Below are 55,855 nucleotides of genomic sequence, written 5' to 3'. Positions count from 1 at the left end.
AGTAGAAGCGGCGGTGGCCGGGAAGGTCGCCGTCCCATTGCACCCTCGCGCCGTGGGCTGCGATCCGTTCCGCGTACGCCTCGATGTCCGTGACGCGCAGGCCGGGGTGGGCCTTCGCGGACGGGCGGTAGTCCTTCTCGATCCCCAGGTGCAGCTGGACCGCGCCCGCCTGGAACCAGCAGCCGCCGCGGGCCGCCAGGACCGGGGGCTTGGGGATCTCCGTCATGCCGAGCGCGCCCTCGTAGTACGTACGGAGTGCGTCCTCCGTGCCGGGCGGTGCGGCCAGCTGGACGTGGTCGACTGCGGTGAGCATCAGGCCCCCTTGCGGGCTACGGCGAAGATCCGGCGGAACGGGAAGAACGTGCCGTGCGCGGTGGGCGGGTAGGCCTTGCGGAGCAGCGCCGCGTACTCGGCGAGGAAGGCCGCCGTCGCCTCGGGGTCGTCCGCGAGCGCGGTGAGGACCGGGCGCAGGGCCGTGCCCTTCACCCAGTCGAGGACGGGGTCCTCGCCGGTGAGGACCTGGGTGTACGTCGTCTCCCAGACGTCCGGTTCCAGGCCGAGGTCGGCGAGGACGCCGTAGTACTCGGAGGGCTCCAGCACGGCTGCCGTACGGTCGCCGACGCCGTGCAGGCGCGGGCGCCAGCGGGACGATTCGCGGAGCTCGGCGAGGATCGTGTGGCTGGGCGCGGTGAAGTTCCCGGGGACCTGGAAGGCGAAGGTGCCGCCGGGCGCGAGGGCTTCCAGGTGGGCGGGGAAGAGGTCGGCGTGGCCGGGGATCCACTGGTAGAGGGCGTTGGAGGCGATCAGGTCGTACGTCTCGGTGGGCGCCCAGTCGGCGGCGTCGGCCAGCGCGAAGTCGAGGGTGTCGGTGGCGTGCTTCTCGGCCTCCTCCAGCATCTGCGGGGAGTTGTCGTAGCCGGTGATACGAGCCTTCGGCCACCGGTCGGCCAGGACCGCGGTGACGTTGCCCGCGCCGCAGCCGAGGTCGGCGATGCGGGCGGGGTCGCCGGTGACGCGGGCGAGGAGGTCGTGGAAGGGGCGGGTGCGGTGGTCGGCGTGGTTGAGGTACTGGTGCGGGTCCCATACAGGTGAGGTGGATGTCATGGCGTACAGGCTCCCGCCCGAAGTATCTCGATGTCAAGATAGTTGAATTCAAGAGACTTCATGTCGAGGTACCCACTACACTGATCGTCATGGAGGACGAGGTCGACCGGCTGGTCGCTGCATGGCGCCGAGAGCGCCCCGACCTCGACGTGGAACCACTCGAGGTGCTCAGCCGCGTCTCCCGCCTGGCCCGCCATCTGGACCGGGCGCGCAGGCTCGCCTTCTCGGAGCATTCGCTGGAGCCGTGGGAGTTCGACGTGCTCACCTCGCTGCGGCGCGCGGGCGATCCGTACCAGCTCTCCCCCGGACAGCTCCTCACCCAGACGCTCGTCACCTCGGGCACGATGACCAACCGCATCGACCGGCTCGCGAAGAAGGGCCTCGTCGAGCGGCTGCCCGACCCCAGCGACCGGCGCGGTGTGCTGGTGCGGCTCACCCCCGAGGGCCGCGACCGGGCCGACCAGGCGCTGGCCGGGCTGCTCGCGCAGGAACGGGCCATCCTGGGTGAGCTCTCCCGCTCGCAGCGGGGCGAACTCGCCGGTCTGCTACGCCAGTTGACCGCCCCGTTCGACAACGTCCCCGGCTAGGTCGACCGGACCCACACCCGCACGGCGGGCCAGTGCGACCGCGGCGAGGGTGGAGTGGACGCCCAGCTTTCCCAGCACGTTCTGCATATGGGTGCGGACCGTGTGCGGGGAGAGGAAGAGGCGCTCGGCCACGGCCTTCCTGCCCAGACCGGCCACCATGCAGCGCAGCACCTCGCGCTCGCGCGGGGTGAGCGACTCGACGAGCCGTTCGCTCTCGGTGCGGTGCTTGCGGGCCGCGGTCAACTCCCGCAGTACGCCCGTGAGAAGAGCGGGCGGCAGATGCGTCTCGTCACGCAGTACGCCCCGGATGACAGCCAGGAGCCGCTGCAGCGAGCAGTCCTTCGCCACCCAGCCGGATGCTCCCGCCTGCAGCGCGAGCGCCGCCCTGCGCGAGTCGTCCTTCTCGGCGAGTACGACGGTGCGGACCGACGGCTGGCCCGAACGGACGCCCACGACAAGGGAGATGCCGTCGACCAGGCCGTTGTCGCCGCCGTCGGGCACCGCGACCGCGCGCATCCCGAGCTGGGCCGCGGCTGCCGTACCGAGGTCGGCGTCGACCAGCATCACATCAAATCTGCGGCCCTCTGCCGCCGCCCGGTCGAGGCAGCGCAGGGCAGCTGGGCCGCTGCCTGCCGCGGCGACATCCACGTCGGGCTCGGCCGCGAGCGCGGCTGCGAGCGACTCGGCGAAGATGCGGTGGTCGTCGACCACGAGAACCCGGATACGTACCACTTGATTAACCCCCATGCGTCGGGGGACGGACCGGCGCAGGTACGGCGCCCGATGTGAAGGAGGTGCCGGTCCGCACGGCCGCCGCCGTGCATCGACTACTACCCCACCCCGGGCGTCGTACCCGACTGTCTCGCCCCCTGATCAACACCGGCCCCCACCGGTGCTGTGGTTCAGCGTACGGGCGGGGGGCCGGAGGGGAAGGCAATTTGCAGGATTGACCGATGGCTTGTGGGCGATGTGTCGGTTGTGATGCTTTGCGACAGAAGTCGCCCGGGCCAGTGGCATATTCAGGGCTTTGGTACCACCGGAAGGTCCAGTACCGCCCGGCCTCGGGGCGACGGGGCCCAGGCCGCCCTCCGGCCGCCCCTGGCCGCTTGCCCGCCGTAGCCTGGCGTCATACAGGTAGGAGCCGTCCATGAGTGTCGACGCAATCGTGCACACCGAGTTTCCCAAGGGGTACTCGGTCTTCTTCGGTGCCGACGGAAAGGTGATCATGACACCGCGGAGCGAGGAACACTCCAGCACGATCCGCTCGATGCAGATCGACTCGCTCGCCCTCGGCCGTCACGCGAAGGTCACCTCCGACGTGTACATCGACTTCCCCGCGGACGAGAACTCCGCCCCCGATCTCGCGATCCTGCGCGAGGACGCACAGAAGCAGGGCAAGCGGTACAGCTTCGAGGACGTTCTGCTGATCTCCGAGGTCGTCTCGACCTCGTCGGCCCGCAAGGACTACGACGACTGCACCGCCAAGTACGGTCGCTACGGCATTCCCGTCTACCTGATCGTGGACCCCTACGCCCAGGAGATCGTCCTCCACACGCAGCCGACCGGCACCGGTTACGTCGCCGCGCACACCCACAAGTACGGCACCGGCAAGCTCCCCGTCGAGCTGGCCGACGGCCGCGTCTTCACCCTCGACCTCGACGAGCTCCCCCGGACCGAGCCGGAGACCAGCACCCGCTGACCAAGCCGCGCGTGAGGTGGAGGTCATCCCTCCACCTCACGCACCCGTTCGTACGACGTGGTGGTTCAGCTCAGGCGGTGCGCGCCCGCCGAAGGGGTCGCCTCGAAGACGCGCGGGGCCGCGTGGCCCGCTGCCGCGAAGGCCTCTTCGATCGACTTCGTGATCGTTTCCGCGTCCGTCGCCTCCAGGAGCACGATCGCCGAGCCGCCGAAGCCGCCGCCCGTCATCCGGGCGCCGACCGCGCCGGCCGCGACCGCCGTGTCGACGACCAGGTCCAGCTCCTCGCAGGAGATGCGCAGGTCGTCGCGGAGCGAGGTGTGGCCCTCGACGAGGACGGGGCCTATGGCGCGGATGTCGCCCGCGTCCAGGAGCTCGATCGTCTGCTCGACGCGGTGGTCGTCGGAGACGATGTGGCGGACGTAGCGGCGGATGCGCTCGTCGTCCAACTTGGCCAGGGCGGCCGGGAGTTCGCTGTACGGGACGTCCCGGAGGTGGCTCACGCCCAGCTGCCGCGCGCCCTCCTCGCAGCCCTCGCGCCGCTCGGCGTACGCCCCGTCGCCCAGCGCGTGCTTGACGCGCGTGTCGACGACCAGGAGCTGCAGGCCCTGGGCGGCGAGGTCGAAGGGGACCTGGCGGGTGGAGAGGTCGCGACAGTCCAGGTAGAGGGCGTGGCCCTCGGTGCAGCAGGCGGAGGCCGTCTGGTCCATGATCCCGCACGGGACGCCGACGAAGGCGTTCTCGGCGCGCTGGGCGATCACGGCCAACTCCTGTGCGGAGAGGCCCAGTTCGTACAGGTCGTTGAGCGCGAGTGCGGTCACGATCTCCAGGGCCGCCGAGGACGAGAGGCCCGCGCCCGTCGGGACGGTGGAGGTGAGGTGGATGTCCGCGCCCGTGACCGCGTGGCCCGCCTCGCGCAGCGCCCAGACCACGCCTGCCGGGTACGCGGCCCAGCTGGTGTTGGTGAGGGGTTCGAGTTCATCCACGTGGAGCTGGACGATGCCGCCCTCGATGTCGGCCGAGAAGAGGCGGAGGATTCCGTCCGTACGGCGCGACACCTCGGCGACCGCCGTGTGCGGCAGCGCGAGGGGCATCACGAAGCCCTCGTTGAAGTCCGTGTACTCGCCGATCAGGTTGACCCGGCCGGGTGCGGCCCAGACCCCCTCGGGGGCGGTCCCGTACAGCTCCTGGAAACTCATGCCTCAGCAACTCCCTTGTTCTGAGCGAATGCCCACGCATCGGAGACGATGCCGGCCAGGTCGGGGCGGGAGGGCTGCCAGCCCAGCCGCTCGCGTGCGGTGTCCGCGGAGGCGACGAGGGCGGCCGGGTCGCCGGCGCGCCGCGCCTCGGTGATCTCGGGGATCGGGTGACCGGTGACCTTGCGGACCGTGTCGACGACCTCGCGGACCGAGAAGCCGGTGCCGTTGCCGAGGTTGCAGATCAGGTGCTCGCCGGGGGTGGCCGCGGCCAGGGCGAGGAGGTGGGCCTCGGCGAGGTCGGCGACGTGGATGTAGTCGCGGACGCAGGTGCCGTCGGGGGTCGGGTAGTCGTCGCCGTAGACCGAGATCGCGTCGCGCTTGCCCTGGGCGACCTGGAGGACCAGGGGGATGAGGTGCGACTCGGGGTCGTGGCGCTCGCCGTACGTGCCGTAGGCGCCCGCGACGTTGAAGTAGCGCAGCGAGGTGGCCGCCAGGCCGTGGGCCGCGCACTCTCCCGTGATCATGTGGTCGACGGCGAGCTTCGTCGCGCCGTACGGGTTGGTCGGGGAGGTGGGGGCGGACTCGCGGATCGGGACCGACTCGGGCTCGCCGTACGTCGCCGCCGTCGAGGAGAAGACCAGGGTGCGGACGCCCGCCGAGCGCATCGCGGCGAGGAGGGCCGTCGTACCGCCGACGTTGTTCAGCCAGTACTTCTCCGGGTTGGCGACGGACTCGCCGACCTGGGAGGAGGCGGCGAAGTGCAGGACGCCGTCGTACGAGGAGTCGAGCCACTTGTCGGCGTCCTGGATGCGGCCCTCGATGAAGTGCGCGCCTGCGGGGACGCCCTCGCGGAAGCCGGTGGAGAGGTCGTCGAGGACGGTGACCTCGTGGCCGGCCTCCAGCAGGTGCGCCGCCACGACGCTGCCCACATAGCCCGCGCCGCCCGTCACCAGGTACTTGTTGCTCACTTGCTCGCTACCTCTCGCAGTCGCTCTGCCGCGGACTCCGGCGGCACGTCGTTGATGAAGACGTTCATGCCGGACTCGGAACCCGCGAGGAACTTCAGCTTGCCGGAAGTGCGGCGGATGGTGAAAAGCTCCAGATGCAGGGCGAATTCGTCCCGGTTGACGCTGTGTCCGTCCAGTTCGCCGAACGGCGCCTGGTGCCAGGCCGAGATGTACGGCGTCGGCGGCTCGCCCTCGCCGAAGATCCGGTCGAAGCGCCTCAAGAGTTCCAGGTACATCTGTGGGAACTCTGTGCGGGCGTCCTCGTCGAGGAAGCGGAGGTCGGGGACGCGCTTGCGCGGGTAGAGGTGCACCTCGTACGGCCAGTGCGCGGCGTACGGGACGAAGGCCACCCAGTGCTCGCCCTCCATGACGATGCGGGAGCCGTCCGCGAGCTCGCGGGCGACGACGTCGTCGAAGAGGTTGCCGCCGCTGGTGGCTTCCGCGAACGCGTCGGCGCTGCGCAGCATCGCCTCGGTGCGCGGGGTGATGAAGGGGTAGCCGTAGATCTGGCCGTGCGGGTGGCCGAGGGTGACGCCGATCTCGGCGCCGCGGTTCTCGAAGCAGAACACCTGCTTGACCTGCGGGAGTTCGGCGAGCTCCGCGGTCCTGTCGGTCCAGGCCTCCAGGACCAGGGCCGCCTGCTCGTCCGTGAGGTCGGCGAAGGACGCGTCGTGGTCGGAGGTGAAGCAGACGACCTCGCAGCGGCCGGAGTCGCCGGCGAGGGACGGGAAGCGGTTCTCGAAGACCGCCACGTCGTACTCGGGCGCCGGGATTTCGCTGAGCCGTCCGTTACGGGAAGGACAGAGGGGGCACTCGTCGGCCGGGGGGTGGTAGATGCGCCCCTGGCGGTGCGAGGCGACGGCGACCGCGTCACCGAGCAGCGGGTCGTGACGGACCTCGGAGGCGGTGGAGACCGGGTCGAGAGGGCGCAGGTCGGCGTCGTCTCGTACCGCGTCGTCGCGTGAGTCGTAGTAGAGCAGCTCACGACCGTCGGCGAGCCGGGTCGATGTCTTCTTCACGCTGGCGCTCCTCGCACTGCAACACACACGCACACTCAACAGAACCGAACATAACAAACCACAAGCCAACAGCGCAGTCAATGGGTGTGACGCCTTCAACAGGCAAGCGCTTTCCCTCGCGCAACATCAGGACAAAACGCCCTCTGCGATCACAATCCAACAAACAACCTCAACAAAACTGTTCACTTCCTGAACTCGGAAGCGTAAGTTCCGGTCCTGTTCAGTTCGCGCAACGAAGCGAGTACCCCCATGCACACTCTCGCCGCAGGGCTCCGGCTCCCCACCAACGGGCTCGATTACGCGATCATGGCGATCTACTTCGTCGTGGTCCTCGGCATCGGCTTCGCGGCCCGTGCCAGCGTGAAGACCAGTCTCGACTTCTTCCTCTCGGGCCGCTCACTGCCGGCCTGGGTCACCGGCCTGGCATTCGTCGCGGCCAACCTCGGCGCGACCGAGATCCTGGGCATGGCGGCGACGGGCGCGCAGTACGGCGTCGCGGTCGTCCACTGGTACTGGATCGGCGCCATCCCGGCCATGGTCTTCCTCGGCCTGGTGATGATGCCCTTCTACTACAAGTCGAAGGTGCGCTCCGTACCGGAGTTCCTGCTCCAGCGCTTCGACAAGTCCGCCCATCTGCTGAGCTCCATACTCTTCGCCTTCGCGGCGATCCTGATCGCGGGCGTGAACCTCTACGCCCTGTCGATCGTCGTGGAGGCGCTCCTGGGCTGGCCGCAGTGGGTCGCGATCGTGGTCGCGGGCCTCTTCGTCCTCCTGTACATCACCATCGGCGGTCTCTCGTCGGCGATCTACAACGAAGTCCTGCAGTTCTTCGTGATCCTCGCCGCGCTCATCCCGCTCACCATCCTCGGCCTGAAGAAGGTCGGCGGCTGGGACGGGCTGACGGACTCCCTGGAGAAGAGCCACGGCCACAGCTTCCTCTCCGCCTGGGACGGCACGGCCATCGGCCAGGCCAACCCGCTCGGCGCGAACTGGCTGACGATCATCCTCGGCCTCGGCTTCGTCCTCTCCTTCGGCTACTGGACGACCAACTTCGCCGAGGTGCAGCGCGCACTCTCCGCCAAGAACCTCTCGGCCGCCCAGCGCACCCCGCTGATCGCCGCGTTCCCGAAGATCTTCATCGTCTTCCTGGTGATGATCCCGGGCCTGGTCGCCGCCGTCGTCGCCCCGAAGATCGGGCTCTCCGGCTCGGGTCTGCAGTACAACGACGCGATCCCGCTGCTCATGCAGGACCTGCTCCCCAACGGTGTCCTCGGCATCGCGGTCACCGGTCTGCTCGCCGCGTTCATGGCGGGCATGGCGGCCAACGTCTCGTCGTTCAACACCGTGTTCACGACGGACATCTGGGCGCGGTACGTGAAGAAGGACAAGCCGGACGCGTACTACCTGCGCTTCGGCCGCCTCATCACGGCCGTCGGCGTACTGGCCTCCATCGGCACGGCCTTCATCGCCTCCTCGTTCTCCAACATCATGGGGTACCTGCAGACGCTGTTCTCCTTCTTCAACGTCCCGATGTTCGTGGTCTTCATCATCGGAATGTTCTGGAAGCGCGCGTCCATGAAGTCCGGCGTCTGGGGCCTGCTCGCGGGCACCTCGGCCGCCATGCTCAACTACTTCTGGATCTACAAGCAGGGCGTCATCTCCATCCCCACCGACCAGGGCGCCAACTTCGTCTCCGCGATCGTCGGCTTCGTCGCCGGTGCGGTCGTCATGGTCGTCGTCACGCTCTTCACCGCGCCGAAGCCCGAGGCCGAACTCGCGGGTCTCGTCTACGGCACCAAGTCCCCGGACATGGAGGAGCCGCCCGCCGAGGGCGACGACGCCTGGTACCGCAAGCCGGCACTGCTCGGCTGGGGCGCGATCGTCCTCGCCGCGCTCTGCTACATCCCGTACTCGATCTGATCGGAGGCAACCACCATGTCTGAGCTGCACAAGGAAGTCTCCGAGCTGGAGGCCAAGTCGGCCACCGCCGCCCGTCTCTTCGACATCCGGCGCATCATCGGCGGACTGTTCGTCGTCTACGGCGTCATCGTGACGATCGCCGGGATCACCGTCTCCGACGCCGACATGAAGAAGGCGCAGGGGGTCAACATCAACCTCTGGACGGGGCTCGCGATGCTCGCCCTGGGGCTGTTCTTCCTCGTCTGGCTGAAGCTGCGCCCGGTCGTGGCGCCGCCGACGCCGTCGGAGTAACTCCCCTGGACAGGGCCGGACTTCACACGCTGAGGTCCGGCCCTGTTTCCGTACCCCCGAGCTGCAGGGACGCGCTGACCGTCGCCCGGTCGAGCAGCCCGGTGCGCGCCGCGAGGGCCGCGGCCTCCAGGCGTGAGCCGACGCCGAGCTTCATCAGGACGCGCTGGACGTGGGTGCGGGCGGTGCTCGGCGCGATGCCCATCCCGGCCGCGATCAGCCGGGTGTCCTCGCCGTCGGCCACCCGTACGAGCACCTCGATCTCGCGCGGGGTCAGCATCTGCAGCAGGCGCTGGCCCTCGTCGTCGGGCTGGGCGGCCGGGTTGAGGAGTTCGGCGAAGGCGCCCTGCAGGAGCTGCGGCGCGACGGCCGCCTCCCCCGCTCTGGCCTTCACCATGGCGCGCTCGACGCCCTCGATGCGCTCGTCGTGGCGTACGTAACCGGATGCGCCCGCGGCGAAGGCGGCCGCGATGCCGCGGGGGCTCGGCACCGGGCCGAGCACCACCACGGCGACCTGGGGGCGCTCCTTCTTGATCCGCACGATGGGGTCGAAAGCCCCTGGTTCGGCGGGTGTTGCCGTACCGAAGAGGCAGACCTCGGGCGCGCGGCCGATCACCAGCTCGGCCGAGCCGCCGGTGGGTGCGGCCGCGGCGAGCACGCGGTGGCCGCGCAGTTTCAGCGCCGAGGCGAGTGCCTCGGCGAGCAAGCGGTGGTCGTCGACCACCATGAGCCGCACGCCCATAGAGCTACCCCCCACAGTGTGACCCCCACGGAGCAGGCCCCCCGGCCCTCCTGACCCGGCAAGCTACACGCTTGTTCGACGTCGCGCGCCCCTTACCGGTCAGAAGCCCCCTGGAATGTTGAAATCCCTTCCATTCTGGGCTATTTGGTGGCCGGATCAGCCCGTACTGAAGCCCACCGTGAGATAACGCTTCTCGTCCGGGGACCAGGAGTCGGCCGCGCCCAGGATCTCGTCGCCGAAGAAGAGACGGCCGCCTCCGAAGACGATCTGCGCGTGGTCCAGGGTGAAGCTGGTCTCCGCGTCCCTGATGTCCTTGTCGGCCGGATTCGACATCAGGAGCGTCTGCTTGAAGGTTCCGCCGTCGACCGAGACGACCTGGCCGCCCTTGTCGTACGGGGGCACCTTGTAGACGATGAGGTTTCCGCCGTCCATCCGGACCGGGACCGAGCGGAAGCCGTCGCCGGCGGGCGCGTTGTCGCTGGTCGACTTACCCGTGGCCAGGTCGAAGGAGAGGATCTCGTTCGTCCGGTCGTGCTCCTCGGTGGGCAGGTAGAGGCGGTTGTTGCCGACGACGATGTTGTGGCACACCTCGACCTCGGTGGAGGAGCACCGGCCGCCGTACTTGGCGCCCGAGGCCGGGATCCTGGCGAGCAGCGTGCCGGTGTCGGAGAGGGAGAAGTAGTCGGAGATGCCGCTGCCGTCGCCCGCGGTGTCGCCGACGTCGGCCGCGACGACCAGCGGCTTGGTGGAGACGATGTGCGCGTACTGGACACCGCGCGGCAGGGCGTACGAGAACGCCGCCTTTCCGGTGACCGGATCGACGCGCTGGACCGTCAGCTGCGGGCTGTCGATGTCGCCGCAGGTGCGTACGGCGACGAGGGCCTCGCCTCCCGCGTAGCCCTTGTCCGAGCAGTTCTCGGAGTTGGCGCTCGGCTTCCAGCGCAGGGCGCCGGTCTTCAGATCCCAGGCCCCCGAGGCCTCGATGCCTCCGGTGGCCACGACGCCGGGGCCGACGGTGACCTCGTCGAACTCGGCGGCCTTGGTGGGCCGGTCGGGGGCGTCGATCTGCTTGCGCCACAGGAGCTTGCCCGCGTTGAGGTCGAGCGCGGCCACCTGTGAGCAGCCGTAGTACTTCGTCTTCTCGGTCGGGGTGGCGGGCTGGAAGGTGATCGCCGTGATGCCGTCCGGGGAGACGTGGTTCGATGCGGCACAGAGCGGGCCCGGCAGTTTGACGGTCCAGGTGGGGCTGCCGGAGGCGAGGTCGTAGGCGACGACCTGGTTGACGCCGGACTGCACGAACGCCTTGTCGGTGAGCCAGGTGCCGTTGACCCCGGTGACGAGGGCGGGCTTGGCGGCGGGCACCTGGAGGAGCACCTTGCCCGCGGTGGAGGCGGGGACCTTCTCGGTGCCGTTGCCGCCGAGGCCCTTGTTGCCGCCGGTGCCGCCGGAGCCGCCCTTGCTGCCGCCGGTGTCGCCCTGGGACTGGTTGTCCTTGTTGCCCTTGCTGTCGTCCTGGGCGGACATGTACCAGAGGCCGCCGCCGATGATCAGGGCGACGGCTACGACCGCCGCGATGATGATGCGGGTCTGGTTCTTGTTGCCGCCGCTGCCGCCGGGGGGCGGGGTGACGGGCTGGGTGTGTTGGGGGAAGTCGTAGCCCTGCTGCGGTGGGGTCGGGTAGCCGTAGCCCGGCTGCTGTTGTTGCGGCGGGTAGCCGTAGCCGGGCTGGGGCTGCTGCTGGGGCTGTCCGTACGGCTGCTGCGGCTGCTGTTGCGGCTGGGCGTACGGCTGTTGGGGCTGGGCGTACGGCTGCTGCGGGGGTGCCGGCGGCTGTCCGTACGGCTGCTGCGGCGGCTGGCCGTACGGGGCCTGCGGCTGCTGCGGGGGCTGGCCCGGCGGCTGCTGCTGGGGCTGCTGCGGCTGGCCGTACGGCTGCTGGGGCGCGCCGAAGCCGCCCTGCGGGGGCTGGTTCGGCGGCTGCTGCGGTGGCGGTGGCGGCTGGGTCATCGCGGGTCTGCCTTCGGTGCCTGGGAGTTCAGTGGGCGGGGTGCCGTCACTTGCCGTACGCCAGCATGATCTTGGAGGTCTCGTCGTCCTTGCCGTCGACGCGGGTCGACATGATGATCGACCGTCCGTCGATGTACTCGACCTTCCGGGAGAAGAAGCCGTTCTCGATCGAGGCCGTCGTCTCGGGGTGCTGGAGCAGCACCGTCGCCGCGCCGCCCGACGGGCCGATGCTGGTGATCGCGCCGGCCTTGTCGTAACTCGGCTCGAGGTAGGCGATCAGGTTGGCGCCCTCGGTCCGCAGCGGGATCGCGGTGCGGGCGGTGCCGGCCGGCGAACGCCACTTGGCCTTGCCGGTGTTGAGGTCGATCGCGACGATCTCGTTCTGACGGCCGTCACTCGTGGAGGCCGGGGTGGTCGGCAGGTAGAGCGTGTTGGCGTCCGAGGCCACTCCGGTGCAGCTCTGCATCTCGCCCTCGAAGATCGACAGGCCGCAGCTGGGCTGGAAGGTGTCCTTGAGGTGGAGCTCCGAGCGGAAGGCGCCGTTCGGCTTCAGGGAGAGGATGTTCCAGGTCTTCTTCTTGGAGTTGGTGACGTAGAGGACGGGCGGGGAGGTCGAGTAGACCTTCTTCACCGCCCAGCCGCTGGGGAGCTTGTACGTCCAGTTCGCCTTGCCCGTCTGCGGGTTGAGCTCCTGGATCTGCGCCCCGGTCTCGTTGCCGCCCGACGAGCAGGTCTCGGCGGCGAGCATCTTGGCGCCGCCCGCGAAGCCCGACGGCTGGCAGGTGCCGGCCATGCGGCCGAAGAGCTTGTGGCCGTCGGTGACCGAGAAGGCGCTGGAGCCGCCCATGCGGGTCACGCCCACGGTGTTGCCGGAGATGGAGAGATAGAGCTCGGTCTTGATGTCGAAGGCGTTCTCCGACGGGACCTTGACCTTCCAGCCGAGCTTTCCTGTGGTGAGGTCGACCTGCTGGAGCTGGTCGCAGTCGCTCTTGTCGGTGTTGCCGTTCTTGACGCCGACGACGATCTTTCCGTCCGCGGTGGACTGCTGGGGTGCGCCGCAGATCTCGGTGTCGAGGGTGAGCGACCACTTCTGGGCGCCGTCGGCGACCCCGTACCCGGTGATGTTCTTGTACATGGCCTTGGCGACGGTGTCGCCGGTGAACCACATGCCGTTCTGGTCGGCGCCGTTGCGCGGCAGGTCGACCTTGTTGGTCTGCGACCAGAGGACCTTGGCCTCGCCGTCCTTGCGGCCCGCGTTGAGGTCGTCGCCGCCGTTGCGGTCGCCCGTGCCGTCGGTGCTGCTCGAACTGGAGCCGCCGGTGGGCTTCTTGCTGTCGGTCGCGACGGGCTTCTTGTCGTCCTTGTCGCCGCTGCTGACGGCGAAATAGACGCCGCCGCCGATGACGAGGAGGCCGGCCACGGCGGCCGCGATGATGACACCGGGCTTGCCCTTGAAGAACCCGCCACCGCCGCCGCCCTGGCCGGGCTGGGGCGGCACAGGGGCGCCGGGGAACTGCTGCTGCCCATAGGGAGACTGGGGCGCGCCGTAGGGGCCGGGCTGCTGCTGCGGGAACTGGCCGGGCTGCTGCTGGGGCTGCTGGGCGTACGGGTTCGGGGCCGGCGGCGGCGCCTGCTGGGGGTAGCCGTAACCCGGCTGCGGGGGCGGCGGGTTCTGCGGATAGCCGTACCCGGGCTGCGGCTGCGGAGCCTGCGGCGGCGCGGCGGGCGGCGGCGGCATCTGCGGCGCCTGGGCGGGCGGGGGCGGCGGCGCGGGCTGGGACTGCGGCTGCGGCATCCCCAGCCGGGGGTCCTGCGGTGCGCCGAATCCGCCCTGCGGCGGCTGCTGTCCGGGCGGCTGAGTCATCGCCAGATACCTCTTCACGCGGGGGTCCGCTGCCCGACCGGCCTCCCCCGCAATTCCGGCAGCGGTCAACAACCGCCGGAAAGGAGCGAATCGGGCATGGATCCCGCATCTATACGTCAGTCGAGCGGGAGCTCTTTCTATCACTTGCGCACCAATGCAGGCGGGCCGGTCACTCCCCTGTGGCCAAGGGAGGACCGGCCCGTGATGCCGTCGTTACGTGCCCTACTGGGCGTCCTCGGCCAGCTCCAGCCAGCGCATCTCCAACTCGTCGCGCTGGGTGATGAGTTCACGCAGCTCGGCGTCGAGCTTGGCGACCTTCTCGAAGTCGGTGGCGTTGTCGGCGATCTGCGCGTGCAGCGAGGTCTCGCGGTCGGACATCTTGCTGAGCTGACGCTCGATCTTCTGCAGCTCCTTCTTGGCGGCGCGGGCCGCCTCGGAGGAGACCTTCGGCGCGGCGGGGGCGGCCGAGGCGGCGGGCGCCGAGGGCACGAACGCGTCGAGCACCCGCTGCCTGCGCTCCAGGTACTCGTCGATCCCGCGCGGCAGCATCCGCAGCGTGGCGTCACCGAGCAGCGCGAACACCTTGTCGGTGGTGCGCTCGATGAAGAACCGGTCGTGGGAGATCACGATCATCGACCCCGGCCAGCCATCGAGGAGGTCCTCGAGCTGGGTGAGGGTCTCGATGTCGAGGTCGTTGGTGGGCTCGTCGAGGAAGAGGACGTTCGGCTCGTCCATGAGGAGGCGCAGGATCTGCAGCCGGCGGCGCTCACCGCCGGACAGGTCGCCGACGGGGGTCCACTGCTTCTCCTTGGAGAAACCGAACTGCTCGCAGAGCTGGCCCGCGGTCATCTCGCGGCCCTTGCCCAGGTCGACCCGGTCGCGTACCTGCTGAACGGCTTCCAGCACCCGGAGCGTGGGCGGCAGTTCGCCGACCTCCTGCGAGAGGTAGGCGAGCTTGACGGTCTTGCCGACGATGACCTTGCCGGCGACGGGCTGGACCTCGCCCTGGGTGCGGGCGGCTTCGGCGAGCGCGCGCAGCAGGGACGTCTTGCCCGCGCCGTTCACGCCGACGAGGCCGATGCGGTCGCCGGGGCCGAGGTGCCAGGTGAGGTGCTTGAGGAGGACCTTGGGGCCGGCCTGGACGGTGACGTCCTCGAGGTCGAAGACCGTCTTGCCGAGGCGGGCGTTGGCGAACTTCATCAGCTCGGAGGTGTCGCGGGGCGGCGGCACGTCGGCGATGAGCTCGTTGGCGGCCTCGATGCGGTACCGCGGCTTGGAGGTACGGGCGGGGGCGCCGCGGCGCAGCCAGGCGAGCTCCTTGCGCATCAGGTTCTGGCGCTTGGACTCCTCGGTGGCGGCGATGCGCTCGCGCTCGGCGCGGGCGAAGACGTAGTCGCTGTACCCGCCCTCGTACTCGTGCACGGAACCGCGCTGGACGTCCCACATGCGGGTGCAGACCTGGTCGAGGAACCAGCGGTCGTGGGTGACGCAGACGAGTGCGGAGCGGCGCGACTGGAGGTGCTTGGCCAGCCAGGAGATGCCCTCGACGTCGAGGTGGTTGGTCGGCTCGTCGAGCACGATCAGGTCGGGCTCGGCGATGAGGAGCTTCGCGAGCGCGATACGGCGGCGCTCGCCGCCGGAGAGCGGTGCGATGACGGTGTCGAGGCCCTGGCCGAAGCCGGGGAGGTCGAGGCCGCCGAAGAGCCCGGTGAGGACGTCGCGGATCTTGGCGTTGCCCGCCCACTCGTGGTCGGCCATGTCGCCGATGACCTCGTGGCGGATGGTTGCGTTCGGGTCGAGGGAGTCGTGCTGGGTGAGGACACCGAGCTGCAGGCCGCCGACCTGGGTGACGCGGCCGCCGTCCGGCTCCTCGAGCTGGGCGAGCATCCGGATCAGCGTCGTCTTGCCGTCACCGTTGCGGCCCACGACCCCGATCCGGTCCCCCTCGGAGACGCCGAGCGAGACACCGTCGAGCAGGGCACGGGTCCCGTAGACCTTGCTGACGGCCTCGACATTGACGAGGTTGACGGCCATTGACGCTCCAGAGAAGGGGGATCGATCGATCTCCCAGCGTACGGGGCTGGGGGGCGGGGTTTTCTCCCGCGCTCCGCGCGGGGCCCTCCGTCCGCTCCGCGGACCCCGGCCTTGCGCGCTCCGCGCTTCTCTCTGCGGCGCTCCGCGCCGGCCCGTCTCCCACCCGCGCACCGCCCGTGCATGCCTGACAGGATCCCCCCGACTCCTGCCGTGGACGGCCGCCCACCGTCGGCGGCTGCAACTCGCAGGTCAGATGACCCGCGCCCCCACCACCGGCCCCGTAGCCACCCGCGCCGTCCGGCACGTCCCCGAAGCGACCAGCGCCGCCGCGACCTTCTCAGCCGCCCCCGCGTCCGCCACCAGGAACGCCGTCGTCGGGCCCGAGCCCGAGACCAGGCCCGCCAGGGCTCCCGCCGAGACGCCCGCCTCCAGCGTCTCCGTCAGGGACGGGCGCAGGGAGAGGGCGGCCGGCTGGAGGTCGTTGGAGCGTACGAGCGAGGCCGCCAGTGCCTCCGCGTCGCCCGTCCGCAGCGCCTCCAGGAGCAGCGGTGACGCCTCCGGCGTCGGAGCCTCGGGGGTCAGGCGGTCGAATTCGCGGAAGACCGCCGGGGTGGAGAGGCCGCCGTCGGCCGTCGCGAACACCCAGTGGAAGCCGGTGCCGCCCACCTCAAGCTCCGTCAGCTTCTCGCCGCGGCCCAGCCCCAGCGCCGCGCCGCCGACCAGCGAGAACGGCACGTCGCTGCCCAACTCGGCGCAGATGTCGAGGAGTTCCGTACGCGAGGAACCGACCGACCACAGCGCGTCGCACGCCAGCAGTGCCGCCGCCCCGTCCGCGCTGCCGCCCGCCATGCCGCCCGCGACCGGGATGTCCTTGGCGATGTGGATGTGGACGGCGGGGTCGATGCCGTGCCGCGAGGCCAGCGCCTGGGCCGCCCGTGCGGCCAGGTTCGTGGTGTCGAGGGGGACCTGGTCGGCGTACGGGCCGGAGCAGGTCAGATAAAAGCGGTCGGACGGCGTGACCGTGACCTCGTCGTACAGCGACACCGCGAGGAAGACGTTCGCCAGGTCGTGGAAGCCGTCGGGGCGGGCCGCGCCCACCGCCAGCTGGACGTTGACCTTGGCGGGGACCCGTACCGTCACACCACCGCTCACGCCTTGGCCTCCGCGATGCGCGCGAACTCCTCCACGGTCAGCGATTCGCCGCGCGCCTGCGGCGACACACCCGCGGCGACCAGCGCCTCCTCCGCCGCCGCGGCCGAGCCCGCCCAGCCCGCGAGGGCGGCGCGCATCGTCTTGCGGCGCTGTGCGAAGGCGGCGTCGACGACGGCGAAGACCTCGGCCCGGGTGGCGGTGGTGGCGACGGGCTCCGCCCGCCGTACGAGCGAGACGAGGCCCGAGTCGACGTTCGGGGCGGGCCAGAAGACCTTGCGGCCGATGGCTCCGGCGCGCTTCACGTCCGCGTACCAGTTCGCCTTGACCGAGGGGACGCCGTAGACCTTGTTGCCGGGCTCGGCCGCCAGCCGGTCGGCGACCTCGGACTGGACCATCACCAGGGTGCGCTCGATGGAGGGGAAGCGCTCCAGCATGGTCAGGAGCACCGGAACGGCCACGTTGTACGGAAGGTTCGCGACCAGCGCCGTGGGCGGCGGTCCCGGGAGCTCCTTGACGAGCATCGCGTCGGAGTGGACCAGCCTGAACCGGTCCTTCTTGGCCGGGAGCCGCGCCTCGATCGTCGCCGGGAGCGCGGACGCCAGCACGTCGTCGATCTCGACCGCGACCACACTGTCCGCCGCTTCCAGCAGGGCGAGGGTCAGCGAGCCCAGGCCGGGCCCCACCTCCACCACCACGTCGTCGGGGCGCACCCCGGCCGTCCGTACGATCCTGCGGACCGTGTTGGCGTCGATGACGAAGTTCTGACCGCGCTGCTTGGTCGGGCGTACGCCAAGCGCCGCCGCCAGTTCGCGGATGTCTGCGGGGCCGAGGAGGGCGTCGGGCTCAGTGGTGCTCACCCGTAGAGCCTACGGCGGTCACCGGCGCCCCCGCACCCATCGGCCCCGGCCCCGGCGGCCCTCATCCGTACAGCCGCCTGCCGCAGTGCGGCCACGGGCTCGACCCCCGCTGCACGTAGAGCTTCTTCGCCCGGTACGTCTGCTCCTCGGCGGGGGCGTCCTGGGCGACGCCGCTGCCGCCGAGCGAGCGCCAGGTCTGGCCGTCGAACTGGTAGAGGCCGCCGTAGTTCCCCGTCGCGTCCACCGCGCCCGGGCGCCCGCCCGACTCGCAGTGCGCCAGACCGCTCCAGTTGAGGCCGCCGGTGCCGGAGACCGAGGCGGGCAGGGGCTTGGTGCCGACCTTCACGATCTGCGTCTCGGGTTCGCGCACCACCTCCTCGGCGATCTTCTTCGGCTTCTGCTTGACGCCGTTGACGGTGCGGAGCGCGTACGTGACCTTGCGCATGCCCTCCTTGCCCTGCTTGGCGACGACCTCCGTACCGGCGAAGACCGAGGCGTCCTTGGACTTCTCGGTGGCGAAGGCGATGGGCTCCTCGCGGACCTCCTTCGTGCCCGTGATCCGCATGACGGTGACCGTCTGGCCGTCGCGCGGGAAGCCGTCGGCGGGGACCGAGGTGGTGTCCTGGCCGTGCAGGGTGATCCCGGCCTCGTCGAGGGCCTCGCGGACGGTCGCCGCGTTCGTACGGATGGTGCGCTCGCGGCCGTCGGCCATGAACGTGACGCTGCGCTCGGTCCGTACGTCCAGCGAGAGCCCGTGCCGGGCGATCGCGGAGGAGCGCGAGGTGGAGAGGTACGCGCCCTCCGCGCGCACCCCGAGCTGGCGCAGCGCCCCGTCGACGGTGCGCGCGGTCGTCCAGACCTGGCGGCGCTCCCCGTCGAGGGTCAGGGCGACGGGGCGGCCGTGGCTGACGGAGATCTCGTCGCCGCTGGCCAGGGCGGTGCCGGGGGCGGGGACGATCTGGTCGTGCTCGCCCATGGGGACGCCCTCGTCGGCGAGGAGCTCCTGGACGTCGTCGGCGAAGGTGTGGAGGGTCCGGGAGGTGCCGTCGACGTCGATCCGTACGGCCTTGTCGTTGGCGACGAAGGCGGAGGTGCCGCCCGCGAGGAACGCCACGACGAGGGCCTGCGGGACGAGGCGGCGCAGGGTGTCGGGGCGGCGGGAGGGGGCTTCCGTGCGCTCACGCCGGGGCTCGCGCCCCTGCTCCGGGTCCCGCTCGCCCTTGCGCCGGCGCGCGGCCCGGCGCGCCTCGGCCCGGCCGCCGGGGCCTACCTCTCCCTCGGCGGGAGGTGCCGCCTGGCGGGCCGCCGAGGTGGGGTTCTGGCGGGGGAGGCGGGGCTCGCGCAGCTCGTACGCGGGCGCGTAGGTGTCCGGTGCGTACGCGTCGGCGTACTCCGGGGACGGCGGCGGGGCGTACGGAGCCTCGTAAGGCTGCACGGTCTGCGGCGCGGTCCTGCTCGCCGCGCGGCGGCTGCCGCGTTCTGCACGGTGACTGCCCTGCGCACTGCTCACGACGCTCACTCGCTTCAGAAGTCCGGTCCGGGTGGTCGGGCCGGGACACTAGCGGAGCGTCGCTCACTCTCCAAAGCCGGGCGGTTACACCGTGTCGCGGTCCAGGCCGAAGGCGCGGGCCGTGTTGGCCGCGATCGCCGTGCACAGAGCCTCTTCGCCGATGCCGCGGACCTCCGCCATGGCACGCACCGTGACCGGAATGAGATACGGGGCATTAGGCCGACCGCGGTACGGGGCGGGGGTGAGGAAGGGTGCGTCGGTCTCGACGAGGACGAGTTCCAGCGGGGCGACGGCGAGGGCGTCGCGCAGCGGCTGGGCGTTCTTGAAGGTGACGTTTCCGGCGAAGGACATGAAGTAGCCCTGGGCGGCGCAGATTTCGGCCATGGCGGCGTCGCCGGAGTAGCAGTGGAAGACGGTCCGTTCGGGGGCGCCTTCCTCGGCGAGGATCCTTAGCACATCGGCGTGGGCCTCGCGGTCATGGATGACCAGGGCCTTCTCCCGGCGCTTGGCGATCTCGATGTGCGCGCGGAAGGAGCGCTCCTGGGCGGCGATGCCGTCCTCTCCCGTACGGAAGTAGTCGAGGCCGGTCTCGCCGACGGCCCGTACGTGCGGGAGGCCGGCGAGCCGGTCGATCTCGGCCAGCGCCTCGTCGAGGGCGCTGGTCCCGCCAGGGGTTCGGGCCCCCTGGCGGGACCAGCCGTCGGGGTCGCCGAGCACGATGCGCGGCGCTTCATTGGGGTGCAGGGCGACGGCGGCATGCACGTTCTCGTGCGCCTCGGCGGTCTCGGCCGCCCACCGGGAGCCCTTGATGTCGCAGCCCACTTGAACGACGGTCGTGACACCGACCGATGCGGCTTTCGCGAGGGCTTCCTCGACGGTGCCGTCCTGCATGTCCAGGTGGGTGTGCGAGTCCGCGACCGCGACCTTCAGGGGCTCGGGCAGCGGCGGGATGGCGTCCTTGGGGCTCATGACCTCAAGGCTAGCCAGCTGCGATCACTTGCGGTGGAAGGGGTGGAGGAGGTCCGAGAGGTGCCAGTGGTGGTGGGGTTCGGGGGCGGTTTCCTCGGTGGCGGTGGCGGACGTCTCGTCGGTGACCGGCTCGGCGAGCTTGGAGGTCTTCTTCTGCGGGTGCATGAGGCCCTGCACGGTCGAGACCTGACCGGACCGCATGATCCTCACGACATGGCCGCCGCAGTTGATGCAGCTCGGGGTGGACAGCGGTGAGGGGACGCGTTCGCCCCCGGCTTTGTACATGACGAACGCATGGCCCGAGGCGTCCACGTGGTGCTCTATCTCGTACGCCTGCTCCCAGCCATATCCACACCGCATGCACGCGAAGGCGTACGCCTCGTGCACCGTGGTTTCAACGATCTCGCTCATGCCCACTCCTCTTGTCCGTCGGACAAGCCGTTCGGAGACGAATGCGCCTCCTCAACCAGTGGACGCCCGCGGCGGCCGATGCGCATCAGGGGCTGCCGAGTATTGATCGGCTCTTGGCCCAGTCATGGAAAAGGCCCCGGTCAAGACCGGGGCGCCTTTGCCATCCACGCGCGTTCTTTGCCTTATTTAGATGTGCTTCGGGCGGCATTCTTTGCGGCGACAACCGCATCGAAAACATCCCTTTTGGGTAGCCCGGCCTCGGCGGCGACCGCGGCGATGGCCTCCTTGCGCCGCTCCCCCGCCTCCTCGCGCACCTGCACCCTGCGCACCAGCTCGTCGGGGTCGAGGTCGGAGGGCCCGCTCTCCGGGGCGCCCTCCACGACGACGGTGATCTCGCCGCGTACGCCGTCGACGGCCCACTCGGCGAGGTCCTTCAGCGGCCCGCGCTTGACCTCTTCGTACGTCTTGGTCAGCTCACGGCAGACGGCGGCCCTGCGCTCGTCGCCGAAGGCCTCGGCCATGGCGGCGAGGGTGTCGGCGATACGGTGCGGGGCCTCGAAGTAGACGAGCGTACGACGGTCGTCGGCGACCTCCTTCAGCCGCCCGAGCCGCTCGCCGGCCTTCCGCGGCAGGAACCCCTCGAAGCAGAAGCGGTCGACGGGCAGCCCGGAGAGGGCGAGCGCGGTGAGAACGGCGGAAGGACCGGGTACGGCGGTGACCCGGATGTCCTTCTCGACGCACGCGGCGACGAGCCGGTACCCGGGGTCGGAGACGGAGGGCATGCCCGCGTCGGTCACGAGCAGCACGCGCTTGCCGCTTTCCAGTGCCTCGACGAGCTCCGGCGTACGGGCGGACTCATTGCCCTCGAAGTACGAGACGACCCGCCCCGAGGTGTGCACCCCCAGCGCCCGGGTCAGCCCGCGCAGCCGCCGGGTGTCCTCCGCGGCGATCACGTCGGCGCGCTCCAGCTCCGCGGAGAGCCGGGGCGGCGCGTCGGCGATGTCGCCGATGGGGGTCCCCGCGAGGACGAGCGTTCCAGTTCCAGTGTCCGATCCAGTCACAATCCCCATACTCCCAGCCCCTGACACGGGACTCGCACAGATGCGTTCCCTACGATGGCGCGGTGACGAGTACAGCGCCCAAAGCCCTGCAGGGCCAAGACGCCGGGGAACAGCCGCCCACATGGGGGCAGCGGCTGCGACGGTTCGGATACATGCCGCCGTCGAGAATCTCCCTGCGCGACCGGCTGGTGCCGCCGTACACCAAGCCCAGTCCTCAGCTGTGGCGGGTGCTCGGCTTCTCGCCGGAGCTCGCGGACCGGCTGGTGCGGTGGTCGGCGTGGGGCGGCCCGCTGCTGGTCACGCTCGTCGCGGGGCTGATGCGCTTCTGGCGGCTCGGCAGCCCGGACGCGGTGATATTCGACGAGACGTACTACGCCAAGGACGCCTGGGCGCTGATGCACCAGGGGTACGAGGGGGCGTGGCCGGCGAAGATCGACCCCCAGATCCTGGCCAACCCCGATGCGGTCCCCGTACCGCACGATCCCGGCTATGTGGTGCACCCGCCGGTCGGCAAGTGGGTCATCGGAATCGGCGAACAGCTCTTCGGCTTCACGCCGTTCGGCTGGCGGTTCATGACGGCGGTGCTCGGCACGCTCGCGGTGCTGATGATCTGCCGCATCGGCCGCCGCTTGCTGCGCTCGACGTTCCTGGGCTGCCTGGCCGGCCTGCTCCTGGCGGTCGACGGCCTCGAATTCGTGATGAGCCGCACAGCGCTGCTCGACCTGATGGTCATGTTCTTCACGGTGGCGGCCTTCGGGGCGCTGCTGATCGACCGGGACAAGACGCGGGCGCGTTTCGCGGCCGCGCTCCCGGAGGACGAGGACGGCGTACTGCGCCCGGACGCGGACATCGCGGAGACGCTGCGGCTGGGCTGGCGACCGTGGCGGCTCACGGCCGGGGTGATGCTGGGCCTGGCGTGCGCGACGAAGTGGAACGGGCTCTACATCCTGGCGGCGTTCGCGCTGATGTCGGTGCTGTGGGACGCGGGTGCGCGGCGGACGGCGGGGGCGGTGTCGCCGTACCGCGCGGTGTGGCGGCGCGATGTGATCCCGGCGTTCGTGTCGACGATCCCGGTGGCGTTCGTGACGTACATCGCGTCGTGGTCGGGCTGGTTCGCGAGCGACCACAAAACCGGCGGCTACTTCCGCGGCTGGGCGGACAACCGCCAGAGCCTCTCCCCCGACCACATCAAACTGCCGCTGTTCGGCACGATCGACCTGCCGCAGTTCGGCACGGACTGGATCCCGGCAACCGTACGGAGCTTCTGGCACTACGAGTCCGAGGTCTACAGCTTCCACGTCAACCTCACCGAGGGCCACCAGTACCAGTCGAACCCCTGGAGCTGGATGGTCCTGGGCCGCCCGGTCTCGTACTTCTACGAATCGCCGAGGGCGGGGGTCGACGGCTGCCCGGCCAACACGACGGGCAACTGCGCCCGCGAGGTCCTGGCGATCGGCACCCCCCTGCTGTGGTGGGCGGGCTGCTTCGCGCTGCTGTACGTCCTGTGGCGCTGGCTGTTCCGCCGCGACTGGCGGGCGGGCGCGATCGCGTGCGGGATCGCGGCGGGCTACCTGCCGTGGTTCATGTACCAGCAGCGCACGATCTTCCTCTTCTACGCGGTGGTGTTCGTCCCCTTCATCTGCCTGGCACTGGCGATGATGATCGGCGCGATCCTCGGCCCACCGGGGTCGAGCGAGAGGCGCCGGGCGATCGGGGCGATCGGCTCGGGCGTGCTGGTGCTGCTGATCATCTGGAACTTCATCTACTTCTGGCCGATCTTCACAGGCGAGGCGATTCCGCTGGACTCGTGGAACAACAGGATGTGGTTGAACACGTGGGTCTAGCGGGCGGCTGAGTAGCTGTACTCATGCGTGGTGTTTGCCCCAACGGCAGGCTGTCGGGGCAAACACCGAAGACGTCGTCACCCGCGGACGAGACGGAGTTGGGCATGAGGCCAGGGGGCAGACCGTCGACCGGCGAGCAGGCCGGGGTCAGCGCGGCGCTCTTCGTCCTCGACCTGATGGTCATCGCGGTGCTGTGGTACCGGTGGGGGATAACAGCCTGGGCCGACGGTACCGACCCGGACAATCCCCCGAGCGCGCCCGCGGAAGCATTGCGGGGTGCGTGGATCCTGGCCGGCGGCGCGGTGGTCACGGGCGGTGGACTGCTCGCTCGGCGGTGGCGCATTCCGGGTGTCATGCAACTGATGGTCCTGGGAGGGACAGCAGCGCTCTTCGCCTCCGCGCATTGAGGCGCTGCGGCCGAACTCGGACGGCTGCCGGACTCCTGGCCCAACTGGCATCGCCCCAGGCCATGTTCACTCTCTTGTCGGCCCCTGGCGATAATTGACCGATGACCACCGTCGAACGCCCCGTACCGCCGCTGAACGCCGACGAGCGCACCACGCTGGAAAGCTGGCTCGACTTCCACCGGACCACGCTGGCCATGAAGTGCGCGGACCTGGATGACGAGCAGGCGGCCGTCGCGTCCGTGCCGCCGTCCGCCTTCACGTTGACCGGCCTCGTCCAGCACATGGCGGAGGTGGAGCGGAACTGGTTCCGACGCGTGTTCGCCGGAGAACAGGTACCGCCCATCTTCGACCCGCAGGCCGACCCGGACGGTGTGGACGGCGGCTTCGAGGTGGCTGCGGGCGCCACCTTGGGCGACGCCCTCGCCACCTGGCACGCGGAGATCGCCCGCGCTCGCGAGCTCTGCGCCGACCGGACTCTGGCCGACACCGGTCGTTTCATGGGGCAGGACGTCAGCCTGCGCTGGATCTACGTCCACATGATCGAGGAGTACGCCCGCCACAACGGCCACGCCGATCTGGTGCGGGAACGTATCGATGGCGCCACCGGCTTGTAGCTGTACGACGGGTGAGGTCAGCGCCCGGCCGGCTCCCACCACACCAGGTTGGCGGCTGCCTGGGCCACCGGCTCGATGAGCTCCCACCCCTCGGCGATCAGGCCCTCGTCGATCCTCCAGATGTCTACGACCGCGATCTCCGGCCCAGCATCGGGGAGTTGTCGCCGCGAGTGCATCACGACGTGATCACCGTCGGCCAGCAGGTGGTGGACCTCGACCCGCATACCGGCGAGCGGGGTGAGTGCTGCCTTTACGGCGGCGAGCCATTCCCCTTTGGTCGAGGACGTCGAGTCCGGCCGGTGATGGACGAAGTCGTCGCTCAGCAGGGGTGCGAGCGTGTCGGTGCCGCCCGTCTCGATCAGTTCCACGAGTGCCCGTTGAACGATGCTCTTGTTGTCTTCTGTGGTCATGGAAGCAGTGTTTCTGCGGCCGTAGCGGTTGTCGATGAAGTCGGATTTCATGGCGCTCGACTCCGCGATGAGTACGCTCGATGGCCATGCACACGGTGGGGGAACTGCTGCGGCAGTGGCGGCATCGCCGACGGCTCAGCCAACTCGATCTCGCGAATGCGGCCGACGTCTCGGCTCGCCACGTCAGCCTGGTCGAGACGGGCAAGTCCCGCCCGAGCGCCGACATGGTCCTGCGGCTCGCGGCCCAGCTCGATGTGCCATTGCGGGATCGCAACCATCTGCTGCTCGCGGCCGGCTTCGCACCCCAGTACGCCGAGCGACCACTCGGCGACGGTGCGTTGTCGGCGGCCCGGGACGCGGTCGAGAGGGTGCTGCGTGCGCATGAGCCGTACCCGGCTCTGGCCTTCGACCGCCGGTGGAACATCGTGATGACCAACCGCGCGGTCGAGCCGTTCTTCACGGGCGTCGATCCCGAGCTGCTGAAGCCGCCGATGAACCTGGTGCGGCTGGGGCTGGACCCGCGTGGGTTCGCCCCTCTGGTCGTCAACTTCGCCGACGTACGCAGGGTGTTCCGTTCCCGCATCAGACGTCAGCTCGCCGTCGCTCCCGACGCCGAGCTCACCGCGCTCTACGAGGAACTGCTCGGTCCCGACTCAGAGGACGCGTCGGGCCCATCGGTCGAATCCGATGTCCTGATCCCGATGATCCTTCGCTTCGACGGACAGGAGCTGCGGCTGTTCTCGACCATCACCACGTTCGGTACTCCCATGGACATCACGCTGGCCGAGGTCGCGATCGAGTCGTACTACCCGGCGGACGCGGAGAGCGCCGCCTACTTCGGAAGGCCCGACGGTGGAATGCCTGGTCAGGGGCTTCTAGGATCTGCCGCATGGCAACACGACTCGTACAGATCAACATGAAGGCCCATGACGACTCCGCGCTCGGTCGCTTCTGGGCGGAGGCGCTCGGCTGGGGTCTCGACAGCGAGGGGCCCGGCGTGACGAACCTCGAACCGGTCGGCTTCTCCTACCCCGACCCCACAGCAGTCGTCATCGACCTCATTGCCCGCCCCGAACCCAAGACCGTGAAGAACCGGGTCCACCTCGACCTGGCCACCACCTCGGCCGCCCATCAGGCGGAGCTGGTCGCGCGCCTGAAGGATCTCGGCGCGACGCTCGCCGACGTGGGCCAGGGCGACGTCCCCTGGACGGTCATGGCCGACCCCGAGGGCAATGAGTTCTGCGTACTGGAGCCCCGCCCGATCTACGAGGGCACCGGGCCGATCGCCGCGGTGGTCGTCGACTGCGCCGATCCGCGGGAGATGGCCCGGTTCTGGGGCGAGGCGATGGACTGGACGGTGCACGAGGTCACCGACGACCACGCGTCGATGCGGTCTGCCCAAGGCGTCGGCCCCTACCTGGAGTTCGTCCGCACCCCCGACCCCAAGAGCGGATGGAACCGCGTCCACCTGGACGTCCGCCCCTACGCCGGTGACGACCCGGCGGCGGAGGAGGCCCGGCTGCGCGCCCTGGGCGCCACCGACCCCGGCATCGACCAGTCCTCGATCCACTGGAGGATCCTGAGCGACCCGGAAGGCAACGAGTTCTGCCTCCTCACCCCGAGCTGACCGTGCGCCCGTTCGGAGGGAGCTGGTGCGTCGTTGCCTTCAGTCGCCCGACACGCCCCAGAAGGCGATCGAGCGGGTCACGCCATCAGCTTCCTTCAACGGCCTGCACCACGCCGACCACCTCGGCATCCCCCACAGCTCCTCGGAGCGCGGTTGCCGTGCGGCGTAGCGCTCTTCGGCTCGTTCGAAATCCGCACGGGTCGGCTCCGCGGTTCCGAAGAGCTCGACGGCTTCCTCGTCCGACAGCGGGCGCACGGAGTGGTAGTCGTCCTTGGCGTCCGCGTCGATGATCTCCCACACGTCGATGATCGTGTGGGTGCCTGCGCTCCCGAACACTTCGTCTTCCCACAGGTCATCGAGGTCGTCGGCGGACGTGAACGGCCGGTCTGCGGGACGGAGAGCGTCCCAGTAGGTTCCGTGGACGAAGACTCTTTCGAACTCGCGTTGTCGCACGGTGGCCAGGGCCGCCGCGACGTCCCCCTCATACGTTTCGATGTACTGCCACGACGACGCACCCACCTGGACCCCTGCCCTTCTCCGACCTGCTTCCTGCGGCCGAAACCTACCTGTCGGCACTGACAGTGCGGCGGGCAGCGTCCGCCGGGCTCTTGATGTCTGCGAGGTTGCGGAAGATGATCCCGTGATGAGGCGCGAGGTGCAGCAGCAGTTCGTTCACGGTCTGTCCGCAGCCGCCCGTGAACCCGCTCCGGCCGCACTCACACTGGCAGTTGGTGTCGTGTTGATGCTGGTGGGCGTCGCTGTGGCGGCTGACTTCCGTGGCCTGCCGCGGAGGCAGCACGAGTGGCTCCTGCGCGTCGGCAACCGAGCAACTGGCCCCTCCAAGCGGCGGTCCAGCACCTCGTTCACGTATCAGCGCATCCTCGGGGCCTTCCTGGCGCTTGCGGGGTGCGTGAGCGTCCTGGTGTCGGTCGTGCGGCTGCTGCGCGGCCGGTGAAGGGCAGCAACCTCTGTCACTCCGGGCTCCCCGCAAGCACAAGAGGTTCGTCCAGCTCCACACGCCCGCCCGCCGCACGCAGCGCCGCCTCGACCCGGCGGTTGCTGGTCATGCTCGCTGTCACGGCGGTCATGGTGAGGAGCAGGCCGGCGGCCGCGTAGATCGGGGTGCGGACGTCGTACGCGGTGGCCAGCCAGCCTCCGACGAACGCGCCGAACGGGGCTGCGCACATCGACAGCATCCGCGAGGTGGAGGCGACCCGGCCCATCAAGTGTGCCGGGACGACCGTCTGTCGGAGGGATGGGCCGAGCACCATCGTGGCGCCCATGCCCGCCCCGCAGACGGCTAGGGCGAGCCCCGCGGCGTACGCGTTCGGGGCAGCCGCGAGGCCCAGGATCGCGAGCCCCTCGACCGCGGCCGTGCAGGTCAGCGCGGTGCCGGTGCCGAGGCGTCGGCCGAGGAAGGAGGCGATGCCCGCGCCGAGCAGGCCGCCGGTGGCCTCCGCCGTGAGGAGCAGGCCGAAGCCGAAGGTGCCGATGCCGAGGCGGTCGTGCGCGAAGAGGGCGAGCACGGTCTCCACGGCGAGGAACGCGACGTTCCCGACGGCCGGACGGAGTGCGAGCCCGAGCAGCAGCCGGTCCTTGAAGACGTACGACGCCCCTGCCCGCGCCTGGCGCAGCAGCGACTCGCGGGCCTCCGGTGCGGGCCGGGGCGCGGCCGGCAGCGACCGTACGAGCGCCGCGGAGAGCGCGAACGACACCGCGTCGGCGAGCAGCGGAACCGAGCGCCCGAGCGCGAGCAGCGCACTGCCCGCGGGCGGTCCGGCGAAGCCGGATGCGGCGGTCTGGGCGCCGCGCAGGCGGGAGTTGGCGCGCTCCAGGAGTGCGGAGTCGCGGCCGAGCAGGTCCGGGAGGTAGGCCGTGGCGGCCGTGTCGAAGAAGAGTCCGCCGAGGCCGAGCAGGAAGGCGACGGCTGCGAGCAGCGGAATGCTCAGCACGTCGAGCCAGGCCGCCGCTGCCGGTATCGCGAGCAGCACCGCACGCGCCGCGTCCGCGACCCACATCGTGCGCCGCCGGTCCCAGCGGTCCACGAGCGCGCCGCCGAGCACTCCGAAGAGCAGCCACGGCAGCGTTCCTGCGGCGGTGACGACGGCGAGCACCATCGGGTCCCGCGTCAGAGCGAGCGCGAGCAGCGGGAGCGCGGCGTGCGTCACCCCGTCGCCGAGCGAGGACACCGTCTGCGCGGTCCACAGCCGTCCGAATCCGGTCGGCAACTTCCGTCTGTCTGTGGTCACTTGGCGTCCCCCTCGGTCTGGTCGTTCGGATTCAGTGCGGGCCGGAACAGTGCGAAGGCGAGCGACACGTCCGGCAGCGCCGGATCGGACAGCTCCCGGTACTCGTCGGCCAGCGCGTGCAGCCGCTCCCCCAGCTCCGCGAACTGCTCCTCGGTGAGCCGCAGATGCGCCATCCGTACGTGCCGCTCCCCGTCCGCCGGCGACGCCTCCAGGTCCGCCACGGCGTGCCGCATCAGCAGGTCCGGCTGCCCCGGCCCGTTGTCCGGCAGCTCGATCGAGCGTGCGGCCATCGCGTAGTACCGCTCGGTGACGCCCCGCACCTTCCGCGTCCGCACGACCTTCACCAGGCCGGCCCGCTCCAGCAGCCGTACGTGGTAGCTGGAACTCCCCTTCGCGAGACCGATCCGCGCGGCGATCTGCGTGATCGTCGCCGGTTCGAAGCGGAGGACGCCCATGATCCGGTGGCGCGTGAGGTTGGAGACGGCGCGGAGCTGCTCGTCGGTGGTGACGCGAAAGGTCTCGGGAAGATCTTCGTCGGCAGGCATGCGCCCAATGGTCAACGATTCTTGACCATTGGGCAAGGGGATTCCGGAAAGTTGCCGAACGGCAGTCCTACGCGGCCCGTGCCGCGACCCGGTCGAGCTTCGCGATCTGGGCCTCTACGACGGTCATGGGGACGGGGATCGGACACCCCCCCTTCCGGGTCTCCTGTCGAGCGGAAGCCTGCGACACGTGGTCGTCGCCTGGGGCAAGCAGCGCACGCAGCGGCTCGCCGGGCTCTCACCTGCGGCGCTGTACGTCGACGACGCGACGGGGGCCGTACACCACGCGACGATGCTGCTGACGCACGGGCTGCCGCTCGATCTGCCCAAGGGGGACCGGCCCAGCACGGTGGTGCAACTGACGCGGCAGTAACCAGCATCCCGGTCTTGTAACGGTGGCCCCTGCAGACACATCTGCTTCACGGAATGCGCTTACCGTGTCCTCAGGAAGCTCCTTGAACACGTTCAAGGAGTACACGGGGACCCTGGGGAGGGGACAGCGCGATGCGCAGTGGGGCGAAGGTCGGCATTGTCGGCAGTGTGTTCGCGGTCGTGGTCGGCGGTATCGGCTACGGCGCGTACAACGTGTGGAACGGGATCAACGGCGGCTCGTCGGGGAGCAGCGGTCATTCGACGACCCAGGGCGCCCCGGCGAAGACGTCAGGCCCGCTGAGCGACGACGAGATCAAGAACACCGCGAAGGACTTCCTGGCGGCGTGGGCGTCGGGCGACCCGGACAAGGCTTCGCAGCTCACCAACAACCCGGTGGATTCGCTGAGCGCACTGGCCTCCTTCAAGGAGGACGCCGCCGTCTCGAAGATGCAGATCGCGCCCGGGACGCCGACCGACACGAAGGTGCCGTACACGGTGAAGGCGACGGTCACCTCCGACGGCGTGAGCAAGCCGTGGTCGTACGCCTCGACGCTCACCGTCGTACGCGGCAAGTCGACCGGGCGGGCGCTGGTCGACTGGCTGCCGAGCGTGATGTACCCGCAGCTGAAGACCGGGCAGTCGATCATGACGGGCAAGGCGCCGACGGCGGCGATCAAGGCTGTCGACTACCGGAATCGTGAGCTGACGAAGGAGAAGTACCCGTCGCTGGGGTCGATCCTTGATCAGTTGCGGAAGAAGTACGGGGCGAAGGCCGGCGGAAAGCCGGGCATCGAGATGTACATCACCGGTGGCGAGGGCGAGTCCGCCGCGAACACCACACTGCTGACGCTGGCCAAGGGCACGCCTGCGCTCCTGCGCACGACGCTGGACGCGGATGTGCAGGCGGCGGCCGAGAAAGCGGTGAAGCGGTTCTCGGAGGCGTCCGTGGTGGCGATCAAGCCGAGTACGGGCGAGATCCGGGCGGTCGCCAACAACCGTACGGACGGCTACAACGCGGCGCTGCTGGGCACGCAGGCCCCCGGCTCCACGATGAAGATCGTGACGGCGGCGATGCTCATCAACAACGGTCTGGCCAGCGAGAACAAGCCGATCCTGTGCCCGGTGGACGTCGTCTGGCAGAGCCAGCATTTCCACAACCTGAAGAACTTCTACGACTCCAACGCCACGTTGAAGACAGCCTTCGCCAAGTCCTGCAACACCGCCTTCATCAAGCCGCTCGGCAAGTTCGGGGACAACCAGATCGACCCGAGCACCGCGCTCTCCTCGACCGCCGAGAAGTACTTCGGCATCAACAAGGAGTGGGACGCCGGGGTGTCGACCTTCGACGGCAAGGTGCCGCCGTCGGACGGGCCCAACCAGGCGGCAGCCATGATCGGGCAGGGACAGATCCAGATGAACCCGCTGAACATGGCGTCCATCACGGCCACCGCGAAGTACGGCACCTTCAAGCAGCCGCACATCGTGGCGCCATCGCTGATCGACGGCACCATCGCAACCGCCCAGTCACTCCCGTACAACACCGCCCAGCAGCTCCGCGACATGCTGCACGCCACCGCGACTCTGGGCATCGGAACGGCCACCGGCGCCATGTCGAGCGTCCAGGGATACGACAAGGGCGCCAAGACCGGCTCCGCCGAAGTCGACGCCCAGGGCAAGTCCAACAGCTGGTTCACCGGTTACAGCGGTGACCTCGCCGCAGCCGCCGTCGTCCAGTCCGGCGGCCACGGCGGCACCGCAGCCGGCCCCGTAGTCGCCGCGGTCCTGAACGCAGGCTGATACTCCTTCGCACGGTCCGCACGCCGCCCGCTAGCGTGCGGACCATGAGTACTCCCGCACCTGCCGTTAACCCCAGGTTCGCCGAAGCCCTCCGCGGACTGGGTCTGGAGAACGTCGAGATCCGCACCTTCCCCGAAGCCACGCGCACCGCCGCCGAAGCCGCGGCCGCCATCGGCTGCGAGCTCAGCGCCATCGTCAAGTCCCTGATCTTCGAGGCCGACGGAGTCCCCGTCCTCGTGCTCGTGGACGGTTCGTCGCGCGTCGACACCGAGCTCGTACGGTCCGCCCTGTACGCCGCGAAGGTCAAGCGCGCCGATGCCGCCCTCGTACGCGAGACGACCGGCTACGCCATCGGCGGCGTCCCGCCCTTCGGGCACCGCAACCCCACCCGCGTCCTCGCCGACCGCGGTCTGCTCGACCACGACGTCGTCTGGGCGGCGGCCGGGACCCCGCACACCGTCTTCGCCCTCGACCCCAAGTCCGTCGTCGAGCACGCCGGAGCCACCCTCACCGATGTCCGGGAGCTCGCCGCGTGACTCCGCTCGTCACCCTCGCGGTCGTCTTCGCCGCGATAACGCACGCCACCTGGAACGCCCTCGCCCACCACATGAAGGACCAGCTGGTCTCCTTCACCCTGATCTCCGGCGGCGGCGCGCTGCTCGGGCTGCTCGCCGCGCCGTTCGTGCCGTTCCCGCACGCCGGGGCCTGGCCGTACCTCATCGGGTCGGCCGCCCTGCACGTCGCGTACATGCTCCTGCTGATGCGGTCGTTCACGCTCGGCGACTTCGGGCAGATGTATCCGATCGCGCGCGGTACGGCACCCCTCGTGGTCACCGTCCTGGCCGCCGTCTTCGTCCACGAGGTGCCGGACGCCTGGCAGTTGGCGGGTGTCGCGGTCGCATCCGCCGGCCTGGTCGGCGTCGCGCTCTGGGGCATGAAGGGGTCGCGCCCGCACTGGCCGGCGCTGATCGCCGCCCTCGCGACGGGGCTCGCGATCGCCTCGTACACGACCGTCGACGGGATGGGCGTGCGCGCCTCCGGGAGCTCCCTCGGCTACATCGCCTGGCTGATGATCCTGGAGGGCATCGCGATCCCGGCGTACGCACTGCACAAGCGCCGCGCCGAACTGCTGCCGCAGCTGCGGCCGGTGGCGGTGCGGGGCATGGCGGGGGCCACGCTGTCCGTCATCGCGTACGGCCTCGTCCTGTGGGCCCAGACCCGCGCCCCGCTCGCGCCCATCGCGGCGCTCCGCGAGTCGTCGATCATCGTGGGGGCGGCGATCGGCGCGGTCTTCTTCAAGGAGCGGTTCGGGGCGCCGAGGATCGCGGCGGCCGGCCTGATGGTGGTCGGCATCGGGCTGATGCTGCACGCGGGCTGACGGGGACGACGGCGGCGTTGATCGAGCACGCCACCCGCTGATCAGCCGTCGGAACGCGCCCCGCGGAAGGGCGCGTTGACCGCGAGGATGCCGCCGTCGACCCGCAGCGTCGTCCCCGTGATCCACGACGCGTCGCGCGAGGCGAGGAAGGCGATCGCCGCCGCGATGTCCTCGGGCTCGCCGACCCGGCCCAGCGGGTAGACGCCCGCCAGGTACGCCAGGTCGTCCTCGCGGCCCGCCCAGCCCCCCGTGCGGATGGTGCCGGGCTCGACGACGTTGACGCGTACGCCGCGTGGGGCCGCGTTGCCCGCGAGCGTACGGGTCAGGGACGCGAGGCCCGCCTTGGCGGCGCTGTAGGCGTGGTTGCCGAAGTCGACCTCGGCGTTGACGGAGCCGACGTTGACGATCGCGCCGCGCCCGCCCGCCGCCTCCAGATGCGGCAGCGCGGCACGGCACACCCGGAACGCGCTGGTCAGGGACCCTTCCAGGTCCCGGTTCCAGGACTCGTCGTCCTGGTCCTCGAAGCGCGCGGCGTCCGGGGTGCAGGAGTAGGCGTTGTTGACCACGACGTCCAGCGACCCGAACTCCCGTACCGCGTACGCCACCGCCGCCTCCACGGCCGCCCCGTCGCGGGCGTCGCAGACGAGGGGCAGCGCGCCGGGTATCGCGGCCGCCGTCTTCTCCGCATGCCCCGCGTCCAGGTCGGTGACCAGGACCCTGGCCCCCTCCTCGCCGAACCGGCGGGCCGTGGCGGCCCCGATCCCCTGTCCGGCGCCGGTGATCAGGACTCCGTACCCGTCGAATCGCTGCATCTGCATCATGCAGCGATCATGACGCCGCGCGCACCGCCCTGACCAGAGCCTGTGCACGGGGGTCGGCGGTAACCCCCTTCTGCATGCCGTTGGTTACGTAACCGAGCGCGATCCCCGACTCCGGATCGCCGAACCCCAGCGACCCGCCCCGCCCGGGATGCCCGAAAGATCCGGGGCCGAGGAGCGGCGACGCGGAGCCGTGCAGCATGAAACCGAGCCCGAAGCGGGTGTTGACGACCAGCACGCGGTCGGGGCCCGCGGACTCCTCGGTCCTGGCCAGCGCGAGGGTGGCGGGGGCGAAGAGGCGGCTGCCGTTGTCGACGGGGCCGATCATCGCCGCGTACAGCCGCGCCAGCGCCCGTGCCGTCGAGTTCCCGGTCGCGCCGGGCAGTTCGGCGCCCCGGTACAGGGGGTCGTTCTCGTCCGGGGCCGGGGAGATGGCGCCGAACGCGCGCCGGGTCAGCGACGCGGTGTCGGCGTACGCCTCGGTCACGGCCCGCTTGGGGCGGAGCTTCAACTCGCCGCCCACCGCGGGCGGTTCGACCGGTCCGAGGCGGCCCGCCCGGTGCTCCTCCTCGGCCGGCAGACCGATCCAGAAGTCGAGGGCGAGCGGCCTGGCGATCTCCTCGGCGACCCACTGCCCGATGCCCCGCCCGGTGACCCGCCGCACCAGTTCGCCGACGAGCCAGCTGTAGGTGTGCGCGTGATACCCGTGGTCGGTGCCCGGCTCCCACAAAGCCTGCTGAGCGGCGACGGCCCGCGGCCCGGACACCCCGTCCCGCGCCTCCTGCGGTGTGAGCGGCCGGTCGAGGACCGGGACCCCGGCCCGGTGCGACAGCAGATGCCGTACGAGCGCACGCTCCTTGCCGCCCGCCTTGAACTCGGGCCAGTACGTGGAGACCGGCGCGTCCAGATCGAGCTGCCCGCGCTGGTGCAGCAACAGCGGTACGGCGGCGGCGACACCCTTGGTGACGGACCGCACGATCTGCACGGTGTCGACCGCCCACGGCTCGGCCCCGTCCACGTCCCGGGTCCCGCCCCACAGGTCGACGACCTTGTGCCCGTCGCGGTAGACGGTGACGGCGGCGCCCCGCTCCCCGCGCTGCTCGAAGTTGCGCACGAACGCGTCCCGGACCGGCTCGAAGCCGTCCGCCACCGTGCCCTGGACCTGGACGTCCACCACTGCGCACTCACTCCCGCCGACCCACGCGCCCCACCGACGCACCCTCCATAGTGCATCGCCCCTCTGACAGTGCCGACGGGGAGGGGTGGGGGTGGGTGGGGCCGGGTGGGGCCGGGTGGGGCCGGGTGGGTGGTGGGCTTCGGGTGGGTGGGGCTGTTGCGCGGCGTCTCGCGCCTTCGGCGCAAGGAGGCTGGCTACAGCGAACGGGTGGGGGGCGGGCGTGGGTTGCCGGTCGCGCGGGTTGGTTGGGTGCTGGTGTCACAAGATCTACGACGCTGCGCGTCGTAGGCCTCGCCCTGGGGGCGAGTCCGGCTGGCTGCTGCCGCGATGTGGTTGCGGTCTCGTGGACACCGCGATGCTCGTGCGGACCGGTAGGGCTGATCGGTTCGGCTGCGGGGCACTTCGGCGGGGTGGTTGGGGTTACAGCGTCCGGGATGGAGCTCCGCTCCCCGCGCCGGGGGCGGATGTCGCACCACCTGCATGGGGCTGCCGGTCTCGGCTCGGCGCCAACGGGTGGTCGGTTGGTGGGTGTTCATGCCCCGCTGGTCGCCGTCCGGTGGGTGGTGGGGTCGGGGCTGTTACCCCGGGTTGCGGTGGGTAACGGACAGGCATAGCGGACATATGGGTGCGCCTGGTGTCCGCTTCCGGCCGCAACGGGATATCGGGCACCCGGCGGGAGGGCGTAGGGAGCCGGCGGCTCGGGCCGCTGCGAGATGCGGAGGTCCGGCGGGACCGGACCTCCGCATCTCGCAGTGACGGCCGCGCCGCACCACCCGGGGCACACCCTTCACGCCCGCCGGGCCCCTCGCCCCATCCCCCACCGGGCGGTGACCAGCGGGGCATGAAGTCCAGCCGAACGAACAGTGGTTGACGCCGGGCCGAGACCGGCAACCCCATTCAAGTGGTGCGCGAACCGGCCGCCCCGCACCCACCCCGCCCCGGACCGCATCCCGGCCGGGCCGCTGTTGCGGGCGCAGCCCGCACCCGGGCACCGGTCCGCCGCCCGCAGCCCCGGGCCCGCACCCAACCCCCGCCCTTCCGGTCCGGGCCACACCCCACCCCAGGTCCCCTCCCCACTGTGGCCAGGCCTCCCTGCCGACCGATAGCCGCCAACCCCAGCGCCGGAAGGGACGGGGTCAAGGGTGAAGCGCAGCGCAATCGGCGCAGCCGACGCGACCGCAGGGAGCGCCCTTGACCCCGGCCCTGGAGGCGCGCACACTCCCGGCGTCGGTTGACAGGGAGACCCACCAAACGAAGCCCCCGACCAGCGGAGCCGGGTAGGACCCCCACCCGACCCCCGCCCGCCGTCACCCCCGTTCAGGCGGCGGGCACAGCCGCCGTCCGCGGGTCGAAGCCGAACGGCAGTTCCAGGCGGTGCGAGCGCATCAGTTCGTCGTCGGAGAGCAGGTCGCGGGTCGGGGCGTCCGCCACGATCGCGCCCTCGCTGAGGATGACGGCGCGAGGGCAGAGCTCCATCGCGTACGGCAGGTCGTGGGTGACCATCAGGACCGTGACGTCCAACGACCGCAGGATGTCGGCCAGTTCACGGCGCGAGGCCGGGTCCAGGTTGGACGAGGGCTCGTCGAGGACCAGGATCTCCGGCTCCATCGCCAGCACGGTCGCCACCGCGACGCGGCGGCGCTGGCCGAAGGAGAGGTGGTGCGGGGGCCGGTCCGCGTACTCCTCCATGCCGACCAGCGTCAGTGCCTTGCGTACCCGCGCCTCCAGTTCGGGGCCGCGCATGCCGGCCGCCGCCGGGCCGAAGGCCACGTCCTCGCGGACCGTCGGCATGAAGAGCTGGTCGTCGGGGTCCTGGAAGACGATGCCGACCCGGCGGCGGATCTCCGCGAGGTTGGACTTGGCGACGGGCAGCCCGGCCACCGAGACCGTGCCGGCGCCGCCGGTGAGGATGCCGTTGAGGTGCAGGACGAGGGTCGTCTTGCCCGCGCCGTTGGGCCCGAGCAGGGCGACGCGCTCGCCGCGGCCGACGGTGAGGTCGACGCCGAAGAGGGCCTGGTGGCCGTCGGGGTAGGCGTACGCGAGGCCCGAGACCTCAAGGGACGGGGCGGAGAGTGCGGTGGTCATAGCGTCCATCCCAGCAGACAGATGAAGAGGGCCGCGACGGGGAGGGCCGCGGCGGACGTCCACTGCTCGCGCGAGGCGGTGACCTCGTCGATGACCGGCATGGAGCCCGTGTAGCCGCGGCTGACCATGGCCAGGTGGACGCGTTCGCCCCGTTCGTAGGAGCGGATGAACAGGGCGCCCGCCGACTTGCCGAGGACGCCCCAGTGGCGGACGCCCTTCGCCTCGAATCCGCGGGAGCGGCGGGCGATCGACATACGGCGCATCTCGTCGGTGATGACGTCGCCGTAGCGGATCATGAACGACGCGATCTGGACGAGCAGCGGCGGCAGTTTCAGCCGCTGCAGGCCCAGGAGCAGCGACCGCAGCTCAGTCGTTGAGGCGAGGATGACGGACGCGGCGACGCCCAGCGTCCCCTTGGCGAGGACGTTCCAGGCGCCCCAGAGGCCGGGCTCGCTGAGCGACATCCCGAGGACGTGGACCTGGTCGCCGGGGACGACGAACGGCATGAGCACGGCGAAGGCCACGAACGGGATCTCGATCAGCAGCCGCTTGAGCAGGAAGCCGGCCGGGATGCGGGCCAGCGTGGCAACCACCGCGAGCAGCACCGCGTACAGCCCGAAGGCCCACATCGCCTCGCGGGGCGTCGACACCACGATGATCACGAAGGCGAAGACGGCGGCGAGTTTGCAGTGCGGCGGCAGCTCGTGGACGGGCGAGTGCCCGTGCCGGTAGAGGCGGTGTGCGTGGCCCGCGCCCATGTCAGACGCTTTCCGCTACGGAGGCCGGCGCGACGGGGCTGCGGCGGCGGCGGATCACCCAGAAGACCCCGCTGCCGACCGCGATGGTCGCACCGACGCCGACGGCGCCCGCGATGCCGCCCGCGAGGCGGGAGTTGGAGACGTCCTTGAGGCTGTAGCCCGCGAACGGGGAGTCCTCGGTGTGGTGCGGCTCGGTCTTGGCGTCGATGCCCTTGTCGTGGGCGACCTTCTCCAGGCCGTCGGGGCTGGCCGAGGCGTAGAAGGAGACGAAGCCGGCGAGGACGAGCGCGGTGATGAGCCCTGCGCCCCAGACCTTGCGGGTGGAGGTCTTCGTACTGGCGGCCACCGGGACGGGGGCGGGGGCGTCGACCAGCTCGCCGCCGACGCGCAGCTTGAGCGGGGCGGTGAGACCGCGGGCGCCGTAGACCAGGTCGGGCCGTACGGCGATGACCGCACCCACGGTCAGCGCGGTGATCGCGGCCTCGCCGATACCGATGAGGACGTGGACGCCGACCATCGCGGTCAGGACCTTGCCGATGGGGACGTCGGTGGTGCCGCCGAGCGCGTACATCGCGGTGAAGGCGAGGGCCGCGGCCGGGACGGAGAGGAGCGCCGCGGCGAAGGAAGCGGCGGTGATGGAGCTGCGGCGGCGCGGCAGCACCTTCACCAGGCCGCGGAAGACGGCGTACGCGACGACCGTCGTCACGATCGCCATGTCGGTGATGTTCACGCCGAGCGCGGTCAGCCCGCCATCGGCGAAGAGGATGCCCTGCATGAGGAGGACGACGGAGACGCAGAGGACCCCTGTATAGGGGCCGACGAGTATCGCCGCGAGCGCCCCGCCCAGCAGGTGTCCGCTGGTGCCGGCGGCGACGGGGAAGTTCAGCATCTGCACGGAGAAGATGAAGGCGGCGACCAGTCCGGCCAGCGGCGCGGTGCGCTCGTCGAGCTCCTTGCGCGCTCCGCGCAGGGAGACGGCGATGGCACCGGCGGCTATGACGCCGGTGGCGGCGGAGACAGGTGTGTTGATGAATCCGTCGGGGACATGCATGGAGGGCTCCTCGGCGTGGTGAACCGTTCGATGATAGTGCCTTATTGCGAATGGTTCGCAGGAGCGTCCGATGTGGATTTACCCAAGACCTCCCCATCGGAAAATATGCGACATTAGGTGCATACAGCTCAAGCGTGAGGAGCCAGTCCATGTCCGCTGCGTATCCCTCCGTCGAGGAACACACCCGAGGGCAGATCGTCTCGGACGCCATCGGCAACCGCTCCGTCCCCGTGGCCCTGCGCTACGACCCCGTGATCAGCCCCGACGACATCCATGTCGTCTTCCCCGGCGGCAGCGACTGGGTCTTCGCCCGCGACCTGCTGGTCACCGGCCTGCGCACCCCCGTCCGCAGCGGCGACGTGGGCGTCTGGCCCTGCGGCCGCGTGCAGGCCGTCCTCGAGTTCCATTCGGCGAAGGGGGCGGCACTGGTGCAGTTCGACTCCAGGGCACTGATCCGCTTCCTCCGCCGTACGTACGGACACGAAGAAGTCCCCCGCGCCCTGATCGGGCACGGGGGACGGCTTCACTGAACGGTCAGGCGTTCACGAGTTCACGCTTCTCGTCCGGGTCCGAGGAACCGGAGGACTCGGCTTCGAGCTTGCGCAGCCCCTCGCCCTCCACGTCCACGTTCGGCAGCGCGCGGTCCAGCCAGCGCGGCAGCCACCAGGCGCGCTTGCCGAGCAGGGCGAGCACCGCGGGCACGATCGCCATACGGACCACGAAGGCGTCGAAGAAGACCGCGATCGCGAGCCCGAAGCCGATCATCTTGATCATCGAGTCGCTGGCTCCGATGAAGCCGGAGAAGACCGCGATCATGATGACGGCCGCGGCCGTGACCACCCGGGCGCCGTGCTTGAAGCCGGTGACGATCGCCTCGGCCGGGCGTTCCCCGTGGACGTACGCCTCACGCATGCGCGTGACCAGGAAGACCTCGTAGTCCATGGCGAGACCGAAGACCACACCGACCATGAAGATCGGCATCATCGACATGATCGGGCCGGTCTGCTCGACACCGAACAGCCCGCCGAGCCAGCCCCACTGGAAGACCGCGACGACCGCGCCGAGTGCGGCGACGACCGAGAGCAGGAAGCCGAGGGCTGCCTTCAGCGGGACCAGGATGGAGCGGAAGACGATCATCAGGAGCAGGAAGGCGAGGCCGACCACGAGCGCCAGGTAGGGCAGCAGCGCGTCGTTCATCTTCTGCGAGAAGTCGATGTTCATGGCCGTGGAGCCGGTGACCAGGACTTCGGCGCCGGTGGAGGACTTGAGCTCCGGGGCGGCGTCGCGGATGGAGTGGACGACGTTCTCGGTCTCGACCGTGCTGGGGCCCGACTTCGGGACAGCTGTGATCGTCGCGGTGTCGCCGGCCTTGTTGAAGGCGGCCGGGTAGACGGCGGCGATGCCGTCGAGACCCTTGATCTTCTTCTCCACGTCGGCGGCCGCGGCGTGCGGGTTGTCGCTGCCCTTGGCGTCGACGACGACCATCAGCGGGCCGTTGAACCCGGGGCCGAAGCCGTCGGAGAGCAGGTCGTACGCACGGCGCTGCGTGGTGCTGGTCGGCTGCGAGCCGTCGTCGGGCAGGCCCATCTCCAGCGAGGAGACGGGGAGCGCGATGGCGCCCAGGCCGATGACACCGACGAGCAGGACCATGAGCGGGCGGCGCAGGACGAAGCGGGCCCAGCGGGTGCCCATGTTGGGCTTGGCCTCGGGGTGCGCCTCGCCCTTGGCGAGCGAGGTCTTCTTCGCGTCGGCGGCCTTGCGGGCCTTGCGGCCGAAGACGCGCTTGCCGACGAAGCCGAGCATCGCGGGGATCAGGGTCAGGGCGATGAGGACGGCGATGGCGACCGTACCGGCGGCTGCCATGCCCATCTTCGTCAGCATCGGGATGTTGACGACGGCCAGGCCGACCAGGGCGATGACCACGGTGAGACCGGCGAAGACGACGGCGGAGCCTGCGGTTCCGACGGCCCGTCCGGCCGCTTCCTCGCGTTCGCGGCCCTCGGCGAGCTCCGCGCGGTAGCGGGAGACGATGAAGAGCGCGTAGTCGATGCCGACCGCGAGGCCGATCATCATCGCGAGCGTGGAGGTGGTGGAGCCGAGGTCCAGGACGTTGGCGAGCGCCGTGATCGAGGAGACGCCGATGCCCACGCCGATGAGCGCGGTCAGCAGCGGCAGCCCGGCGGCGACCAGCGAACCGAAGGTGACGACGAGCACGATGCCCGCGAGGATGACGCCGATGATCTCGCCGGACCCGGTCTCGGGCATGGCCTGCAGCGCGTCACCGCCGATCTCGACGGTGTACCCGGCCTTCTGGGCCGCGGCCGCGGTGTCCTCCAGCGAGTCCTTGGCCTCGTCCTTCAGCTCCATCGCGTTGACCTTGTACGCGACGGTGACGTAGGCCGTGGAGCCGTTCTTGGAGACGGCGCCCGTGGCGTACGGGTCCGAGACCGACTTGATCTGGTCCGAGCCGTCCGTCAGCTCGTTCGAGACCTTCTTGACCTCGGCCTTGGCGTCCGGGCCCGTCATCTTCTCGTTCGCAGGGGCCTTGAAGACGATACGGGCCGTCGCGCCGTCCGAGCTGGAGCCCGGGAAGCGCTGGTCCAGCAGGTCGAAGGCCTTCTGGGCCTCGGTGCCGGGAATGGAGAAGGAGCTGGAGGTCGAGGTGGCGGCGGAGGCGGCCCCGAAGCCCGCGAGGGCCAGGAGCGCCACCCACACCAGGGCGACGTAGCGGCGGCGCCGGAAGGCGAACCGTCCGAGCTTGTAAAGGAAAGTGGCCACGAGGGCGGACTCCCGGTCAGGTCGTTGAGACGTACGTGACGTACGTGACGTACATGGGCGTGAAGAACCAGCCCGACGACGAGAGCGGCGTGTCAGGTGGGGCGTGGTCGTGCGGGGAGGAAGCGTCAGACGCCGAGGGCGGGGAACACCACGGCGTTGACGTAGTCGTTGAGGAAGGCCTCGTCCGGCGCCTTGTCCTCGATGAACTGCCGGCCGACGAAGGCGCCGGCCAGCATGTGGGTGACGTACTTGAGCGCGGGAAGGTCGGCACTGACCTCACCGCGTTTCACCGCGCGCTGCATGATCTGGTCGAGACCGTTGAGTTCGGGCTCGAACAGCAGCTCGCGCATGGCCTTGTGGAGATCGGGGTTGTTGTGGACGGCATGCATCAGACCCCGCATGAGCGCGGCGTCCTGTTCTCGCTTGCAGTCGTCCCCGAGGGACATCGCCGCCTGGAAATCGCCGCGCAGCGAGCCGGTGTCGATCTGGTCGAGCTTCACCGGCTTGTCGTGCCGCAATGCCCTGGCGACGAGCACCGGCTTGCTCCCCCACTGGCGGTAGAGGGTAGCTTTGCTGGAACGCGTACGGGCAGCCACGGCGTCCATGGTGAGGCCGTCGTAGCCGACCTCGCGGAGCAGTCCGAGGACGGCGACGTAGATCTCTGCCTCGCGCTCGGGCGTGAGCCTGCCTGCCATCGTCGACCTCCTCCGGGATCCGTAGCGAAACGGTGTCGTACACCACGACGGTACGCGGCGGATAAGCGAAACGACGTCGTTTCGCATGTGGTCTCCGCCACAGCAACCTGAGACCCGCTCACGGCGTCCCCCTCCGGAAGCTGCCCCCAACGAGGGACCCGCCCTCCGGTTGCCGACCCCCTCACCTGCGGAAAGCATGAGGGGGTGAGCGACGCCGCGTATCTCCGCTTCCCGCACCTGTACGGCGACTTGCTGTGCTTCGCCGCCGAGGACGACCTCTGGGTCGCCCCGCTCGTCCCCGAGGGCCACCGCCCGGGCCGGGCCTGGCGCATCACCGTCGACCGGACCCGGGTGGGACACCCACGCTTCTCGCCGGACGGGCAGCACATCGCGTACACGACCTGGCGCTCCCTGGACCCCGAGATCCACCTCGCCCCCGTCGACGGCGGCCCCTCGCGCCGGCTCAGCCACTGGGGGTCGATCGACACCCGGGTCTGCGGCTGGGCGCCCGAGACCCCCGACCACGCGGCGTCCATCCTCGCCGTGTCCTCGCACGGCCAGCCCTTCTCGTACTTCTCCTGGGCCTACAGCCTGCCCACCGACGGTTCCCCCGGCGGCAAGCTCCCTTGGGGGCCCGTCTCCGACATCGCCGTCGCGGACATCGACGGCGAGCGGCGCACGCTGCTGCTCACGGGCAAGCCGCCGCACGAGCCGGCCGCCTGGAAGCGCTACCGGGGCGGGGCCACGGGCCGGCTCTGGCTGCACGGCGAGCGGCTGCTGCCGGACATCGGCGGGCACCTCGACTCCCCCATGTTCGTCTCGGGCCGCATCGCCTTCCTCTCCGACCACGAGGGCATCGGGAACCTCTACTCCTGCCTCCCCGACGGCTCCGACCTGCGCCGCCACACCGACCACGACGCGTTCTACGCCCGGCACGCCTCCTCCGACGGGCGCCGCGTGATCTACCAGTGCGCGGGCGACCTCTGGCTGGTCGACGACCTGGCCGCCGGCTCCCAACCGCGCAAGCTGGAGGTGCGGCTCGGCGGTCCGCGGGCCGGGCGGCGCGGCTATCAGGTCCCGGCCGCCAACCACGTCGACGGGCTCTCCGTCGACGAGACGGGGCGTGCGAGCGCGGTCGTCGTACGCGGCAGCCTGTACTGGCTCACGCACCGCGACGGTCCTGCGCGCACCATCACGGACACCGCGGGCGTACGGGTACGCCTCCCCGAAATGCTGGGCAGCGGCGGGCAGGTCGCCTACGTCACCGACGCCGAGGGCGAGGACGCGGTGGAGATCGCCTACCTCCCCCGGGCCAGCGGCGAACGCGAGCCGCGCCGGCTCGCCTCCGGTGAACTCGGCCGCGTACAGGAGCTGTTGTCGGATCCGGACGGCGAGCGCCTGGCCATCGCGTCCCACGACGGGCGCCTGCTGCTGATCGACGCGACCGAGGAGTCCAACGGCGAGGTCACCGAGCTGATCCGCTCCATCAACGGGCCGGTGACGGATCTCGCCTTCTCCCCCGACGGGGCGTGGCTGACGTGGTCGCACCCCGGCATCGGCCGCTCCCTGCGGCAGATCAAGATGGCCCGCATCAAGGACCGTACGATCGTCGACGTCACCAACGGCCGCTTCGAGGACGAGAATCCGGTCTTCACCTCGGACGGCCGCTACCTCGCTTTTCTGTCGTGGCGCGGCTTCGACCCGGTCTACGACGTCCACACCGGCGACCTCTCCTTCCCCCTCGGCTGCCGCCCCTATCTGGTCCCGCTCTCCTCCGCGACGCCCTCGCCCTTCGCGCTCTCCCCCGACGGGCGCCCGGCGGCGGGCGGCCTCGACCCGGTGGACGACGTGGGCGACGCGTCGGCGGTCACGGTGGAGATCGAGGGGCTGGAGAACCGGGTCACGCCGTTCCCCGTACGCGCCTCCAAGTACTCCGCGCTGTACGCGGTCAGCGGCGGCGGCCTGGTCTGGCTGCGCTGGCCGATCTCCGGCGCGCTCGGCGAGACGTTCGCCAACCCGGCCGACACGTCGGGGCGCCCCACGCTGGAGTACTTCAACATCGCGAAGGCGCGGCGGACCGAACTGGTCGACAACCTGGACTGGTTCGCACTGAGCGGCGACGGTTCGCGCCTGGTGGTGATGGACGAGGGCGAGCTGCGGGCGGTCCCGTCGACGGAGTCCGGCGACAACGACTCCACGGTCTACCTGGACCTGCGCCGCATCCTGCACGACGCGGACCCGCCCTCCGAATGGCGCCAGGCGTACGACGAGGCGGGCCGCATCATCCGCTCGTACTTCTGGGAGCCGGGGATGTGCGGGATCGACTGGGCGGGGGTCCTCGACCAGTACCGCCCGCTCCTTGACCGGGTCGCGTCGCCGGACGAGTTCGCGGACCTGATGCGGGAGGTGCTGGGCGAGCTGGGCACGTCGCATGCGTACGTCACGCCGGCGCGCCGCAACGAGGGGCCGCCGCACTACCAGCGTCCGATGGGGCTGCTGGGCGCCAACTTGGTCTGCAGGGAGGGGAGTTGGCTGGTCCAGCGCATCCTCCCCGGCGACTCGTCGGACTCGAAGGCGCGCTCGCCGCTGTCGGGTGCGGGCATCCGCGAAGGCGCGGTCCTCACGCATGTGGACGGCCGCCCGGTGGACCCGGTGACGGGCCCGTACCCGCTGCTCGCGGCGGCGGGCGGCACGACGGTCGAGCTCACCTTCCAGCCCGCGGAGGGCGAGGGGCGGGCGCGGAGGGTAGCGATCGTGCCGCTGGTCGACGAGCGGCCGCTGCGTTACCAGGACTGGGTGGCCAAGCGCCGTGCCGTCGTACGCGACCTGAGCGGCGGCAAGTGCGGCTATCTCCACATCCCCGACATGGGCGGCTCGGGCTGGGCCCAGTTCAACCGCGACCTGCGCCTGGAGGTCTCGCGCCCGGCGCTGATCGTGGACGTGCGCGGCAACGCGGGCGGAAACATCAGCGAGTTGGTGGTGGAGAAGCTGACGCGGACGATCCTGGGCTGGGACCTGACGCGGAACGCCCAACCGGTCTCGTACGCCTCAAATGCCCCTCGGGGCCCGGTGGTTGCGCTGGCGGACGAGGCGACGTCGTCCGACGGCGACATGATCACGGCGGCGTTCCGGCTGCTGAAGATGGGCCCGGTGGTGGGCCAGCGAACCTGGGGCGGGGTGGTGGGCATGACGGGCCGCCACACGCTGGGCGACGGGACGGTGATCACGGTCCCGATGAACGCGGCGTGGTTCGACGAGTACGGCTGGTCCGTGGAGAACCACGGGGTGGAACCGGACATCGAGGCGCTGCGCACACCCCTGGACTGGGCGGAGGGCCGCCACGCGCAGCTCGACGACGCGGTACGGGTGGCGCTGGACCTCCTGGCGCAGCACCCGGCGGCGATCCCGCCGGGGTACAACGCGGTCCCGTCGAAGAGGCGACCGAAGCTGCCGCCGAGGTAGGTGCCTGCAGCCGCCGACGGCGAGCAAGCCACCACGACAGGAGTCCGCCGAATCTCGTCACGCCTTGTGGGCGGTGCGCGGGTGGGAGACGGGTCGGCGCGGAGCGCCGCAGAGAACCGCGCGGAGCGCGGGAGTACCGGGGGACCGCGGAGCGGGACCGAACGGCCCCAGCGCGGAGCGCAGGAGCAAAACAGTTCACTGACCGAACCAAACCCGCTACAGTCAACCCGTGGCCCTCCCCCGCGACTACACCACCCTCACCTGCGCCCTCTCCCGCTCCCTGGAGATCATCGGCGAACGCTGGACCCTCCTCATCGTGCGCGACGCCTTCTACGGAGTCCGCCGCTTCGGCGACTTCGCCTCGCACCTCAACATCCCCCGCGCCGTCCTCACCGACCGCCTCACCGCCCTGGTCGAGGCAGACGTCCTGGAGCGCACGACCCCGCCCGGCACCCGCCGCGAGGTGTACGGACTGACCTCCAAGGGACTCTCCCTCTGGCCCGCGGTCCGTGCCCTCAGCGCATGGGGCGACGAGCACTACGCCCCGCCCGCCGGCCCGCGCCGGATCTTCCGGCACGCCCAGGACGACGCCCCGCTCACCCCCGACGGCCACTGCACGCACTGCAAAGAGCCCGTCCCCGTACGGGACATCCTCATCACCCCCGGCCCCGGCCTCTCCGCGAACCCCACGAACCCCACCACCGACGAAGACCCCGTCTCCCGCGCCCTCCGAACCCCCCACCGCCTGCTCACCCCCCTCCCTCCCCCGAAAGGCCAACACCCATGAAGATCTTGGTAGTCGGAGCCGGAGCAACAGGCGGCTACTTCGGCGCCCGCCTCGCGCAGGCCGGCCAGGACGTGACGTTCCTGGTCCGCCCCCGCAGGGCCGCCGCCCTCCGCGAGCGCGGCTTGCGGATCACCGGCCCCGCCCAGCCGCAGGACGAGGTGATCACGCCCCAACTCCTCACCGCGGACGAGCTCTCACACCCGTACGACCTGATACTCCTCTCCGTGAAGTCGACGGCGCTCAAGCAGGCCCTCGACGACATCACCCCGGCCGTCGGCCCGGACACGGCGATCGTCCCGTTCCTCAACGGCATGGCCCACCTCGACGAGCTCAACTCCCGCTTCGGCACGGGCCCGGTGCTCGGCGGCGTGGCGAAGGTCGTCACCACGGTCGACGCCAACGGGGACATCGTGCGCCTGGCCCCGCTCGCGGCAATCACACTCGGCGAACAGAACAGCCCAACAGACTCCCCCCGCACACAAGCGATCCACACCGCCCTCACCGAAGCGGGGATCACCACAACGCTCTCCCCCGCGATCGTCTCCGCGATGTGGCACAAGTGGGTCTTCATCTCCACGCTCAGCGCCGTGACGATCCTGATGCGCGGCTCCCTGGCCGCGATCAACGCGGTCCCCGGCGGCGCGGACCTCGGCCCCGCGATCCTGGCCGAAGCCGCAGCGGTCGCAGCCGCAGCCGGCTACCCCGTACCCGAGCCCGAACTGGCCGCCACCACAGGCATGGTGACGCAGACCGGAACTCTCACGGTCCCCTCGACCTCGATGTTCCGCGACGTCGAATCCGGACAGCCGACCGAGGTGGAGCACATCTTCGCCGACCTCACGGCCCGCGCCCGCACCTACGGTGTCCCCACCCCGCTCCTGGACCTCGTGACGATCCAACTCCGCGTGCACGAAACCCAGTTCAAGCACTGACCGCCCGCCCCCGCCCGCACAAACGAGGAGGGGCGCACCCCCCGCCGAAGCGGAAGGTGCGCCCCACGCGCAGTGTGCCGGTGTGCGCGCGTCACCTCAATTCAGGACTCGAAGCGGTCCTGGGCCTCGTCCTTCGCAGACTCGGCCTGGTCCTGGAGCTGCTCCTGGCCGGCGTCCTGCGCCTGCGAGGCCCGTTCCGAAGCCTCGTCCTTGGCGCCGCTCGCTGCAGACTTCGCCTGGTCGGCGAGCTCGTTGGCCTTGTCCTTGAACTGGTCCATGATGCCCATGAGGTTCACTCCTAGTGGGGTGTGATGGGGTCGGGGGCAACGAGGCGCCCCCTGGGCTTCCACCAGACTCACACGCCAGGACGATCCGCGCATTTCGATCTTTAACGCTCCGTGTCCGCCCCTACGACACCGGCCCCACGGGCCTTCTCATCAGCGGCCCCACCTGCGCCGACGAGCCCTTTGCCGACCCCGCCGAGCCGCGGTTCGAAGCGCCGCATCTCGCGCTGCCCGACCGCCCCGATCAGCGACGGCAGGTATCCGCGTACGGACTGCATGCCCCGCAGCCACCACTGCGCGTACACATGCGAGGACCGCCGCTCAATACCGGCCACGATCCGGTCCACAGCCGGCCCCAGCGGATACGTACGGTTCGACGGCCACGGCAGCCGCTCCCTCAACTCCCGCATCACATCGTCCTGATCGGCCCCGCGCACCATGTCCGTATCGGTCCACGACAAGTACCCGACGCCGACCCGCACCCCCTTGTACCCGACCTCGGCGCGCAGCGAGTGCGCGAACGCCTCGACACCGGACTTGGACGCGCAGTACGCGGTCATCATCGGCGCCGGCGTGATCGCGGCCAGCGAAGCGATCTGCAGGAAGTAGCCGCGGCTCTCCATCAGTACGGGCAGGAAGGCCCGCCCCGTCACCGCGCCGCCTATCAGGTTGACCTCTATGACCCGCCGCCACGCCACCGGGTCCGAGTCCACGAACGGCCCGCCCGACGCGACCCCCGCGTTGGCGACGACGATGTCGACCTTCCCGAATCGTTCCTTCACCTCCTGCGCGACCCGTGCCATCGCCTCGTGGTCGGTCACATCGGCGTGCCACCAGTCGCTCTCGGTGTGCAGCCGCCCCGAGACCGCCTTCAGCTCCTCGGGCTCCAGGCCGACCAGCGCCACCATCGCGCCGCGCGCGGAGAGCTTGCGCGCCAGCAGCTCGCCGACGCCCCGGGCCGCGCCCGTGACGACCGCGACCTGTCCCTCAAGACTGTGCCTGCTCATACGGCCTCCTCCTCGATGTCCACCCGTACATACGCATCCACCAGCTCACGCAGCCGCGAGCTCACCACTTCGGGAGCCTCGACGGGCGTCATGTGCCCCATCCCGACCAGCTCGACGAGCCCCAGCGACTGCGGCAGCGCTTCCGCGATCCGCCGCGCGTGCACGATCGGCGTCAGCCGGTCGGCCGTTCCCGCGATCACCGCGGTCGGTACGGTCAACTCCCGTACACCTGTGTCGAGTTCGAGCTCGGCCAGCACCTTCGACCAGGCCACCCGGGACGCCCGCGGACAGGCGTGCACGATCCGCGCGCACTCCGCGACCTTCGCCGGGGCGGAGGCGGGCCCCATGGTCCCGTACCGCAGGATCCGCTTCGACAGCGGCGTCACGGGCCCGAGCGGGGCCCGCGCCCCGAGCACGGCCCGCGTCAGCCGCGTCCGCAGCCGCCCGGCCCGCATCGGCAGGACAAGCGACTCCTCGACGAGCTGCGATGAGCCCGTGCTGCACAGCAGCACCGCCGCCGCGTGCTCCCGGAACCCGGGCCTGCGCGAGGCCGCCATCATGGTCATCCCGCCCATGGAGTGCCCGCCGAGCACGGCACGCTCACCGGGCGCGAGCGTGGCCTTGAGCACGGCCTCCAGATCGTCGGCCAGCGCATCCGTCGAGTACCCGCCGGGCCCGGCGGCAGGCGAACTCCCGTGCCCGCGCTGGTCGTAGACGATCACCCGATGACTGCCGCCCAGGTCCCGTATCTGCGCGTTCCAGAATTCGGTCGAGCAGGTCCAGCCGTGCGCCAGCACCACCGCGGGCGCACCGTCGTCCCCGTACACCTCGACATGGATCCGCGACCCGTCGGCGGATATGACCTCCTGCGTTTTCACGCGTCCTCCTTCTCGCGCACGGAGGCGCGCACGACCTCGTACTCCGCGAGGTTCACCTCACGTGTGGCAGTCCTGAACTCCCCTGTCGTACCGGGCCAGATGGTGGTGTTCCGACCGTTCGCATCGAGGTACCAGCTGGTGCAGCCCCCGGTGTTCCACACGGTCCGCTTCATCCGGTCCTGCACGCGCCGGTTCCACGCGCCGACGGCCGAGGGCCGCACGGCGAGCGCGGCGCGCCCGCCGAGGACGTTCAACTGCCGCATGTAGTCGGCGAGATAGTTGAGCTGGGACTCGATCATCAGGATCATCGAGGAGTTCCCGAGCCCGGTATTGGGGCCAATAACCGTCATCCAGTTGGGGAACCCGGCAGCGGTCGCACCGCGCAGCGCCTCCATCCCGTCCTTCCAGGCCTCGGCGAGCGTGATGCCGTCGGCGCCCGTGACCCGGTCCGCGATGGGCATGTCGGTCACATGGAATCCGGTGCCGAAGATGATGACGTCGACCTCGGCCTCGCTGCCGTCGGCGGCGACCACGACATTGCCGCGGATCTCCTTCAGCCCGGAGGCGACGACATCGACATTGGGCTTGGCGATCGCCGGATAGTACGTACTCGACAGCAGGATGCGCTTGCACCCGATGCGGTACGAGGGCGTGAGCTTGGCCCGCAGCGCCGGATCCTTGATGGAGCGCGCGATATTGCTCCGCCCGATCCGCTCGATGAGCCCCAGCCGGTCGGGGTGCTTGGTGAAGGCCCCGACCTGCAACTCCCTTATCCCCCAAAGGAATCCGCGCCGCGCCGCACCGGTCGCCGGCACCTTCTCGTGCAGCCACCGCTCGGCCCCGCTGATCTTGCGGTCCATGCGGGGCATGACCCAGGGCGCGGTGCGCTGGAAGAGCGTCATCTTCGCGACCTGCGGCTGGATGGCGGGCACGATCTGGATGGCCGATGCGCCCGTGCCGACCATGGCGACGCGCTTGCCGGTCAGGTCGTAGTCGTGGTCCCACTGGGCGGAGTGGAAGACCTTCCCCTCGAATCCCTCGATCCCCGGAATCTCGGGAATCTTGGGATCGGAGAGCGGCCCGGTGGCGGACACGACGACATCGGCGCGGAGAGTCCCCTGCGAGGTCTCGATCACCCACCACAGCTCATCGGAATCCCACCGCATCGACAGCACTTCGTGCTTCAGCCGGATGTGCGGCCGCAGCCCGAAGGTGTCGGCGACGCTCTCCAGGTACGCCCTGATGTGCGGCTGCCCCGAGAAGGTGCGCGGCCACTCCGGATTGGGGGCGAACGAGAACGAGTAGAGATGGGAGGGCACATCGCACGCGCACCCCGGATAGCTGTTGTCCCGCCACGTCCCGCCGACCGACTCGGCCCGCTCCAGGACGACGAAGTCGGTGATCCCCTCGCGGCGCAGCCGCACGGCGGCGCCGAGCCCGCCGAACCCGGACCCGACCACAGCCACCCGTACGTGCTCACCCTCGTCGCGCTCCTGCTGGGCCATCCCGCCGCCTTCCGAGATCCGCTGACACTGCCAGCAATCACTGGCACCATTCGGAGAGTAGAGCAGCGCAGTACTCATGGGTAGGGGTTCGACGGGAGCAAGTTACCGCCAGTACGACATAGGCTGCGGCCATGCCCGAGAAGCGCGAGTACCGCATGGAAGAACTGGCCAAGGAGGCCGGCATCACCGTGCGCACCCTCCGTTTCTACCGCGAGCGCAAGCTCATCCCGCCGCCCCGCCGCGAGGGCCGTATCGCCTGGTACGACGACGAGCACCTGTCCAGGCTGCGCACCATCGCCGCCCTCCTGGAGCGCGGCCACACCCTCAACGGCATCGCGGACCTCGCCGAGGCCTTCGAGTCGGGCCGGGACGTCGGCCAGGTCCTGGGGATCGACCAGCAGCCCACCGACGAGGAACCGGTCCGCCTCACCCCCGAGGACCTGGCGGACTACTTCGGTGGCGAGGCCACCGGCGAGAACCTCGCCGCCGCCCTGGACCTCGGCTATCTCGCCACGGACGGCGGCGAGATCGTCCACGTCAGCCGCCGCCTCCTGGACGTCTCGGCGGCCCTGGTCCGCGAGGGCGTCCCCCTCGCCGCGGTCCTCTCCTCGGCCCGCAGGGTCCGCGAGCACGCGGACGCCCTGGCCGACCTCTTCCTCGTCATGATGCGCACGCACCTGGAAGGCGCCGGGGGAGAAACGATGGACCGCTTCCGCCCCCTGGCGAAGAGCGTGGTGGAAGCGGAGCTCTCGATGGCCCTGGACCGCCGCCTGCGCGAGACCCCGAAGCCCTGACCCCTACAGCTCGTACGCAACAGTCACCGGAGCATGATCACTCCACCGCTCGCCATGAGTCGCGGCCCGCTCGACCCAGGCCTTCACGGCCACCTTCGCCAGCCCAGCCGTAGCGACCTGATAGTCGATCCGCCAACCTGTGTCGTTGTCGAAGGCGCGCCCCCGGTAGGACCACCACGAGTAGGGCCCCTCGACATCCGGGTGGAGTCCCCGCACCACGTCCACGTACCCGGTCTCCCCGAAGACCTGGGTGAGCCACTCCCGCTCCTCGGGCAGGAACCCGGAGCTCTTCCGGTTCCCCCGCCAGTTCTTCAAGTCGGCTTCCTGGTGCGCGATGTTCCAGTCCCCGCACACCACGACTTCCCGCCCCCCGGCGGCGGCCCGCTCCCTGAGCCCGGCCAGATACACGAGAAACTCCCCCATGAACCGGATCTTCTCGTCCTGCCGCTCGGTCCCGACCTCCCCCGAGGGCAGATACAGGCTCGCGACGGTCACCCCCGGCAGATCGATCTCGACGTACCGCCCGCTCCCGTCGAACTCCGCGCTGCCGAACCCGACCTGCACCCGCGTCGGCTCCCGGCGCGTATAGAGCGAGACCCCGGCCCGCCCCTTGGCGGCGGCCGGCGCATGCACGGTGTGCCACCCCTCGGGCTCGCGCACGTGCTCCGGAATCTGCTCCGGCTCGGCCCGCACCTCCTGCAGGCAGATCACATCGGCGGCGGTCTCCCCCAGCCACTCCACGAATCCCTTTTTCGCGGCGGCGCGGATCCCATTGACGTTCACAGTGGTCACAGTCAGCATTCCGGCACAATACCGACGACACCCCGACGCATACATGTACGCTTTCACGCATGAATATCCGACCGGTCCGTTACGACCACCCCGACGCCGTAAAACTGAACGACCAGGTCCAGCTCGAATACATAGAACGCTACGGCGACGGCGGAGACCAGACCGATCTCAATGCCACGATGTTCGACCCGCCACAGGGCCTCTATCTCCTCGCCTACGACACCGAAGACCGCCCCGTGGCCACCGGCGGCTGGCGCGCGCACGAGAAGAACGAGGAGAACTACGCGGACGGCGACGCCGAACTGAAGCGCATGTACGTGATCCCCGAGGCCCGAGGCCTGGGCATCGCCCGCCGCATCCTCGCCGCCCTGGAGGAGAGCGCCCGCGAAGCCGGCCGCACCCGCATGGTCCTGGAAACGGGAGACCAGCAGCCCGAGGCGATCGCCCTCTACCTGTCGAGCGGCTACGAACTCTGCACGGAGAAGTTCGGCTACTACCGCGACTACCCGAGCAGCCGCTGCTTCGCGAAGCCGCTGAACCCGTGACGGAACAAGACGAGAGCCCCGCCGGACGAATCCGGCGGGGCTCTCAGCTGCGGTGGACCTGTGGGGATTTGAACCCCAGACCCCCTCGATGCGAACGAGGTGCGCTACCAGACTGCGCCACAGGCCCTTGCAACGAGTGAAACTCTAGCACCCCGATCGGGGTGCTTGGAAATCGGTTCCTCCGCTGGTCACAGCAGAGGTCGCGAGCGGGCTCACTCGTTGGCGGCGCGCGGGCGCTCGCCGTCCTCGTACTGGTCGAAGAGCGGGGTGCGGCCGCGCTCGCGGGCGCGGCGCGCGGTGCGCTGGCGGGGGGCCGGGTCGGGGTCCGAGCTGGAGGAACGGGACGCGCTCCAGGTGTCGGGGGCCGCGAGTTCGGCGTTGCCGGGGGCGCGGGGGGCGACCGGGGCCGTGACGTACGTCGGCAGTGGGACCGGGACCGGCTCCCAGCTGTCGCCCTGCGGCGCGCGGCCGCGTTCGCGCTGCTGGTCGACCCACTCCGCGTGGTCGGTCTGCTCGACCAGGGCCCGGCGGCCGGCCTCCTGCGGCGAGACGCTGGGGGCCGGTTCGGGCTGGGGCTCCTCGGCGCGGGGCTGCGGGCGGCGGCTCTCGCGCAGGCGCTGGGCGGCGGCCTCGGCCCTGCGGCGGTCCATGGTGAAGGCGAAGCGGCGCCGCTCCTGGGTGCGCAGATGCACGATGTACGTACTGAGCAGGGCGGCGGGGATGCCCGGCGCCCACAGGAAGCGCAGGCCGCCGACCGCGGCGACGATCGCGCCCAGCGAGAAGGCCGCGAAGAGCAGGACCGTGGTGCGGCGGCGGCGGGCGAGCGCCTTGGTGCGGCGGGCGCGCTCGGCGGCCGATCCGGAGGTCTGGTGCGGGGCGGGGCGGGGCTCCTTGCGCTGCCGCTGCTTCTGCTTCTCGGCCGGAGGCGCGGCAAAGGACCGGACGTCGACGGAACTCTCGGGGTCCGTCGCGGCGTCCGGTGCTGCTTCGTCGGGTTCGGCCTCACCGGCAGTGCGGTCCTGCAGCTCCTTGGCGTACCGGCGCTCCATCCCCGCACGCCCGGACAGCAGCCGGATGGCGGTGGAGAAGCGTTCCGTCGGACGGGCCTCGTTCAGCTCGTCCTGCCTGCGGAGCCACATCGGCACCAAGTAGGCGGCCCAGGCCCCGACAATGACTGCGTAGATGAGGCCGCTGCTGCTCACCCCCTTACCGTAGAGGGGACTTCGCGGGCGGATCCGCCAATTGGGCCGGTGTGTCGCACGATCCAGCTGATATCTCGAACATTTTTTGTGATGGTGCGGATCAACAGGGGCCGAAAGTGGGCGTGTTCACGGTCAAGTAACGATCCTCCACCGATCAAATTCGAACATTAATTTGATTTGTGGGGAGTTCCCGGGTGAGCTCTGCGCCAGCGGTTCAGCAGGCCCTCGGGCACCTCTTCAGCCGTGAGGGCGAAGACGAGATGGTCGCGCCAGGCGCCGTCGATGTGCAGATAGCGGGGTCGCAATCCCTCTTCGCGAAAACCGAGTTTCTCCACGACGCGACGGCTCGGACCGTTCTCGGGGCGAATGCAGACTTCCATGCGGTGCATCCCGACCGTACGGAAGCAGTGGTCCACGGCGAGGGCGACCGCCGTCGGCATGACACCGCGTCCGGCCACCTCCTGGTCGACCCAGTAGCCCACGTGACCCGAGCACATCGAGCCCCAGGTGATGCCCGCGACCGTCAACTGGCCCACCAGACGGCCCTGGTACTCGATGACGAAGGGCAGCATCCGGCCCGCGTTCGCCTCCGCGCGCAGATGGCGGACCATCTGGCGGTACGTGGGTCTCTGCGCGAGGGGGCCGCCGGGGCCGGGCGGCGGGATGGTGGCCTCCCAGGGGCGCAGCCAGTCGCGGTTGCGGCGGTTGACCTCGCGCCAGGGCTTCTGGTCGCGCACCTTTATCGGGCGGAGGACGACGTCTCCGTCCGCGAGCTCCACGGGCCAGACCGGTCTCATCGGTGGTCGCCGCCGTGGATCTGGTCGACGGCGTGCACCAACAGCCGTTCCAGGACGGCCAGTCCGTCGCGTACGCCGCCGGTCGAGCCCGGCAGGTTCACGATCAGGGTGCGTCCGGCCACGCCCGCCAGGCCCCGGGAGAGCGCGGCGGTCGGGACCTTGGCGAGGCCTTCGGCGCGGATCGCCTGGGGGATGCCCGGGATCTCGTAGTCGAGGACCTTCGCCGTGGCCTCGGGGGTCGCGTCGGTGGGCGAGATGCCCGTGCCGCCCGTCGTCAGGATCACGTCGTACGCGGCTGCCACGCCCGCGCGCAGGGCGGCTTCGACCGGGTCGCCGTCGGGGACGATCTGGGGGCCTTCGACCTCGAAGCCGAGCGAGGTGAGGGCCTCCGCGATCAGGGGGCCGCCGCGGTCCGGGTAGACGCCGGCCGAGGCGCGGTTGGAGGCGGTGACGACCAGGGCCCTCATGCCCGGCTCCAGTCGCCGGACTTGCCGCCCGTTTTCTCCTCGACCCTGATGTCGGTGATGACCGCGCCCTTGTCGACCGCCTTGATCATGTCGACCACGGTGAGGGCCGCGACGGAGACCGCCGTGAGGGCCTCCATCTCGACGCCCGTACGGTCCGTGGTCTTCACCGTGGCGAGGATTTCCACCGCGTCGTCGGTGACCTTCAGGTCCAGCTTCACGCCGGAGACCGAGAGCGGGTGGCAGAGCGGGATCAGGTCCGGCGTGCGCTTGGCGCCCATGATCCCGGCGATCCGGGCCGTGGCGAGAGCGTCCCCCTTGGGGACTCCCTCACCACGGAGGAGCTCCACGACGCGCGGCGAGACCAGGACGCGTCC

The 55,855-nt window shown here is 70.4% G+C and carries 57 protein-coding genes and 1 tRNA gene (3 of these 58 running past the window's edge); 21 read left to right on the top strand and 37 right to left on the bottom strand.

Annotated features, from left to right (window positions below):
- On the top strand, positions 1-5 hold the 3' portion of the coding sequence (locus OG707_RS23860) for an AraC family transcriptional regulator (RefSeq protein WP_329121562.1). It extends 793 nt beyond the left edge of the window; 5 of the gene's 798 nt are visible here — the last part of the coding sequence; the start codon falls outside the window, past its left edge; it ends in the stop codon at positions 3-5.
- Here the strand turns inward: OG707_RS23860 and OG707_RS23855 are convergent.
- Positions 1-313 carry the 5' portion of a VOC family protein gene (locus OG707_RS23855; RefSeq protein WP_329121559.1) on the bottom strand. It extends 62 nt beyond the left edge of the window, so 313 of the gene's 375 nt are visible here — the first part of the coding sequence; it begins with the start codon at positions 311-313; its stop codon lies beyond the left edge, outside the window. The two genes, OG707_RS23860 and OG707_RS23855, sit on opposite strands and share 67 nt — an antisense overlap.
- Positions 313-1,104, bottom strand: a complete 792-nt coding sequence (locus OG707_RS23850) for a trans-aconitate 2-methyltransferase (protein ID WP_329121557.1) — start codon at positions 1,102-1,104, stop codon at positions 313-315. Before OG707_RS23850 ends, OG707_RS23855 begins: the two co-directional genes overlap by 1 nt.
- 89 nt (positions 1,105-1,193) lie before the next feature.
- Here OG707_RS23850 and tamR point away from each other — a divergent pair, with 89 nt between their 5' ends.
- Complete coding sequence (tamR, locus tag OG707_RS23845) at positions 1,194-1,691, top strand: MarR family transcriptional regulator TamR (protein WP_329121555.1); 498 nt, start codon at positions 1,194-1,196, stop codon at positions 1,689-1,691.
- Here the strand turns inward: tamR and OG707_RS23840 are convergent.
- The gene (locus tag OG707_RS23840; RefSeq protein WP_329121553.1) at positions 1,650-2,423 is read right to left on the bottom strand and encodes a response regulator transcription factor; all 774 of its coding nucleotides are present in this window, start codon (positions 2,421-2,423) and stop codon (positions 1,650-1,652) included. The two genes, tamR and OG707_RS23840, sit on opposite strands and share 42 nt — an antisense overlap.
- Before the next feature lie 415 nt (positions 2,424-2,838).
- Here OG707_RS23840 and OG707_RS23835 point away from each other — a divergent pair, with 415 nt between their 5' ends.
- A complete protein-coding gene (locus tag OG707_RS23835) occupies positions 2,839-3,390 on the top strand; it encodes a Uma2 family endonuclease (RefSeq protein ID WP_329121551.1) in 552 nt (183 codons plus the stop codon).
- 65 nt (positions 3,391-3,455) lie between these two features.
- Here OG707_RS23835 and galK read toward each other — a convergent pair whose 3' ends face one another.
- From galK to galT, 3 genes are read right to left on the bottom strand one after another with little or no spacing between them, the layout of a single operon-like run.
- Positions 3,456-4,586 (bottom strand): galactokinase, encoded by a 1,131-nt coding sequence (gene galK / locus OG707_RS23830; RefSeq protein ID WP_329121549.1) that lies wholly within the window; start codon positions 4,584-4,586, stop codon positions 3,456-3,458.
- Positions 4,583-5,554, bottom strand: coding sequence for a UDP-glucose 4-epimerase GalE (gene galE / locus OG707_RS23825; RefSeq protein ID WP_329121547.1), 972 nt, complete (start codon positions 5,552-5,554; stop codon positions 4,583-4,585). The genes galK and galE overlap by 4 nt, the downstream gene beginning before the upstream one ends.
- Positions 5,551-6,612, bottom strand: a complete 1,062-nt coding sequence (galT, locus tag OG707_RS23820) for a galactose-1-phosphate uridylyltransferase (RefSeq protein ID WP_329121545.1) — start codon at positions 6,610-6,612, stop codon at positions 5,551-5,553. The genes galE and galT overlap by 4 nt, the downstream gene beginning before the upstream one ends.
- Before the next feature lie 249 nt (positions 6,613-6,861).
- Between galT and OG707_RS23815 the strand changes: the two genes are divergently transcribed.
- Together OG707_RS23815 and OG707_RS23810 are read left to right on the top strand one after the other, a co-directional pair.
- Positions 6,862-8,532, top strand: coding sequence for a sodium:solute symporter family protein (locus OG707_RS23815; protein ID WP_329121543.1), 1,671 nt, complete (start codon positions 6,862-6,864; stop codon positions 8,530-8,532).
- A 15-nt stretch (positions 8,533-8,547) separates the two neighbouring features.
- Positions 8,548-8,823: a hypothetical protein gene (locus OG707_RS23810; RefSeq protein WP_329121541.1), complete on the top strand. Its 276-nt coding sequence runs from the start codon at positions 8,548-8,550 to the stop codon at positions 8,821-8,823.
- Between the two features lie 22 nt (positions 8,824-8,845).
- Here the strand turns inward: OG707_RS23810 and OG707_RS23805 are convergent, their stop codons facing one another.
- The 10 genes from OG707_RS23805 to rsmI form a co-directional block, all read right to left on the bottom strand.
- Complete coding sequence (locus OG707_RS23805) at positions 8,846-9,562, bottom strand: helix-turn-helix transcriptional regulator (RefSeq protein WP_329121539.1); 717 nt, start codon at positions 9,560-9,562, stop codon at positions 8,846-8,848.
- 156 nt (positions 9,563-9,718) lie between these two features.
- Positions 9,719-11,569 carry an outer membrane protein assembly factor BamB family protein gene (locus OG707_RS23800; protein WP_329121537.1) on the bottom strand — a complete coding sequence of 617 codons (1,851 nt, stop codon included), beginning with the start codon at positions 11,567-11,569 and terminating at the stop codon, positions 9,719-9,721.
- Between the two features lie 46 nt (positions 11,570-11,615).
- Positions 11,616-13,433, bottom strand: a complete 1,818-nt coding sequence (locus tag OG707_RS23795) for an outer membrane protein assembly factor BamB family protein (RefSeq protein ID WP_329121535.1) — start codon at positions 13,431-13,433, stop codon at positions 11,616-11,618.
- A gap of 222 nt (positions 13,434-13,655) precedes the next feature.
- Complete coding sequence (locus OG707_RS23790; RefSeq protein WP_329121533.1) at positions 13,656-15,467, bottom strand: ABC-F family ATP-binding cassette domain-containing protein; 1,812 nt, start codon at positions 15,465-15,467, stop codon at positions 13,656-13,658.
- Between the two features lie 249 nt (positions 15,468-15,716).
- Positions 15,717-16,619 (bottom strand): 4-(cytidine 5'-diphospho)-2-C-methyl-D-erythritol kinase, encoded by a 903-nt coding sequence (locus OG707_RS23785; RefSeq protein WP_329121531.1) that lies wholly within the window; start codon positions 16,617-16,619, stop codon positions 15,717-15,719.
- Positions 16,616-17,476 (bottom strand): 16S rRNA (adenine(1518)-N(6)/adenine(1519)-N(6))-dimethyltransferase RsmA, encoded by an 861-nt coding sequence (gene rsmA / locus OG707_RS23780; protein ID WP_329121529.1) that lies wholly within the window; start codon positions 17,474-17,476, stop codon positions 16,616-16,618. Before rsmA ends, OG707_RS23785 begins: the two co-directional genes overlap by 4 nt.
- 61 nt (positions 17,477-17,537) lie before the next feature.
- Entirely contained in the window at positions 17,538-18,911 is a 1,374-nt protein-coding gene (locus OG707_RS23775) for a ubiquitin-like domain-containing protein (protein WP_443071494.1), read from the bottom strand.
- Positions 18,912-19,070: 159 nt separating this feature from the next.
- On the bottom strand, positions 19,071-19,955 hold the full coding sequence (locus tag OG707_RS23770) for a TatD family hydrolase (protein ID WP_329121525.1): 885 nt from the start codon (positions 19,953-19,955) through the stop codon (positions 19,071-19,073).
- A gap of 24 nt (positions 19,956-19,979) precedes the next feature.
- Positions 19,980-20,366, bottom strand: a complete 387-nt coding sequence (locus OG707_RS23765; protein WP_329121524.1) for a hypothetical protein — start codon at positions 20,364-20,366, stop codon at positions 19,980-19,982.
- Between the two features lie 182 nt (positions 20,367-20,548).
- Positions 20,549-21,436, bottom strand: coding sequence for a 16S rRNA (cytidine(1402)-2'-O)-methyltransferase (gene rsmI, locus OG707_RS23760; RefSeq protein WP_329121522.1), 888 nt, complete (start codon positions 21,434-21,436; stop codon positions 20,549-20,551).
- A 53-nt stretch (positions 21,437-21,489) separates the two neighbouring features.
- Here rsmI and OG707_RS23755 point away from each other — a divergent pair, with 53 nt between their 5' ends.
- The 3 genes from OG707_RS23755 to OG707_RS23745 all read left to right on the top strand — a co-directional run bounded on the left by OG707_RS23755 (position 21,490) and on the right by OG707_RS23745 (position 24,292).
- On the top strand, positions 21,490-23,271 hold the full coding sequence (locus OG707_RS23755; RefSeq protein ID WP_329121520.1) for a dolichyl-phosphate-mannose--protein mannosyltransferase: 1,782 nt from the start codon (positions 21,490-21,492) through the stop codon (positions 23,269-23,271).
- A gap of 104 nt (positions 23,272-23,375) precedes the next feature.
- A complete protein-coding gene (locus tag OG707_RS23750) occupies positions 23,376-23,678 on the top strand; it encodes a DUF6234 family protein (protein ID WP_329121518.1) in 303 nt (100 codons plus the stop codon).
- 101 nt (positions 23,679-23,779) lie between these two features.
- Entirely contained in the window at positions 23,780-24,292 is a 513-nt protein-coding gene (locus tag OG707_RS23745; protein WP_329121515.1) for a DinB family protein, read from the top strand.
- A gap of 17 nt (positions 24,293-24,309) precedes the next feature.
- Here the strand turns inward: OG707_RS23745 and OG707_RS23740 are convergent, their stop codons facing one another.
- Complete coding sequence (locus OG707_RS23740) at positions 24,310-24,702, bottom strand: nuclear transport factor 2 family protein (RefSeq protein WP_329121513.1); 393 nt, start codon at positions 24,700-24,702, stop codon at positions 24,310-24,312.
- A gap of 86 nt (positions 24,703-24,788) precedes the next feature.
- Between OG707_RS23740 and OG707_RS23735 the strand changes: the two genes are divergently transcribed.
- Together OG707_RS23735 and OG707_RS23730 are read left to right on the top strand one after the other, a co-directional pair.
- Positions 24,789-25,622, top strand: a complete 834-nt coding sequence (locus OG707_RS23735; RefSeq protein WP_329121511.1) for a helix-turn-helix domain-containing protein — start codon at positions 24,789-24,791, stop codon at positions 25,620-25,622.
- A complete protein-coding gene (locus OG707_RS23730; protein WP_329121509.1) occupies positions 25,592-26,329 on the top strand; it encodes a VOC family protein in 738 nt (245 codons plus the stop codon). Before OG707_RS23735 ends, OG707_RS23730 begins: the two co-directional genes overlap by 31 nt.
- 39 nt (positions 26,330-26,368) lie before the next feature.
- Here the strand turns inward: OG707_RS23730 and OG707_RS23725 are convergent, their stop codons facing one another.
- The gene (locus OG707_RS23725) at positions 26,369-26,848 is read right to left on the bottom strand and encodes a hypothetical protein (RefSeq protein WP_329121507.1); all 480 of its coding nucleotides are present in this window, start codon (positions 26,846-26,848) and stop codon (positions 26,369-26,371) included.
- 124 nt (positions 26,849-26,972) lie between these two features.
- Here OG707_RS23725 and OG707_RS23720 point away from each other — a divergent pair, with 124 nt between their 5' ends.
- Positions 26,973-27,284, top strand: coding sequence for a hypothetical protein (locus OG707_RS23720; RefSeq protein ID WP_329121505.1), 312 nt, complete (start codon positions 26,973-26,975; stop codon positions 27,282-27,284).
- Between the two features lie 16 nt (positions 27,285-27,300).
- On the opposite strand, the gene OG707_RS23715 is transcribed toward OG707_RS23720, so the two are convergent.
- The gene (locus OG707_RS23715) at positions 27,301-28,578 is read right to left on the bottom strand and encodes an MFS transporter (RefSeq protein WP_329121503.1); all 1,278 of its coding nucleotides are present in this window, start codon (positions 28,576-28,578) and stop codon (positions 27,301-27,303) included.
- Entirely contained in the window at positions 28,575-29,123 is a 549-nt protein-coding gene (locus OG707_RS23710; RefSeq protein WP_329121501.1) for an ArsR/SmtB family transcription factor, read from the bottom strand. Before OG707_RS23710 ends, OG707_RS23715 begins: the two co-directional genes overlap by 4 nt.
- Before the next feature lie 187 nt (positions 29,124-29,310).
- Here OG707_RS23710 and OG707_RS23705 point away from each other — a divergent pair, with 187 nt between their 5' ends.
- The 4 genes from OG707_RS23705 to OG707_RS23690 all read left to right on the top strand — a co-directional run bounded on the left by OG707_RS23705 (position 29,311) and on the right by OG707_RS23690 (position 32,667).
- Complete coding sequence (locus tag OG707_RS23705; RefSeq protein WP_329121499.1) at positions 29,311-29,493, top strand: GH36 C-terminal domain-containing protein; 183 nt, start codon at positions 29,311-29,313, stop codon at positions 29,491-29,493.
- A 131-nt stretch (positions 29,494-29,624) separates the two neighbouring features.
- Positions 29,625-31,289, top strand: coding sequence for a penicillin-binding transpeptidase domain-containing protein (locus OG707_RS23700; protein WP_329121498.1), 1,665 nt, complete (start codon positions 29,625-29,627; stop codon positions 31,287-31,289).
- Between the two features lie 44 nt (positions 31,290-31,333).
- A complete protein-coding gene (locus OG707_RS23695; RefSeq protein ID WP_329121496.1) occupies positions 31,334-31,825 on the top strand; it encodes a YbaK/EbsC family protein in 492 nt (163 codons plus the stop codon).
- Positions 31,822-32,667 carry a DMT family transporter gene (locus OG707_RS23690; protein WP_329121494.1) on the top strand — a complete coding sequence of 282 codons (846 nt, stop codon included), beginning with the start codon at positions 31,822-31,824 and terminating at the stop codon, positions 32,665-32,667. The genes OG707_RS23695 and OG707_RS23690 overlap by 4 nt, the downstream gene beginning before the upstream one ends.
- Positions 32,668-32,708: 41 nt before the next feature.
- On the opposite strand, the gene OG707_RS23685 is transcribed toward OG707_RS23690, so the two are convergent.
- From OG707_RS23685 to OG707_RS23665, 5 genes are all read right to left on the bottom strand, one after another.
- The gene (locus OG707_RS23685; RefSeq protein ID WP_329127939.1) at positions 32,709-33,485 is read right to left on the bottom strand and encodes an SDR family NAD(P)-dependent oxidoreductase; all 777 of its coding nucleotides are present in this window, start codon (positions 33,483-33,485) and stop codon (positions 32,709-32,711) included.
- A gap of 10 nt (positions 33,486-33,495) precedes the next feature.
- Positions 33,496-34,659 carry a serine hydrolase domain-containing protein gene (locus OG707_RS23680; RefSeq protein ID WP_329127937.1) on the bottom strand — a complete coding sequence of 388 codons (1,164 nt, stop codon included), beginning with the start codon at positions 34,657-34,659 and terminating at the stop codon, positions 33,496-33,498.
- A gap of 1,320 nt (positions 34,660-35,979) precedes the next feature.
- Complete coding sequence (locus tag OG707_RS23675; RefSeq protein ID WP_443071376.1) at positions 35,980-36,747, bottom strand: energy-coupling factor ABC transporter ATP-binding protein; 768 nt, start codon at positions 36,745-36,747, stop codon at positions 35,980-35,982.
- The gene (gene cbiQ, locus OG707_RS23670) at positions 36,744-37,505 is read right to left on the bottom strand and encodes a cobalt ECF transporter T component CbiQ (RefSeq protein ID WP_329121490.1); all 762 of its coding nucleotides are present in this window, start codon (positions 37,503-37,505) and stop codon (positions 36,744-36,746) included. Before cbiQ ends, OG707_RS23675 begins: the two co-directional genes overlap by 4 nt.
- A gap of 1 nt (position 37,506) precedes the next feature.
- Entirely contained in the window at positions 37,507-38,556 is a 1,050-nt protein-coding gene (locus tag OG707_RS23665; RefSeq protein WP_329121488.1) for an energy-coupling factor ABC transporter permease, read from the bottom strand.
- Positions 38,557-38,705: 149 nt separating this feature from the next.
- On the opposite strand from OG707_RS23665, the gene OG707_RS23660 reads away from it, so the two are divergent.
- A complete protein-coding gene (locus OG707_RS23660) occupies positions 38,706-39,086 on the top strand; it encodes an SsgA family sporulation/cell division regulator (protein ID WP_329121486.1) in 381 nt (126 codons plus the stop codon).
- 4 nt (positions 39,087-39,090) lie between these two features.
- Here the strand turns inward: OG707_RS23660 and OG707_RS23655 are convergent, their stop codons facing one another.
- A complete protein-coding gene (locus OG707_RS23655) occupies positions 39,091-41,334 on the bottom strand; it encodes an MMPL family transporter (RefSeq protein WP_329121484.1) in 2,244 nt (747 codons plus the stop codon).
- Between the two features lie 125 nt (positions 41,335-41,459).
- A complete protein-coding gene (locus OG707_RS23650) occupies positions 41,460-42,029 on the bottom strand; it encodes a TetR/AcrR family transcriptional regulator (protein WP_329121481.1) in 570 nt (189 codons plus the stop codon).
- A gap of 204 nt (positions 42,030-42,233) precedes the next feature.
- On the opposite strand from OG707_RS23650, the gene OG707_RS23645 reads away from it, so the two are divergent.
- From OG707_RS23645 to OG707_RS23635, 3 genes are all read left to right on the top strand, one after another.
- Positions 42,234-45,491 carry a S41 family peptidase gene (locus OG707_RS23645; protein ID WP_329121479.1) on the top strand — a complete coding sequence of 1,086 codons (3,258 nt, stop codon included), beginning with the start codon at positions 42,234-42,236 and terminating at the stop codon, positions 45,489-45,491.
- A gap of 229 nt (positions 45,492-45,720) precedes the next feature.
- Positions 45,721-46,278, top strand: a complete 558-nt coding sequence (locus OG707_RS23640) for a winged helix-turn-helix transcriptional regulator (protein WP_329121477.1) — start codon at positions 45,721-45,723, stop codon at positions 46,276-46,278.
- A complete protein-coding gene (locus tag OG707_RS23635; RefSeq protein WP_329121475.1) occupies positions 46,275-47,210 on the top strand; it encodes a ketopantoate reductase family protein in 936 nt (311 codons plus the stop codon). Before OG707_RS23640 ends, OG707_RS23635 begins: the two co-directional genes overlap by 4 nt.
- 101 nt (positions 47,211-47,311) lie before the next feature.
- On the opposite strand, the gene OG707_RS23630 is transcribed toward OG707_RS23635, so the two are convergent.
- The 4 genes from OG707_RS23630 to OG707_RS23615 all read right to left on the bottom strand — a co-directional run bounded on the left by OG707_RS23630 (position 47,312) and on the right by OG707_RS23615 (position 50,884).
- Positions 47,312-47,497, bottom strand: a complete 186-nt coding sequence (locus OG707_RS23630; RefSeq protein ID WP_329121474.1) for a hypothetical protein — start codon at positions 47,495-47,497, stop codon at positions 47,312-47,314.
- 101 nt (positions 47,498-47,598) lie between these two features.
- Positions 47,599-48,501, bottom strand: coding sequence for an SDR family oxidoreductase (locus tag OG707_RS23625; RefSeq protein WP_329121473.1), 903 nt, complete (start codon positions 48,499-48,501; stop codon positions 47,599-47,601).
- Positions 48,498-49,379, bottom strand: coding sequence for an alpha/beta fold hydrolase (locus OG707_RS23620; protein WP_329121472.1), 882 nt, complete (start codon positions 49,377-49,379; stop codon positions 48,498-48,500). The genes OG707_RS23625 and OG707_RS23620 overlap by 4 nt, the downstream gene beginning before the upstream one ends.
- On the bottom strand, positions 49,376-50,884 hold the full coding sequence (locus tag OG707_RS23615; protein ID WP_329121471.1) for a flavin-containing monooxygenase: 1,509 nt from the start codon (positions 50,882-50,884) through the stop codon (positions 49,376-49,378). Before OG707_RS23615 ends, OG707_RS23620 begins: the two co-directional genes overlap by 4 nt.
- 131 nt (positions 50,885-51,015) lie before the next feature.
- Here OG707_RS23615 and OG707_RS23610 point away from each other — a divergent pair, with 131 nt between their 5' ends.
- Positions 51,016-51,678 carry a MerR family transcriptional regulator gene (locus tag OG707_RS23610; RefSeq protein WP_329121469.1) on the top strand — a complete coding sequence of 221 codons (663 nt, stop codon included), beginning with the start codon at positions 51,016-51,018 and terminating at the stop codon, positions 51,676-51,678.
- A gap of 3 nt (positions 51,679-51,681) precedes the next feature.
- On the opposite strand, the gene OG707_RS23605 is transcribed toward OG707_RS23610, so the two are convergent.
- Positions 51,682-52,479 (bottom strand): exodeoxyribonuclease III, encoded by a 798-nt coding sequence (locus OG707_RS23605; protein WP_329121467.1) that lies wholly within the window; start codon positions 52,477-52,479, stop codon positions 51,682-51,684.
- Positions 52,480-52,529: 50 nt separating this feature from the next.
- Here OG707_RS23605 and OG707_RS23600 point away from each other — a divergent pair, with 50 nt between their 5' ends.
- On the top strand, positions 52,530-53,015 hold the full coding sequence (locus OG707_RS23600; RefSeq protein ID WP_329121465.1) for a GNAT family N-acetyltransferase: 486 nt from the start codon (positions 52,530-52,532) through the stop codon (positions 53,013-53,015).
- A gap of 53 nt (positions 53,016-53,068) precedes the next feature.
- Here the strand turns inward: OG707_RS23600 and OG707_RS23595 are convergent.
- The 5 genes from OG707_RS23595 to moaC form a co-directional block, all read right to left on the bottom strand.
- Positions 53,069-53,142, bottom strand: a tRNA-Ala gene (locus tag OG707_RS23595).
- An 85-nt stretch (positions 53,143-53,227) separates the two neighbouring features.
- The gene (gene sepX / locus OG707_RS23590; RefSeq protein WP_329121463.1) at positions 53,228-54,217 is read right to left on the bottom strand and encodes a divisome protein SepX/GlpR; all 990 of its coding nucleotides are present in this window, start codon (positions 54,215-54,217) and stop codon (positions 53,228-53,230) included.
- Positions 54,218-54,384: 167 nt separating this feature from the next.
- Positions 54,385-55,014, bottom strand: a complete 630-nt coding sequence (locus OG707_RS23585; protein WP_329121461.1) for a GNAT family N-acetyltransferase — start codon at positions 55,012-55,014, stop codon at positions 54,385-54,387.
- Positions 55,011-55,481, bottom strand: coding sequence for a MogA/MoaB family molybdenum cofactor biosynthesis protein (locus OG707_RS23580; protein WP_329121459.1), 471 nt, complete (start codon positions 55,479-55,481; stop codon positions 55,011-55,013). Before OG707_RS23580 ends, OG707_RS23585 begins: the two co-directional genes overlap by 4 nt.
- A protein-coding gene (gene moaC, locus OG707_RS23575; protein WP_329121457.1) for a cyclic pyranopterin monophosphate synthase MoaC crosses the window boundary here: on the bottom strand, positions 55,478-55,855 show its 3' portion. Its footprint extends 105 nt past the window's final position; 378 of the gene's 483 nt are visible here — the last part of the coding sequence; the start codon falls outside the window, past its right edge — the gene reads right to left on this strand; its stop codon occupies positions 55,478-55,480. Before moaC ends, OG707_RS23580 begins: the two co-directional genes overlap by 4 nt.

The organism is Streptomyces sp. NBC_01465, from assembly GCF_036227325.1.
GTDB lineage: Bacteria > Actinomycetota > Actinomycetes > Streptomycetales > Streptomycetaceae > Streptomyces.
The sequence above is the reverse complement of the archived record's forward strand: the minus strand, read 5'-3'. Positions and strand labels throughout refer to the sequence as shown.

Coding starts and splice junctions, on each gene's coding strand:
- OG707_RS23665 (WP_329121488.1), bottom strand. CDS start 38,556: ATGCATGTCCCCGACGGATTCATCAACACACCTGTCTCCGCCGCCACC.
- OG707_RS23685 (WP_329127939.1), bottom strand. CDS start 33,485: ATGCAGATGCAGCGATTCGACGGGTACGGAGTCCTGATCACCGGCGCC.
- OG707_RS23580 (WP_329121459.1), bottom strand. CDS start 55,481: ATGAGGGCCCTGGTCGTCACCGCCTCCAACCGCGCCTCGGCCGGCGTC.
- OG707_RS23660 (WP_329121486.1), top strand. CDS start 38,706: ATGTCCGCTGCGTATCCCTCCGTCGAGGAACACACCCGAGGGCAGATC.
- OG707_RS23610 (WP_329121469.1), top strand. CDS start 51,016: ATGCCCGAGAAGCGCGAGTACCGCATGGAAGAACTGGCCAAGGAGGCC.
- OG707_RS23675 (WP_443071376.1), bottom strand. CDS start 36,747: ATGACCACCGCACTCTCCGCCCCGTCCCTTGAGGTCTCGGGCCTCGCG.
- OG707_RS23625 (WP_329121473.1), bottom strand. CDS start 48,501: ATGAGCAGGCACAGTCTTGAGGGACAGGTCGCGGTCGTCACGGGCGCG.
- OG707_RS23720 (WP_329121505.1), top strand. CDS start 26,973: ATGAGGCGCGAGGTGCAGCAGCAGTTCGTTCACGGTCTGTCCGCAGCC.
- tamR (WP_329121555.1), top strand. CDS start 1,194: ATGGAGGACGAGGTCGACCGGCTGGTCGCTGCATGGCGCCGAGAGCGC.
- OG707_RS23805 (WP_329121539.1), bottom strand. CDS start 9,562: ATGGGCGTGCGGCTCATGGTGGTCGACGACCACCGCTTGCTCGCCGAG.
- OG707_RS23710 (WP_329121501.1), bottom strand. CDS start 29,123: ATGCCTGCCGACGAAGATCTTCCCGAGACCTTTCGCGTCACCACCGAC.
- OG707_RS23850 (WP_329121557.1), bottom strand. CDS start 1,104: ATGACATCCACCTCACCTGTATGGGACCCGCACCAGTACCTCAACCAC.
- OG707_RS23765 (WP_329121524.1), bottom strand. CDS start 20,366: ATGAGCGAGATCGTTGAAACCACGGTGCACGAGGCGTACGCCTTCGCG.
- OG707_RS23810 (WP_329121541.1), top strand. CDS start 8,548: ATGTCTGAGCTGCACAAGGAAGTCTCCGAGCTGGAGGCCAAGTCGGCC.
- OG707_RS23630 (WP_329121474.1), bottom strand. CDS start 47,497: ATGGGCATCATGGACCAGTTCAAGGACAAGGCCAACGAGCTCGCCGAC.
- OG707_RS23605 (WP_329121467.1), bottom strand. CDS start 52,479: ATGCTGACTGTGACCACTGTGAACGTCAATGGGATCCGCGCCGCCGCG.
- OG707_RS23790 (WP_329121533.1), bottom strand. CDS start 15,467: ATGGCCGTCAACCTCGTCAATGTCGAGGCCGTCAGCAAGGTCTACGGG.
- OG707_RS23770 (WP_329121525.1), bottom strand. CDS start 19,955: ATGAGCCCCAAGGACGCCATCCCGCCGCTGCCCGAGCCCCTGAAGGTC.
- cbiQ (WP_329121490.1), bottom strand. CDS start 37,505: ATGGGCGCGGGCCACGCACACCGCCTCTACCGGCACGGGCACTCGCCC.
- OG707_RS23635 (WP_329121475.1), top strand. CDS start 46,275: ATGAAGATCTTGGTAGTCGGAGCCGGAGCAACAGGCGGCTACTTCGGC.
- OG707_RS23735 (WP_329121511.1), top strand. CDS start 24,789: ATGCACACGGTGGGGGAACTGCTGCGGCAGTGGCGGCATCGCCGACGG.
- OG707_RS23730 (WP_329121509.1), top strand. CDS start 25,592: ATGGCAACACGACTCGTACAGATCAACATGAAGGCCCATGACGACTCC.
- OG707_RS23740 (WP_329121513.1), bottom strand. CDS start 24,702: ATGACCACAGAAGACAACAAGAGCATCGTTCAACGGGCACTCGTGGAA.
- OG707_RS23650 (WP_329121481.1), bottom strand. CDS start 42,029: ATGGCAGGCAGGCTCACGCCCGAGCGCGAGGCAGAGATCTACGTCGCC.
- OG707_RS23800 (WP_329121537.1), bottom strand. CDS start 11,569: ATGACCCAGCCGCCACCGCCACCGCAGCAGCCGCCGAACCAGCCCCCG.
- OG707_RS23585 (WP_329121461.1), bottom strand. CDS start 55,014: ATGAGACCGGTCTGGCCCGTGGAGCTCGCGGACGGAGACGTCGTCCTC.
- OG707_RS23600 (WP_329121465.1), top strand. CDS start 52,530: ATGAATATCCGACCGGTCCGTTACGACCACCCCGACGCCGTAAAACTG.
- OG707_RS23615 (WP_329121471.1), bottom strand. CDS start 50,884: ATGGCCCAGCAGGAGCGCGACGAGGGTGAGCACGTACGGGTGGCTGTG.
- OG707_RS23795 (WP_329121535.1), bottom strand. CDS start 13,433: ATGACTCAGCCGCCCGGACAGCAGCCGCCGCAGGGCGGATTCGGCGCA.
- OG707_RS23750 (WP_329121518.1), top strand. CDS start 23,376: ATGAGGCCAGGGGGCAGACCGTCGACCGGCGAGCAGGCCGGGGTCAGC.
- OG707_RS23745 (WP_329121515.1), top strand. CDS start 23,780: ATGACCACCGTCGAACGCCCCGTACCGCCGCTGAACGCCGACGAGCGC.
- rsmI (WP_329121522.1), bottom strand. CDS start 21,436: ATGGGGATTGTGACTGGATCGGACACTGGAACTGGAACGCTCGTCCTC.
- galK (WP_329121549.1), bottom strand. CDS start 4,586: ATGAGTTTCCAGGAGCTGTACGGGACCGCCCCCGAGGGGGTCTGGGCC.
- OG707_RS23815 (WP_329121543.1), top strand. CDS start 6,862: ATGCACACTCTCGCCGCAGGGCTCCGGCTCCCCACCAACGGGCTCGAT.
- OG707_RS23700 (WP_329121498.1), top strand. CDS start 29,625: ATGCGCAGTGGGGCGAAGGTCGGCATTGTCGGCAGTGTGTTCGCGGTC.
- OG707_RS23695 (WP_329121496.1), top strand. CDS start 31,334: ATGAGTACTCCCGCACCTGCCGTTAACCCCAGGTTCGCCGAAGCCCTC.
- OG707_RS23835 (WP_329121551.1), top strand. CDS start 2,839: ATGAGTGTCGACGCAATCGTGCACACCGAGTTTCCCAAGGGGTACTCG.